The organism is Streptomyces sp. NPDC004658, from assembly GCF_040609555.1.
Lineage (GTDB): Bacteria > Actinomycetota > Actinomycetes > Streptomycetales > Streptomycetaceae > Streptomyces.
This window is the reverse complement of record NZ_JBEXKG010000032.1, coordinates 1-56,217: the sequence shown is the minus strand read 5'-3', so window position 1 is coordinate 56,217 and position 56,217 is coordinate 1. Positions and strand designations below refer to the sequence as shown.

At 71.7% G+C, this 56,217-nt stretch carries 49 protein-coding genes and 5 pseudogenes (1 of these 54 only partly in view); 28 read left to right on the top strand and 26 right to left on the bottom strand.

From position 1 onward, the window contains the following. Positions 1–368 carry the 3' portion of a dihydrofolate reductase family protein gene (locus ABZV94_RS14465; RefSeq protein ID WP_356340586.1) on the top strand. The gene continues 217 nt to the left of window position 1, outside the view, so 368 of the gene's 585 nt are visible here — the last part of the coding sequence; the start codon falls outside the window, past its left edge; its stop codon occupies positions 366–368. A gap of 103 nt (positions 369–471) precedes the next feature. Further along, positions 472–730: pseudogene (locus ABZV94_RS14460) on the top strand (hypothetical protein); the annotation flags it as partial. A gap of 47 nt (positions 731–777) precedes the next feature. Here ABZV94_RS14460 and ABZV94_RS14455 read toward each other — a convergent pair. Continuing rightward, the gene (locus ABZV94_RS14455) at positions 778–1,503 is read right to left on the bottom strand and encodes an alpha/beta fold hydrolase (RefSeq protein ID WP_356340585.1); all 726 of its coding nucleotides are present in this window, start codon (positions 1,501–1,503) and stop codon (positions 778–780) included. A 175-nt stretch (positions 1,504–1,678) separates the two neighbouring features. Here ABZV94_RS14455 and ABZV94_RS14450 point away from each other — a divergent pair, with 175 nt between their 5' ends. From ABZV94_RS14450 to ABZV94_RS14430, 5 genes are all read left to right on the top strand, one after another. Continuing rightward, positions 1,679–2,077 (top strand): helix-turn-helix domain-containing protein, encoded by a 399-nt coding sequence (locus tag ABZV94_RS14450; protein ID WP_356340584.1) that lies wholly within the window; start codon positions 1,679–1,681, stop codon positions 2,075–2,077. Positions 2,078–2,197: 120 nt separating this feature from the next. Next, positions 2,198–3,139, top strand: coding sequence for a DMT family transporter (locus ABZV94_RS14445; protein WP_356340583.1), 942 nt, complete (start codon positions 2,198–2,200; stop codon positions 3,137–3,139). 42 nt (positions 3,140–3,181) lie between these two features. Continuing rightward, positions 3,182–3,775, top strand: coding sequence for a DinB family protein (locus tag ABZV94_RS14440; protein WP_356340582.1), 594 nt, complete (start codon positions 3,182–3,184; stop codon positions 3,773–3,775). Between the two features lie 769 nt (positions 3,776–4,544). Beyond that, positions 4,545–4,940, top strand: a complete 396-nt coding sequence (locus tag ABZV94_RS14435; protein ID WP_356340581.1) for a DUF3566 domain-containing protein — start codon at positions 4,545–4,547, stop codon at positions 4,938–4,940. 553 nt (positions 4,941–5,493) lie between these two features. Then, positions 5,494–6,927: a hypothetical protein gene (locus tag ABZV94_RS14430; protein WP_356340580.1), complete on the top strand. Its 1,434-nt coding sequence runs from the start codon at positions 5,494–5,496 to the stop codon at positions 6,925–6,927. Between the two features lie 13 nt (positions 6,928–6,940). Here the strand turns inward: ABZV94_RS14430 and ABZV94_RS14425 are convergent, their stop codons facing one another. From ABZV94_RS14425 to ABZV94_RS14410, 4 genes are all read right to left on the bottom strand, one after another. After that, positions 6,941–7,714 carry an HAD family hydrolase gene (locus tag ABZV94_RS14425; protein WP_356340579.1) on the bottom strand — a complete coding sequence of 258 codons (774 nt, stop codon included), beginning with the start codon at positions 7,712–7,714 and terminating at the stop codon, positions 6,941–6,943. A 201-nt stretch (positions 7,715–7,915) separates the two neighbouring features. After that, the gene (locus ABZV94_RS14420) at positions 7,916–8,128 is read right to left on the bottom strand and encodes a helix-turn-helix transcriptional regulator (protein ID WP_356340595.1); all 213 of its coding nucleotides are present in this window, start codon (positions 8,126–8,128) and stop codon (positions 7,916–7,918) included. Positions 8,129–8,387: 259 nt separating this feature from the next. Beyond that, complete coding sequence (locus tag ABZV94_RS14415; RefSeq protein WP_356340578.1) at positions 8,388–8,678, bottom strand: hypothetical protein; 291 nt, start codon at positions 8,676–8,678, stop codon at positions 8,388–8,390. Positions 8,679–8,816: 138 nt separating this feature from the next. Beyond that, complete coding sequence (locus ABZV94_RS14410; RefSeq protein ID WP_356340577.1) at positions 8,817–9,434, bottom strand: flavin reductase family protein; 618 nt, start codon at positions 9,432–9,434, stop codon at positions 8,817–8,819. Positions 9,435–9,889: 455 nt separating this feature from the next. On the opposite strand from ABZV94_RS14410, the gene ABZV94_RS14405 reads away from it, so the two are divergent. The 6 genes from ABZV94_RS14405 to fmdA all read left to right on the top strand — a co-directional run bounded on the left by ABZV94_RS14405 (position 9,890) and on the right by fmdA (position 17,632). Next, positions 9,890–11,005 carry an ABC transporter permease gene (locus ABZV94_RS14405; protein WP_356340576.1) on the top strand — a complete coding sequence of 372 codons (1,116 nt, stop codon included), beginning with the start codon at positions 9,890–9,892 and terminating at the stop codon, positions 11,003–11,005. Between the two features lie 125 nt (positions 11,006–11,130). Continuing rightward, complete coding sequence (locus ABZV94_RS14400; RefSeq protein ID WP_356340575.1) at positions 11,131–13,938, top strand: AAA family ATPase; 2,808 nt, start codon at positions 11,131–11,133, stop codon at positions 13,936–13,938. 426 nt (positions 13,939–14,364) lie between these two features. Next, entirely contained in the window at positions 14,365–14,793 is a 429-nt protein-coding gene (locus ABZV94_RS14395) for a hypothetical protein (RefSeq protein ID WP_356340574.1), read from the top strand. A gap of 411 nt (positions 14,794–15,204) precedes the next feature. Next, entirely contained in the window at positions 15,205–15,480 is a 276-nt protein-coding gene (locus tag ABZV94_RS14390; protein WP_356340573.1) for an FmdB family zinc ribbon protein, read from the top strand. A 135-nt stretch (positions 15,481–15,615) separates the two neighbouring features. Beyond that, positions 15,616–16,269, top strand: coding sequence for an AmiS/UreI family transporter (locus ABZV94_RS14385; RefSeq protein WP_356340572.1), 654 nt, complete (start codon positions 15,616–15,618; stop codon positions 16,267–16,269). 115 nt (positions 16,270–16,384) lie between these two features. Beyond that, positions 16,385–17,632, top strand: a complete 1,248-nt coding sequence (fmdA, locus tag ABZV94_RS14380; RefSeq protein WP_356340571.1) for a formamidase — start codon at positions 16,385–16,387, stop codon at positions 17,630–17,632. Between the two features lie 170 nt (positions 17,633–17,802). On the opposite strand, the gene ABZV94_RS14375 is transcribed toward fmdA, so the two are convergent. After that, a complete protein-coding gene (locus tag ABZV94_RS14375; RefSeq protein WP_356340570.1) occupies positions 17,803–18,561 on the bottom strand; it encodes an endonuclease/exonuclease/phosphatase family protein in 759 nt (252 codons plus the stop codon). After that, entirely contained in the window at positions 18,549–19,355 is an 807-nt protein-coding gene (locus ABZV94_RS14370) for a hypothetical protein (RefSeq protein ID WP_356340569.1), read from the bottom strand. The genes ABZV94_RS14375 and ABZV94_RS14370 overlap by 13 nt, the downstream gene beginning before the upstream one ends. Positions 19,356–19,649: 294 nt before the next feature. On the opposite strand from ABZV94_RS14370, the gene ABZV94_RS14365 reads away from it, so the two are divergent. Continuing rightward, positions 19,650–20,051 carry a hypothetical protein gene (locus tag ABZV94_RS14365; RefSeq protein ID WP_356340568.1) on the top strand — a complete coding sequence of 134 codons (402 nt, stop codon included), beginning with the start codon at positions 19,650–19,652 and terminating at the stop codon, positions 20,049–20,051. A 121-nt stretch (positions 20,052–20,172) separates the two neighbouring features. On the opposite strand, the pseudogene ABZV94_RS14360 reads toward ABZV94_RS14365, so the two are convergent. The 4 genes and pseudogenes from ABZV94_RS14360 to ABZV94_RS14345 all read right to left on the bottom strand — a co-directional run. After that, positions 20,173–20,337: pseudogene (locus ABZV94_RS14360) on the bottom strand (STAS domain-containing protein); the annotation flags it as partial. A gap of 11 nt (positions 20,338–20,348) precedes the next feature. Next, positions 20,349–20,750 (bottom strand): annotated as a pseudogene (locus ABZV94_RS14355) (alpha/beta fold hydrolase); the annotation flags it as partial. A 135-nt stretch (positions 20,751–20,885) separates the two neighbouring features. Further along, positions 20,886–21,467: a GNAT family N-acetyltransferase gene (locus ABZV94_RS14350; RefSeq protein ID WP_356340567.1), complete on the bottom strand. Its 582-nt coding sequence runs from the start codon at positions 21,465–21,467 to the stop codon at positions 20,886–20,888. Positions 21,468–21,816: 349 nt separating this feature from the next. Next, on the bottom strand, positions 21,817–22,656 hold the full coding sequence (locus tag ABZV94_RS14345) for an alpha/beta hydrolase (protein ID WP_356340566.1): 840 nt from the start codon (positions 22,654–22,656) through the stop codon (positions 21,817–21,819). A 149-nt stretch (positions 22,657–22,805) separates the two neighbouring features. On the opposite strand from ABZV94_RS14345, the gene ABZV94_RS14340 reads away from it, so the two are divergent. From ABZV94_RS14340 to ABZV94_RS14325, 4 genes are all read left to right on the top strand, one after another. Continuing rightward, positions 22,806–23,513, top strand: a complete 708-nt coding sequence (locus ABZV94_RS14340; RefSeq protein WP_356340565.1) for a carbon-nitrogen hydrolase family protein — start codon at positions 22,806–22,808, stop codon at positions 23,511–23,513. A 500-nt stretch (positions 23,514–24,013) separates the two neighbouring features. Beyond that, on the top strand, positions 24,014–24,397 hold the full coding sequence (locus ABZV94_RS14335; RefSeq protein WP_356340564.1) for a hypothetical protein: 384 nt from the start codon (positions 24,014–24,016) through the stop codon (positions 24,395–24,397). A 255-nt stretch (positions 24,398–24,652) separates the two neighbouring features. Further along, the gene (locus ABZV94_RS14330) at positions 24,653–25,651 is read left to right on the top strand and encodes an ATP-binding cassette domain-containing protein (RefSeq protein ID WP_356340563.1); all 999 of its coding nucleotides are present in this window, start codon (positions 24,653–24,655) and stop codon (positions 25,649–25,651) included. Beyond that, the gene (locus ABZV94_RS14325; RefSeq protein WP_356340562.1) at positions 25,648–26,433 is read left to right on the top strand and encodes an ABC transporter permease; all 786 of its coding nucleotides are present in this window, start codon (positions 25,648–25,650) and stop codon (positions 26,431–26,433) included. Before ABZV94_RS14330 ends, ABZV94_RS14325 begins: the two co-directional genes overlap by 4 nt. Positions 26,434–26,446: 13 nt before the next feature. On the opposite strand, the gene ABZV94_RS14320 is transcribed toward ABZV94_RS14325, so the two are convergent. Continuing rightward, positions 26,447–27,190, bottom strand: coding sequence for a TetR/AcrR family transcriptional regulator (locus ABZV94_RS14320; RefSeq protein ID WP_356340561.1), 744 nt, complete (start codon positions 27,188–27,190; stop codon positions 26,447–26,449). 122 nt (positions 27,191–27,312) lie between these two features. Next, complete coding sequence (locus ABZV94_RS14315) at positions 27,313–28,632, bottom strand: phosphatase PAP2 family protein (RefSeq protein WP_356340594.1); 1,320 nt, start codon at positions 28,630–28,632, stop codon at positions 27,313–27,315. 1,034 nt (positions 28,633–29,666) lie between these two features. On the opposite strand from ABZV94_RS14315, the gene ABZV94_RS14310 reads away from it, so the two are divergent. The 3 genes from ABZV94_RS14310 to ABZV94_RS14300 all read left to right on the top strand — a co-directional run bounded on the left by ABZV94_RS14310 (position 29,667) and on the right by ABZV94_RS14300 (position 32,153). Further along, on the top strand, positions 29,667–30,335 hold the full coding sequence (locus ABZV94_RS14310; protein ID WP_356340560.1) for a DedA family protein: 669 nt from the start codon (positions 29,667–29,669) through the stop codon (positions 30,333–30,335). Further along, positions 30,332–30,940 carry a phosphatase PAP2 family protein gene (locus tag ABZV94_RS14305; RefSeq protein WP_356340559.1) on the top strand — a complete coding sequence of 203 codons (609 nt, stop codon included), beginning with the start codon at positions 30,332–30,334 and terminating at the stop codon, positions 30,938–30,940. The genes ABZV94_RS14310 and ABZV94_RS14305 overlap by 4 nt, the downstream gene beginning before the upstream one ends. A gap of 130 nt (positions 30,941–31,070) precedes the next feature. Next, positions 31,071–32,153, top strand: coding sequence for a sodium-dependent transporter (locus ABZV94_RS14300; RefSeq protein WP_356340558.1), 1,083 nt, complete (start codon positions 31,071–31,073; stop codon positions 32,151–32,153). 199 nt (positions 32,154–32,352) lie between these two features. Here ABZV94_RS14300 and ABZV94_RS14295 read toward each other — a convergent pair whose 3' ends face one another. Further along, positions 32,353–32,658: a hypothetical protein gene (locus ABZV94_RS14295; protein WP_356340557.1), complete on the bottom strand. Its 306-nt coding sequence runs from the start codon at positions 32,656–32,658 to the stop codon at positions 32,353–32,355. After that, a complete protein-coding gene (locus ABZV94_RS14290) occupies positions 32,655–33,674 on the bottom strand; it encodes a hypothetical protein (protein ID WP_356340593.1) in 1,020 nt (339 codons plus the stop codon). The genes ABZV94_RS14295 and ABZV94_RS14290 overlap by 4 nt, the downstream gene beginning before the upstream one ends. Positions 33,675–34,304: 630 nt before the next feature. Between ABZV94_RS14290 and ABZV94_RS14285 the strand changes: the two genes are divergently transcribed. Then, positions 34,305–35,000, top strand: coding sequence for a glycerophosphodiester phosphodiesterase family protein (locus ABZV94_RS14285; RefSeq protein WP_356340556.1), 696 nt, complete (start codon positions 34,305–34,307; stop codon positions 34,998–35,000). A 365-nt stretch (positions 35,001–35,365) separates the two neighbouring features. On the opposite strand, the gene ABZV94_RS14280 is transcribed toward ABZV94_RS14285, so the two are convergent. Together ABZV94_RS14280 and ABZV94_RS14275 are read right to left on the bottom strand one after the other, a co-directional pair. Next, a complete protein-coding gene (locus tag ABZV94_RS14280) occupies positions 35,366–36,286 on the bottom strand; it encodes a Ku protein (RefSeq protein ID WP_356340555.1) in 921 nt (306 codons plus the stop codon). Between the two features lie 713 nt (positions 36,287–36,999). After that, positions 37,000–37,851 (bottom strand): EamA family transporter, encoded by an 852-nt coding sequence (locus ABZV94_RS14275; protein ID WP_356340554.1) that lies wholly within the window; start codon positions 37,849–37,851, stop codon positions 37,000–37,002. A 134-nt stretch (positions 37,852–37,985) separates the two neighbouring features. On the opposite strand from ABZV94_RS14275, the gene ABZV94_RS14270 reads away from it, so the two are divergent. From ABZV94_RS14270 to ABZV94_RS14260, 3 genes and pseudogenes are all read left to right on the top strand, one after another. Beyond that, on the top strand, positions 37,986–38,942 hold the full coding sequence (locus ABZV94_RS14270) for a helix-turn-helix domain-containing protein (protein ID WP_356340553.1): 957 nt from the start codon (positions 37,986–37,988) through the stop codon (positions 38,940–38,942). A gap of 109 nt (positions 38,943–39,051) precedes the next feature. Beyond that, a pseudogene (gene gap / locus ABZV94_RS14265) lies at positions 39,052–40,049 on the top strand (type I glyceraldehyde-3-phosphate dehydrogenase). Between the two features lie 296 nt (positions 40,050–40,345). Further along, positions 40,346–41,215, top strand: coding sequence for a helix-turn-helix domain-containing protein (locus ABZV94_RS14260; RefSeq protein WP_356340552.1), 870 nt, complete (start codon positions 40,346–40,348; stop codon positions 41,213–41,215). 18 nt (positions 41,216–41,233) lie between these two features. Here ABZV94_RS14260 and ABZV94_RS14255 read toward each other — a convergent pair whose 3' ends face one another. From ABZV94_RS14255 to ABZV94_RS14230, 6 genes are all read right to left on the bottom strand, one after another. Continuing rightward, on the bottom strand, positions 41,234–42,424 hold the full coding sequence (locus ABZV94_RS14255) for an acetyl-CoA C-acyltransferase (protein WP_356340551.1): 1,191 nt from the start codon (positions 42,422–42,424) through the stop codon (positions 41,234–41,236). 47 nt (positions 42,425–42,471) lie between these two features. Further along, a complete protein-coding gene (locus ABZV94_RS14250; protein WP_356340549.1) occupies positions 42,472–43,113 on the bottom strand; it encodes a CoA transferase subunit B in 642 nt (213 codons plus the stop codon). Further along, positions 43,110–43,868: a CoA transferase subunit A gene (locus ABZV94_RS14245; protein WP_356340548.1), complete on the bottom strand. Its 759-nt coding sequence runs from the start codon at positions 43,866–43,868 to the stop codon at positions 43,110–43,112. Before ABZV94_RS14245 ends, ABZV94_RS14250 begins: the two co-directional genes overlap by 4 nt. Positions 43,869–43,880: 12 nt before the next feature. Beyond that, positions 43,881–45,653: an FAD-dependent monooxygenase gene (locus tag ABZV94_RS14240; protein ID WP_356340546.1), complete on the bottom strand. Its 1,773-nt coding sequence runs from the start codon at positions 45,651–45,653 to the stop codon at positions 43,881–43,883. Between the two features lie 17 nt (positions 45,654–45,670). Beyond that, the gene (locus ABZV94_RS14235; protein WP_356340545.1) at positions 45,671–47,599 is read right to left on the bottom strand and encodes a maleylacetate reductase and hydroxyquinol 1,2-dioxygenase domain-containing protein; all 1,929 of its coding nucleotides are present in this window, start codon (positions 47,597–47,599) and stop codon (positions 45,671–45,673) included. Positions 47,600–48,483: 884 nt separating this feature from the next. Then, positions 48,484–49,125 (bottom strand): carbonic anhydrase, encoded by a 642-nt coding sequence (locus ABZV94_RS14230; protein ID WP_356340543.1) that lies wholly within the window; start codon positions 49,123–49,125, stop codon positions 48,484–48,486. 277 nt (positions 49,126–49,402) lie between these two features. Here ABZV94_RS14230 and ABZV94_RS14225 point away from each other — a divergent pair, with 277 nt between their 5' ends. Continuing rightward, positions 49,403–50,656, top strand: a complete 1,254-nt coding sequence (locus tag ABZV94_RS14225) for a SpoIIE family protein phosphatase (protein WP_356340542.1) — start codon at positions 49,403–49,405, stop codon at positions 50,654–50,656. Between the two features lie 104 nt (positions 50,657–50,760). On the opposite strand, the gene ABZV94_RS14220 is transcribed toward ABZV94_RS14225, so the two are convergent. Continuing rightward, on the bottom strand, positions 50,761–51,609 hold the full coding sequence (locus ABZV94_RS14220; protein ID WP_356340541.1) for a helix-turn-helix transcriptional regulator: 849 nt from the start codon (positions 51,607–51,609) through the stop codon (positions 50,761–50,763). A gap of 86 nt (positions 51,610–51,695) precedes the next feature. Between ABZV94_RS14220 and ABZV94_RS14215 the strand changes: the two genes are divergently transcribed. After that, positions 51,696–52,658 carry an NAD(P)H-binding protein gene (locus ABZV94_RS14215; protein ID WP_356340540.1) on the top strand — a complete coding sequence of 321 codons (963 nt, stop codon included), beginning with the start codon at positions 51,696–51,698 and terminating at the stop codon, positions 52,656–52,658. A 98-nt stretch (positions 52,659–52,756) separates the two neighbouring features. Then, positions 52,757–53,713 carry an MBL fold metallo-hydrolase gene (locus ABZV94_RS14210; RefSeq protein ID WP_356340538.1) on the top strand — a complete coding sequence of 319 codons (957 nt, stop codon included), beginning with the start codon at positions 52,757–52,759 and terminating at the stop codon, positions 53,711–53,713. Here the strand turns inward: ABZV94_RS14210 and secD are convergent. Together secD and ABZV94_RS14200 are read right to left on the bottom strand one after the other, a co-directional pair. After that, positions 53,634–55,898, bottom strand: coding sequence for a protein translocase subunit SecD (gene secD / locus ABZV94_RS14205; RefSeq protein ID WP_356340537.1), 2,265 nt, complete (start codon positions 55,896–55,898; stop codon positions 53,634–53,636). The two genes, ABZV94_RS14210 and secD, sit on opposite strands and share 80 nt — an antisense overlap. 93 nt (positions 55,899–55,991) lie before the next feature. After that, positions 55,992–56,217, bottom strand: a pseudogene (locus tag ABZV94_RS14200) (hypothetical protein); the annotation flags it as partial.

Here is a 56,217-nt window from a genome sequence, read left to right as displayed (position 1 = left end):
CCTACGGCCCGGGGCTGGCCGCGGGTCTCACCAGCCCGTACGCCCATCTGCGACAGATCGTCTTCTCCCGCTCCCTGGGCGTCAGCCCCGATCCGTCCGTCGAGGTCACCACCGAGGACCCGATCGCGCTGGTCCGCCGGCTCAAGCAGGAGCAGGGCCTGGGCATCTGGCTGTGCGGCGGTGCCGACCTGGCCGGGCAACTCCTCCCCGAGATCGACGAGTTGATCGTCAAGCAGTACCCGGTCGTGGCCGGATCCGGGATTCCCCTGTTCCGCGCCGAGTTCTCGCCGCACGCCTTCGACCTCACCGGCAGTCGCGTGTTCGACAACGGCAGTCTCGTCCTCACCTACACGAAGGCGTCCGCCTAGGTCGTGTCTTCAATCGATCTTGAGCGGTGGATCGTGGTCGGGTGATACGTCACCATGAACCGTCCGATGCGGAGCGGGAGTTACTCCGTCCGTTGCTGCCCGTGACGGCACCTTCCAGCGGATGCTCCAGGCCGCCCAGGCCCGGGCGGACGCGGCGGGGGAGATCGACTGGCTGGTGTCGGTCGACTCCGCCGTCGTACGTGCCCACCAGCATGCCGCCGGAGCCCGGAATCCCCGATCGGGCCGACCAGATCCGCAACCGGCTCCGGCGCGGCAGCCGGGGCGGACGCCCGCCGGCCTTCAACAAGCAGCTCTACAGGCAGCGCACCGTGGTCGAACGCTGCGTCAACCGCCTCGAGCAGTGACGCGGCATCGCAACCCGCTACGACAAGACCGCCGAGTCCTACCGCTAGGAGAGTTTCAGAAGCAGTTCGCTGAGTTCGCTCGGCATGGTGATCATGCTGTCGTGGCCGGTCGGCAGCTCCCAGACCTGCGCGGCGGTGCCGTTGGGCTGGATCGAGGGGACGGGACGACGGGTGACGCCCGCGGGCATGGCGCCGACATTGTGAATGTGCGTGCGCGGGATCGCGTCAGCGGCCGGGTTGTCCAGTCGCACCGGCTGCTGCAGACAGCGCACCGGCTGGTCCGAGAGCATCCCGCGCAGCCAGGCGACGTCGGCCGGGTCGGTGACGCCGAACAGGCCGAAGGGCGCGGGCTGCTCGGGCATCGGCGGGACGCGCCAGCCGCTCTCGGACTTCTCAGCGAGTTCGATCAGTTGCCGTGTCATGGGGTGGACGTCGACTGCGGACTCGCCGTCCTCCGGGACCATCGCGTCGAGGTAGACCAGGTGCGCGATACGTTCGGGAATCCGGTTCGCCGCGGCGGAGATCACCAGCCCTGCGTAGCTGTGGCCGACGAGTACGACGTCCCTGAGGTCCTCCTCGGTGATCAGTCCGACCACGTCGTCGACGTGCGTATCGAGACCCACCTGCGGACCGAGCAGGTGTGCCTTGTCGCCAAAGCCGGTCAGGGACGGCGCGAACACCCGGTGCCCGGCGGCCTCCAACAGCGGTACCACCCGCTCCCAGCACCGTCCGCTGTGCCAAGCACCGTGTACCAGTAGAAATGTGGACATCGAATCTTCCTTCGCAGGAGCAGAAGAGCGCGGTCACGCGCATGCCGCTGGTTCGCGGCTCTGGCAGTTACCTTTCGTGCCTCGGTACTGTTTGAGTACCAAGGGCATGCTGGTGCACACGACGCGCCGCAGGCAATAAGGCACTTTTCGGTGACCCGGTTCTCTGGAGGTAACCATGGACGCGGCACAGGGCGATCCGCAGTCGGCGGCGCGGCCCAGCGATGCATGCCGGACCCGGGTGGTGCTCGACATCGTCGGAGACAAGTGGTCGCTGCTGGTGGTGCGCAATCTCAAGGACGGACCGCGCCGTTTCACCGAGCTCAAAAGGGCCATCGACGGGATCAGCCAGCGCATGCTCACCGTGACGCTGCGCAGCCTGGAGCGCGACGGAATCCTGACCCGCACCGTCCACGACGTGATGCCGCCACATGTCAGCTATGAACTCACCGAGATGGGCATCACCCTGCGCGAGGCCACCGCGCCCCTGCTCCAATGGAGCGTCGCGCACCTCGCCCGGATCGACGATGCCCGCGCCGCCTACGATGCCCGCACGGATCCGCCGATGACCCCATAGCGGGACGGCAAGCCGAGTGTCACGCGACAATCCCACCTTGTGGACACGGCCTGGAGGGGTGTTCGGTGTGGCCGGGAAAATCCGTGTGACGCGTCGCGCCCGGCCGTCAATAATCCCCGGGTGGCCACCAGGAACGTCGACACGGCTGAACCCGGCCCGTCCGCCCGGTTCTCCCTGACCGCGCCGGCCGGACGTGGCTTCGGCGCGGTCCCGCCGACGGCGCTCGTCCTGCTCGGCATCGTCAGCGTGCAGGTGGGCTCGGCGCTGGCCAAGCACCTGTTCGGCGCGGTGGGCAGCTTCGGGACCGTCGCGCTGCGACTGTTCTTCGCGGCGGCGGTGCTGGGAGTGGTGTGGCGGCCGTCGCTGCGTATGCCTCGCCGCGCCTGGTCGGTCGTGGTCGGCTACGGCGTGGTCCTCGGCCTGATGAACCTGTGTTTCTACCTCTCCCTGGCCCGGATCCCGCTGGGGATCGCGGTGACCACCGAGTTCCTCGGACCACTGGTGGTGGCCCTGGCCGGGTCGCGGCGGTGGCTGGACGCGTTCTGGGCCCTGCTGGCGGCAGGCGGTGTGGTCCTGCTGATGGAGGGGCGCGGCGACCTCGACCTCGTCGGCTTTCTGTTCGCCCTCGCCGCGGGAACGTGCTGGGGGCTGTACATCCTGGCCGGCGCGGCACTGGGCCGCCACACCACGGAGGGCAGCGGTCTGGCTCTGGGCATGGCCGTCGCGGCACTGGTGGCCGTGCCGTTCGGTGTGGCCGACAGCGGTACGGCGCTGATGCGGCCGTGGGTCCTGGTCGCGGGGCTCGGCGTGGCACTGTTGTCATCCGTGGTCCCGTACTCGCTGGACCTGGAAGCACTGCGCAGGATCCCCGCGCGTGTGTTCGGCATCCTGATGAGCCTCGAACCGGCGATGGCGGCCGTCATCGGCCTCGTCGTACTGCACGAGTCGCTGCACTGGTCGCAGTGGGTCGCGGTGCTGTGCGTGGTGGCCGCGTCGGCGGGCGCCACCCGCGGCACCCGCCCGGACGCCCAGCCGTCGGAGACCGGCAGCGGGGAGCGGTGAAAACGCGGTGTGCGAAGATCACGCGAGCGGCAGACTGGCCGCATGACCTCACCTGATCCCAAGGCCGACCTCCACGTCTCTCTCCAGTCCGCCCGCGATGTCCTGCTGTGGAAACTCGAAGGGCTCTCGGAGTACGACATCCGCCGCCCGCTGACGCCGACCGGCACCAACCTCCTCGGCCTCGTGAAGCACGCGGCCGGCGTGGAGTTGGGCTACCTCGGCGACACCTTCGGGCGGCCGTCCGGCGAGCGGCTGCCCTGGCTCGACGAAGGGGCCGAGGCCAACGCGGACATGTGGGCCACCGCCGACGAGTCACGGGAGTTCGTCGTGGAGTTGTACCGCCGGGCGTGGCGGCACGCCGACGCGACGGTGGACGCGCTGGCGCTGGACACGGTCGGCAGGGTGCCGTGGTGGCCCGACGGCAAGGACGAACTGACGTTGCTCCACGCGGTGGTGCGGGTGATCGCCGACACGCACCGGCACGCCGGGCACGCGGACATCGTCCGCGAACTCCTGGACGGTGCGGTGGGGTTGAACCAGGGCAAGGAGAGCATGGCGTCCGGTGACTCGGCGTGGTGGGAGTCCTATCGGAGCCGGCTGGAAAGCGCGGCCCGGGAAGCCGACCGAGGCGCCTGACCGGCGGGCCCGCGCCGCCGTATCGGTGGGGGCGGACTCGGCACCGGCCACCGGCTTCACCGCGCCGGACCGGACGGCATCTCGCCGCGATGGCTGCCGGGCGCTCATCGGCCGGGGCCTCCGGCCGGCGGGCCGAACGGGGGGCGACTGGCGGCTGCGCGCGTCGGTACCTGCCCGGCCGGCCGGGGCGGGTCCGGACGACGGCCGGGACAGCGAGGCACCGACCGTCACCGCGCCGTCAAGATTCAGTCCTTCGGGGCATGCCGCCCGTCGGTCGGCCGACACACGCGTACACCCATTCGGCGGAGTCACCCGGATGCGGTCCGGTGTGGCTCGGCCGCTGCGGTCCGGCCCGCCGTGGGGCGGCTCCCGTGCCGTCGCGGCCCGTTCTCGGCTCCTTTCTCGGGGACCTGGTCTGGGTGCGGGGGCGCCCCGTCGCCCATACGGTCGGATGCACGGACCAGCAGGCCCCAGAGGCCGCCGGGCGGTCGACGGAGGCCCGTTCGATGCGGGAGGGCGCTGCGAGGCTGCCGGGCCAGTCAGGGAGACAGGCATGAGTCGAGCCAGGCGAAGTTCCCCCGAAAACGGGTCCCCCGCACCTCCCCACCCCGCGGATCGGTCGGTTCCGACGGAGGGCTCCGGCGTTGCCGACCGGGTCGCGCCCACATCGACGTCACCCGCTCCGGCCGGACGGGGCACGGGAGGCCGTACCGAGAGCCGTCCGGCGGTGTCCGGCAAGGCCGGCGCCCCGGGGCCACGGACGATCCGGATGCGCATATCCGAGGGAGACCCCTGGTCGGTGATGGTGACGAGCTTCGCGCTCCTCGCGGGGGTCGGCATCCTCGCGCTCGCCACCACGGTCGTCCTCTGGATCATGATGGAGGCCATGGCACCGGACGTCCTGCCGACGTTCGGCACCGTCCTGGCCATCGCGATCGGCGTCGTCACCGTGGAAGTCGTCCTGGGGACGGGCCTGGCGACGCTGGCCACCTTCCTCTACAACCTTTCATCGCTGTACAGCGGGGGCGTGGAAGTGTCCCTGACGGACGACGTGGAGCCCACCCCGGCGGCCTCCGAGGCCCTGATGTCCCTGGCCAGGGCCCGGGCCCGCATGCGCCGCCGACTGCGCGGGCGCACCCTGCGTCCGCGATCGTGGTCGCGGTGACGAAAGCCGGGCTGGTCCTGCCCGGCCTGCCCCACCTGGCCGACCTGCGCGCACACCGGCGGATGCCGAGGCGTGCCAGGGCACTTCTGGGGTGCTGTTGACCTGGATCGCCGAGGTAGCTGACGAACCGCTGAAGGCATCGGGCTCCGCGTCCGCGAGCTTCCTGAGCGACCCCGGATCCGCGCCGCACCCCCCGGCTGCACCTGCCCCTCCCCCACCGGTTCGGTGATCGGCGTCGGCCGGGCGTACCCGCTGCTGCCGTGGAGTGGGTCAGAGCGCTCGATCGACCGGTGGCCGTGCGCGGTTCGCGCTCGCATCGTCACCCGTCCGGCCGTCACGTCATTCGCCCGGTCCTGCGGCCGTGCGCACCGGCCGTGGGCCGTGCGCGACCGCCTTTTCGGCCGTCACGGTCCCCCGATCGGAGGAGGTTTACCCGCCCTGTTCGAATTGACGCCGGGCTGGCGCGGGCTCGTACTGAACACGACGGGCTCTTGGCACAAGTTTCCCCGTCAACTTCCATCATCTGCAACCTCCCCCCGCTCAGGGAGCCACCATGACGGTGCAGCAACAGCCAGCGACGATCCCGACAGTTCTGGTGTACGAGGACGACCCGGGCTTTCCTCCCCGGGTCAACATGCCCGTACCGCATCCCGTTCCCCAACTCGACACGCAGCCGTTCCCAACGGCCATCGCGGACCCCGCGCCACAGCCGGACGGAGCCGGACCGGGCACCGAGGCGTTCCGCTACTGGGTGGCGGCCGACGCCCTCAGCAGGGCCGGCCAGACCTGGGGCCCCCTGGTTCCCACCGGAACCCAGTGGCACCCGACGGTCGGCCGCGCCCTCACCGCGCACCTCAACGCGGGAGTCGACCTCAACGCCTACTACGACCGCAAGGGCCTGTGGTTCTTCCGCAGCACGGTGGCAGGCGTCACCGTCGCCGCCTGCGAGAGTCCCGAGATCGTCGCGCACGAGACGGGGCACGCGGTCCTCGACGCCCTGCGCCCCCAGCTGTTCAACGCCGCGAGCGCGGAGACGGCCGCCCTGCACGAAGCCTTCGGGGACATCAGCGCACTGCTGACCTCCCTCCGGCTGGAGCCGCTGCGGATCGCGGTACTGGCCGAGACGCAGAGCGACCTGGAACTGTCCTCGCGGGTGTCGCGGATGGCCGAGCAACTGGGCGCCGCGATCCGGCAGGGCCACCCGAACGCGGTCGACCCGGACTGCCTGCGCAACATGTCGAACAGCTTCTTCTACCGCGACCCGGTCCACCTGCCGCCCAGCGGGCCCGCGAACACGCTGTCCAGCGAGCCGCACTCGTTCTCCCGGGTGTTCAGCGGCGCGTTCCTGAAGGCCGTCGCCGGCATCTTCCGCCAGCAGGACGTGCAGGACCAGGCCGGCCTGGCGGCAGCGGCCGAGATCGCGGGACAGCTGCTGGTGGACGCCGTCGTGGCCGCGCCCGTGGTGTCCGCGTACTACGCGCAGGTCGCCGGTCACATGATCGCCGCGGACCAGCGCCGCTACGGCGGCCGATACGGCTCGTGCCTGCGCTCGGCGTTCATCCGTCACGGCATCCTCTCCCTGGAGGCCGCCACGACCATCACCGAGCCGGAGGTGGCCCGCCGGGGCGCCGGTATGGCGGAGGCGACGCCGGGCGGCAGCGAGGAGGAGGGCCTGACCGCCGTCACGGTCCACGGGGCGATGTACGGCATCACCCAGCCCCTCACCCTGGCCGCCCCCGCGCAGGAACGACGCTTCGGCATCGCGAGCTCCGACCCCGCAGGCGGCTCGGTGCGTCCCGCCGATCCCGAGCAGGTCGCCACGTCGTACCTGGAGGACCTGCTGCGGCGGGGCCGCGTCCACGTGCCCGAGGAGCACCGGACCGCCGCGGCGTTCGTCGACGACAGCCCCTCGCGGCTGAAGACCCATGAGATCACCCGGAGCTCGACCGGTGAGGGGCTCGCCCTGACCCGGCGGTGCTTCGACTGAGTGACCGCCCGGGTCAACGGAAGCGGAGACGGCGGACGGTGAGCCGTCCGTCGTCCTCGCGTCTGACGATGTGCGTGGTACGCGGCGTCGGCTGCTCGCCCTCGTACACCGCCTCGCCCCGCGCGAGCAGATCACTGATGAACTTGTCGGACGCCCGGCGTTCGGCGTCGTCCACCGGCTCGCCGTCCACCTGTTCTTGCAGCTCCACCGGGAAGCCCGCGCGTTCGAGCGCTTCGGCGCCGCGCGTGGTCGCCATCGCGAGCACGCGCCGTCCGGGGACGCCGCGCACGACAACGGCTTCCGTGTCGTTCACGGCGGTGGTCAGCTCGGACAGGTCCCGGTCCTCCGGAAGTTCGACCCACGCCCGGTGCACGGGACGGTTCTCCGTCGCGGCGCGCGCGAACACCGGGTCGGCCGCCGTGCGCATCCCCGCCTCGCGGGCGAACGCGCGCTCCCGGGCGTCCTCGCCCACGAAGACGCAGTCGCCGGCCGTGGCCTGCCCCGCGCCGGCGACCGCCCGGTCGAAGATGTCCCGGCCGTCCTTCGTCCCCCAGTGCACCAGCGTCTCGTCCGTGAACCGGCCCGGGAACGCCGCATGCAGCGCGGTCGCGGCACGAGAGGCGGCGCCGGCGCCCGGTCCGGGGTCGGAGATGATGCCGGTGGGCACGTCGCGGAGGGCGTCGAGCACGGCCATGACGCGCGGTCGGGGGCGCAGCATCAGGGAGCCGTCGGGTTCCACACGGGCGTCCGCCAGAGTCGCCCCGACGTCGAAGAAGATCACAGGCATGTGGAGTGCCTGCCCACGCCGGATGCCTCCGAGGCGGGCCCACCCGGGTGAGACGGCCCGGCGGCGTCGCGGCGGTCACGTGTCCGGCCGGATCAGTGCGCGGCATCGCGACCCGCTGCGAGAAGCAGCTCGGCCGCCACCTCGCGCCGCCACCACCCTGGCCGGCGTGTCACGGAGACCAGGGCTCCGGCTCCTCGGCCGTCACGAGCCCGGTGTCGACCAGGTGTCGCCGCCGGACTTCCGTGTGGAGGCGAGGCGGGTCAGTTCGACACGTGTGCTCACACCCGGCTTGGCGAAGACGTGCCGCACGTGCGAGTTGACGGTGTGCGGGGAGAGGAACAGCTGGTCCGCCACGGCGCGGTTGGAGAGGCCCTCGGTCACCAACTGGACGACGCGCAGCTCGGACCTGGTCAGGCTCTGCCAGCCCTGCTCGGCCTCCGGGTCGGTTCGCGTCCGGGGTCGCGCCGCGGGCCCGGCTGGGCCGGCTTGCGCCGCAGCCGTTCCGCGTCGCCCAGCGCACCCGCGCAGAGCGCGGGCTGGAGGGTCGTGTGAAACCGCGCCTCCGCCTCATGGGGTCGGCCGTCCGACGCGGCCGGCTCCGGGCGTTGTGCGGGCCCCCGACGCTGCGGGAGATCGCCGCGGAGCTGTACGTGTCGCGCACCACGGTGAAGACTCAGGTCAGCGCTGCCTTCCGCAGTGGTACGTCGCTGATCCGGTCGACCACCAGGACGACGGGCCTCGCCTCGTGGGGCGAGCGCGCCACCGCGCGCTCGATCCAGCCGGCCGTCTCCTCGGTCACCTCACCGGGGAAGACCAGCACGGCGTCCGCCTCCTCGCAGCGGTGCGCGGGCAGGACGTCCACCTCCGGGCTGCCGGCGAGCCGTGCGACGGCGCCCTCCAGGGTCACCGGGTCGTCGGCCCGGACGACGAGGCGCAGGGCGCGTTCGGCCTTCTCCCGATTCATCAACGCCGCTCCTCCAGGGGCGGGGCGGAGTACGTCGCCCCCACGGCCCAGCCTGGACGGGCGACGGTTCCTTCGACATCGCCCATTCATGCGATACCGGCGCCCCGGCATCGTGGGGTAGGGCGGCACAGCGGCGTTTCAGGGCGAGGGCTCCGGTCGGGGCTCCTCATAGGGAATGCGGTTCAGGTGGATGATGCGGCCGAGCGTGCCCCACTCGTCGCCGCCGAGTTTGGTGAGGGGACGGAGCCGCTCGGAGTTGGGCCGGTCGTCGACGACGTACTCCGGGTTCACCGCCGCCTGCAGCACCCGCCCGAAGATCAGGGTGGAGTTGCCCATGCGCAGGGTGGTGTGGGAGCGGCACTCCAGGATGACGGGGGACGCGGCCACCCTGGCCGGGCGGACCCGGCGGCTGGGCTCGCGCGGGATCCCCGCGACGTCGAATTCGCTCACGGTGCGGGGGAAGTCGGTGGCCGTCGCGTTGATCGCGTCCAGCAGGGACTCCGAGGAGAAATTGACGACGAACTCCCCCGTTTGCTCCACGTTGCGCAGCGAATCCTTGCGTCCGATGGAGGTGAACTGGACGATCGGCGGGTCGGTGCTGGCGATGCTGAAGAAGGAGTGCGGGGCCAGGTTCTCGGTGGCTCCGTCGGGTGTGACGGTGGATACCCAGGCGATGGGGCGGGGAACGACGACCGACGTCAGAAACCTGTAGAAGGCCGCACTGCCCATGGCCTCCGGATCCAGTTCGACACGCATTTGCCCAGTGTCCATCGCCGCCCTGAGCCGGCCCCGCCGAAACCCCGCGGCGCCTGAGCGGCTCATCCGTACGGCGCGGTCCCGCGCGAGCGCTGGGTACGCGGGCCCCGCTCCGCCCCCACGGGCCGAGCAGAACGAGGCCCCGTCGCGCCCCGGGCCGGCTAGCGCTGGGCCGCCTCCGCGCGCTTCATGGTGAGGGTGCGGATGGCCAGCGGCGGGGTGCCGTTGAAGTTCTCGAAACGCCGCTCGCCCCACCCAGACGCGGCGGCCGTCGTCGAGCGATGGCGTCTGGCGAATCACCCCGGGTGAAAGAGCCGCCGCTCCCGAAGAACCGCCACTCCCCCGGATCGCACAGATCAGCGATGTCGGCGACGGCCGGCCGAACGATGCTGGGACGAGCTGTCCTGGCCGTGCTGTGCGCTGCCGGACCGTGGAACACTCTGCGAAGGAATTCCGTGCACCCGCCACTTTCCACCCCTCACCTCGACCCTCACGCCGGCGCCCCCGCCGAGCAGACCGGTGGGCACCACCGGATCCGGGAGGCCCCGAAGACCGACGCGGCGCCCAGCAGACCCGGCCTGACCGGAACGGCGGCGGTGCTCAGACCGGTGATCACGGTGCTGACGGTGGGTCTGGTGTTCGTCAGCGTCTTCCTCGCGGCCTTCCACACGGCCGAGGCCCACCGGCTCCCGATCGCCGTGGTGGCGAGCGACCGCGACGCGGCGCTCTTCGACGTGACGCTGCAGCGCACGTCGCCGGACGCCTTCCAGGTCGAGCGGTACCGGGACGAGGCGTCCGCGCGCTCGGCGATCGAACACCGCGAGGTCTACGCCGCCTACCTGGGCATCGACAGACAGCCCCGCCTGCTGTACGCCGGTGCCAACGGGCTGGCGGTCCAGGCGCTCGTCGCACCGCTGGGACACACCGTGCAGACCGAGGGGCAGCGGGTGGAGGTCCAGGACATCCTGCCGCTGTCCAAGGGGGACATCCGCGGCCTGTCGATCTTCTACGCCTCGTTCGGTCTCGTCCTCGCGGGCTTTCTGTTCGGCCAGATGACGTACCAGATCGCGCCCCGTCTCTCCTTCGGCCAGCGCATGGGCAGCCTGGCGCTGTTCGCCGTGCTCGGCGGCATCGCGACCGCCGTCATCGCGGGCGCCGTGTTCGACGCCATCCCCGGTCCCCTGCTGGGAGTGGCCGCGGTCGTCACCCTGATGTCCGGGGCCGTGGCGGCCGGTACGGTGCTGCTCATCCGGATCTTCGGAGCGCTCGGCGTACCGCTGGGGTCGATCTTCATGCTGGTCATGGGCAACGCCACCAGCGGGGGTGTGCTGCCGCCGTCGTTCCTGCCGCACTGGCTCCAGCCACTGGCGTCGGTGATGCCCGCGGGGGTCGGAGTGCGGGCCCTCAACGGCCTGGCGTACTTCCACAACGACGGACTCGAAAGCGGACTGGTCATCCTCGGCGCCTGGGTCCTGTTCTGCGTCGTGGCCGTCTACGGGCTCGACCGGATTGCCGCGTCCACGGCGATCGTCCACGTCGCCCACCGCGGCAGCCCCGCCGGGGGCCGCTGACCGGTCCTGCTCCAGGGTCCACTGCGCGTCCCCGGCCCGCGTGCGCGGCTCGGCGGCACGGGGTGGATCCTGGAGGCGTGCGCGGTGACCACCGCGGGGCACCGCGCGGGCGGGACGGACGGGTCATGACCACACCACTACGCGGACGCGAGCGAGAGAGGGCCGTCCTGCTCGGTGCCCTGGCGGCGCTCAAAGCCGGGAAGGGCGGGTGCGCGCTGATCGAGGGGCCACCCGGGAGCGGCAAGACACGGCTGCTGGAGGAGGTCGCGGCCGTCGCCGGCGGTTCCGGCGTCACCGTGCTCCGGGTGCGCGCCGACGAACTCGATCAGTACGCGCCGCTGGCCGCCCTGTCGGCCGCCGTCGCCGCACCGGAGGACGACCGCGGCCCGCGCCGTCCGGCTCCACCCGGCGGCGCGGCGGAGGACCAGCGCCTCTGGCTGCTGGACCACATCGCCGACGTGCTGGAGCGACGGTCGCAGCGGGCGCCCCTGGCAGTGCTGGTGGACGACGCCCAGTGGGCGGACCCGGCCACCCTCTTCGCACTGGGCACGCTGCCCGGGCGACTGGCGGCCTCCCCCGTCCTGTGGGTCGTGACGCTGCGCCCCGGTGACGACCGCGCACCGGTGGGGCGGATGCAGGCGCACCTGCTCGCACAGCCGGGGACGCACCGGCTGGTGCTGTCGGCTCTGCCGAGCGAGGAGGTGGACCGGATCGCCGTCGATGTCCTGGGAGCGCCTCCCCCTCCGTGGCTGGCACGGCTGCTGCGCGAGGCGGGCGGCAACGCCTTCCTGACCCTCGAACTGTTGCGTGCCCGCCGGGACGGCGGCATGGACACGGTCATGGATACGGTGCGGGGTCCCGCTTCCGGCGGTGACGTACCGGCCGCCCTGCGGCGGACGCTCCGGACCCGGATGAGCCGACTGCCCGAGGAGACCGTCCGCCTGCTCCAGATCGGCTCCGTACTCGGACGCCGCTTCGACCTGACCGTCGCGGCCCGCATGCTCGGCCGGCCGGTCGGCGCGCTGCTGGGGCCGGTCGACGCGGCCCTGCACGCGGATGTCCTCGGGCCCGACGGGGACCGATTCGCCTTCCGGCACGACCTGGTCCGCCAGGCCCTGTACGACGACCTGCCGTCACCGGTGCGGCACGCCCTGCACGGACAGGCGGCCGAGGTCCTGCTCGCGGCGGGCCGTAGATCCGCGGAGACGGCCTGGCATCTCGTCCTGGCCGGCGCGCCGCTGGACGAAGAGGCGCTCGGCGTGCTGCGCGGAGCGGTGCGGGACCTCGCCTCGACGGCACCGGAGGCGGCGGCGGACCTGCTCCTCGAGGCCGCCCGGCTGCTGCGGGGGGACGCCGCCGACAGGATCGGGCTGCTCACGGAGGCGGCGCACCTGCTCGGCTGGACCCGGAGGCTGCGCGAGGCTCTCGACCTGATCGACGCGACCCTCTTCCGGCGCCCCCCGCCCGGCGAGGAGGCGGGTCTGCGCCTGGTGGCAGCGGAGATCCACCTGTCGGTGGGTGAGAACGCCGAGGCCGAGGAGCACCTGCGGCGAGCGCTGGAGCTGCCGGACCTGCCCGGGGAGCTGCGCGTCCTGCTGCTCAAGACCCGGGGGCACGGCCGGCTCCAGGACGGGGAGGTCGAGGACGCCGAGCGGGCGGGACGGGAGCTGATCGCGGCGGCCCGCCGCAGCACCGATCCCGCCGTCCTGGTCAGCGCGGACCTCTTCGAGTCGCAGGTGGCGCACTACCGGGGGCGGTCGGCCGAGGCGGTACGGCTGGCCGAGGCGGCCGTGCACCGTGCGGCGGCCGTACCCGACGGTCTGCGCCTGCGTCCCCCACGGGTTCCCGCGCTGTGGCTGGCCACGGTGCTGGCCGGCACCGACCGTCTGCCGGAGGCCGAGCGACTGCTGCGCCGCGGTCAGCGGCAGGCCGAGACCTCGGCGGCGGGGTGGACGCTGCCGTACTGGCACGCCACCCGCGCCTGTGTCCTGCTGGAGCGCGGCCGGCCGAGCGAGGCCGGGACCGAGGCCGAGGCCTGTCTGAGCGTCGCCGAGGAACTGGACGTGGCAGGGGCCGTACCGGTCGCCCGGGCCGTGCTCGCGCTCACGGCACTCGCCTCCGGCGACCTCGCCCAGGCGTCCCGCCATGTCGCCGCGGCCGAGGACGAGGGGCGACGGCACACCGCGGCCGACGCCGCCTGGGTGGCTTTCGCGCGGGCCTGCCTCATGGCGGCCGCGGAAGACCCCGCCACCGCCGTGGAGGCACTGGAGGGTGTGTACGGGCGCGGTGACCCGGCCCCTCTGCGCTTTCTGACTCCCGGGCACTGGCCGCGGATCGTGCGCCTCGCGTTGCGGGCCGGCGATCGCCCTCTGGCCGAGGCGGTCGGCAAGGCGGTGACCGGTATGGGGCAGACGGACAGCGGCGAGTCGGTCCTGCACGCCGTGCAGGCCCACGTCACCGGGCTCCTCACGGACGATCGCGAGGCACTGGCCACCGCGGTCGGCTTCTACCGCCGGGCGGGCAGACCACTCGCCCTGGCGGGGGCGTGCCAGGACCTGGCGGATGCCCTGGCGGCGCGGGGTGGCGGCGCGGCGGCCGTGGCGTACCTGGAGGAGGCCAGGCGGCTGGCGACGGCTTCCGGCGCGACCGGCGAGCGCGACCGGATCGAGGACCGGCTGGGGGCGCTGCGGGGCCGGGTGGACGGCGGCAGCCGGGTACCGCCCACCCACGGCTGGGAGAGCCTGACGGAAGCCGAACTCCGGGTGGTCGACCTGGTGGCCGAGGGCCTGACCAACCGTGCGATCGCCGAGCGGCTGTACCTCTCGGTGCACACGGTGAACACCCATGTACGGCACGTCTTCACCAAGCTCGGCATCAATACCCGTGTGGAGCTGACGCGTCTGGCGGTCGAACGGGAGGGACGGAGAGGCTGACACCGGCGTGTCCCGGGGCACAGGTCCACCTCGTCCTCGTGGCCGCCCGAGCAGCGCTCGAACTGCGCGACGGCTGACCTGATCAATGCCGGCAAGGAGACCGTGACCGCGCTGGCCACAGGCACCGAACTGTCGCCGCCTTCCCACAGGTAGTACGGATCATCAGGGAAAACGGATCACCGCTTGTGATTCAGTTCACCAGAATTTAACTGGATTATTGCGTATAGCACACTTTAGCCTCTTTAGACAGTATGCAAGCCTCATAGGTGATCTCCTCACGCAGCAGCCGCGCAGGCGACGGGACAGCCCGGCCGGAGTTCGGTCAATGGCCGCCTGTTTCCGAAGACTTCAGAGCGTGTGAGGAAGATTCGGCGCATTCGTCGCCGGCACCGTCAGAGGGCAATCCGAGCTCGGAAGGCGGAAGAAGTGAGCGAAGACGCCGTGTGGGTCCGAGGCGTGACCGGCATCCAACTGCACCACGTCACCAATATCCAGGATGCTCGGCGGTTTCTGGGCAACGCCGTCATGGCACTGAACGCCGCCCATGTGAGGACCGGCGACGCCAGGTTCTCCGGTCTCGCCGACCAGCTCAAGAGCATGGTGGCCGCAGCACGTGACCTGGAGGGCGAGGCGCAGGAGAGGATGCACGAGCTGCACACCGCGGACCCCGAGCGGTTCGTGCGCTGCCGGGAGGGCGAGGAGCCCTGGCCGGACGAGCTCCAGGCGGGCTTCGTCCCGCGTCACACATGCCGCGACGAATGCCTCTACCACGATCGTGGGGTGCTGGACGGCATCCTGCAGTGCACCTGTGGCCGGCCGCCGTGCCGCGCGTGCGCGATCGTCGGCGCGCCCTGACGCGTCGCCCCGAGGGCCGGACTCGCACGGGACGACTGCGTGCGGCCGTGCTCGTGGAAGGGGCGGATGCGCCGCCACTCGGACGTCGCTCCCGTCCGGTGCCGACTTTCCCTTCCGTTCTCGGGGAATTCCGGAGACGCGTTAGTTAAAAGTGGAACTGAATACGTTTCCAAGGGACCGGGCCCGGCCGTGCACGCGCGGCCGGGCCCGCCCCTTTTCGGGGTGGGCGGCACCCGCCCCTCGGCCTGGTCCCAGGGCTCTGCTGCACGCAGGAAATGACAGCCCCCGACTCGCCTTGACACGCCGCCATACCAGGGGTTGCCTTGAATAAGGACGCTACTTCTGCGGCGTCCCATGGGCTCGGGCGCGGTGCTCGTCCTGAGGCCGGAGGCGCGGCGGGGCGGAGACTTTATGGCGACGTATGAATATTCGTGCAGCCGCTGCGGATCGTTCGATGTGAAGCTGCCGATCGGCACCGCGCCGACGCAGTGGAACTGCCCGCGGTGCGAGGACGCCGCGCGGCGTGTGTACTCCTCCCCGGCGCTCGCCTCGACGCCGCCCGCGGTGGCGGCTCTGCGCGAGCGTTCGGAGAAATCACGGGAGAATCCCGAGGTGGTCACGCGAGTCGCCAGGAACGCCACGCCGAGTCCGGCTCACCCGGCGCTCGCCCGGCTTCCCCGGCCCTGACGGCCGAATCCGGGCCGGCGCCGACGCGTGCGCCTTCCCGGGAACCATGGCACGGAACGGCGCACCGGCTTGTGGCCGCATGACCGTTCGGGGCGTGTCACCGACGGGAGCGGAACCATCGGGAGGTGTGTCCTCTTGGCCAACGTCGGACTTCTCTTCGTGGGCGCTGTGCTGTTCATGAACGGGCTGATGCTGCTGGGAAAGGTGGACAGCCGGGCAGCAGCCATATTCAACCTCTTCGTGGGCGGGCTTCAGGTCCTCACACCCACCTATCTCATCATCGCCGCAAACGATGATCCCAAGCGCATCATGCTGGCGTCGGGCATTTTCCTCTTCGGATTCACGTACCTCTACGTAGGAATCGGACTGCTCATGGGTCTGGACACGACCGGCGTGGGTTATTACTCGCTGTTCGTGGCCATCGTGGCCGTTGGCTTTTCCTTCGTCAGTTTCCGGCTCGTGAACGATCAGCCATTCGGCGTGATATGGCTCTATTGGGCTTTCCTCTGGTTCCTCTTCTTCCTGCTGCTGGGGCTGAAGATGGAGGCACTGACGACCTATGTGGGCTGGGTGACCGCGATCGAGGGCTGGGTGACCGGTGTCATCCCGGCATACCTGCTGTTGACCGGTTACTGGGTCTCGGCGAACTTCTACGAAACGGCGATCGCGTTGGGTGCCTTCGGTGTCCTGACCTTCGGCGCGCTGTGGTTCGTACTCCGCCGCCGGGTTCCTCGGAAGCCAGTGCGGGATTACGGCACCTCGGGATATCCCGCCGGAAGTCACGGCTGACCCTCCTGGGAAACGGCGGGAGGTGGTTACTGAGACGCGAGCAGCAGGGTGACGGGCACTCGGGCAGCGGGCGCCTTGCCACTCGGGATCATCGGGAGCAATACGAGGAGTTGACATGCCTGAAGTGATCTTCAGCGTCGATCAGTCCCAGTCGATGCGTGATCAGGAGACGCCCGGACACAACAGGTGGCACCCGGACATACCGGCTGTTGCCATGGTTCGCCCGGGGGACGAGTTCCGCGTCGAGTGCCGTGAGTGGACCGACGCGCAGATCGGCAACAACGACTCCGCCAACGATGTGCGCGACGTCGACCTCAAGCGGGCTCACATGCTCAGCGGGCCGATCGGTGTCGAAGGCGCGGAGCCGGGTGACCTGCTGATCGTCGACATCCTTGACCTCGGTCCGGTGCCGCAGCAGGTCGGTGACGCCCCCGGTCAGGGCTGGGGGTATACGGGCGTGTTCGCCAAGGCCAACGGTGGTGGGTTCCTGACCGACTACTTCCCGGACGCCTACAAGGCGATATGGGATTTCCACGGCCAGGTGGCGACGTCCAGGCACCTTCCCGGCGTCCGCTTCACCGGTATCACCCACCCCGGCCTCTTCGGCACGGCGCCGTCCGCTGAGCTGCTGGAACGGTGGAACAGGCGAGAACAGGCCCTGGTCGACACCGACCCGGACCGCATCCCGCCTCTGGGGCTCACGCCCGACCCGGATCAGGCACTGTGCGGTCAGGCGAACGGATCGGACGCCGAACGCATAGCCCAGGAAGGGGCGCGCACCGTTCCCGCACGGGAGAACGGAGGCAACCACGACATCAAGAACTTCACCCGTGGATCGCGCGTCTTCTACCCCGTCCACGTCAAGGACGCCAAGCTCTCGGGTGGAGACCTGCACTTCAGCCAGGGAGACGGTGAGATCACCTTCTGCGGCGCCATCGAGATGGGCGGTTACATCGACTTCCACGTCGATCTCATCAAGGGCGGCATGGAGAAGTACGGCATCAGCACCAACCCCGTCTTCATGCCGGGCAACGTCGAGCCGCGGTACACGGAGTTCATGTCCTTCATCGGGATCTCCGTGGACCACGACACCGACACCAACTACTACCTGGACGCGACGGTCGCCTACCGCCGTGCCTGTCTCAACGCCGTCGAGTACCTGAAGAGGTTCGGCTACACCGGGGAGCAGGCCTACCTGCTGCTCGGCGCGGCCCCCATCGAGGGACGCATCAGCGGCATCGTCGACATCCCGAACGCCTGCTGCTCGCTCTACCTGCCGACCGGCATCTTCGACTTCGACGTCCGCCCCACCGCGGAGGGACCGAAGGCCGCGGACCGCGGGCAGTGCGCGGTGGCCAGCTGAGGGAGGAAAGAGAGGCCGACACACTCCGGACCCCGCGCGGCGGCTTGCCGTGCGGGGTCCGGGTGCTGGTGTGCACAGCGGACTCGCCGCGTATCCGCGTCGGCGTCCACTCCTGAGGTGTCCCCTCCCGAGGGCGAAGATCCGCGACCAGCGGATCCGCGTCCGTCAGATCATCCGGCCGGCAGATGCACGCTGCCGTACAGGGTCCAGTGGTCGGAGTTCCCCGTGGTGGCGGAGACCGTGCAGTCGGAGATGGGCGCGTTCTTGGGCGAGAAGATGTAGTCCAGCTTCCTGGTCGGGTGCCCGTCGACCCCGTTGGCCGTCGGCTTGCCGGTGCGCAACGCGCCCGGGTCGCCCATCTGCCCGCACTCCTGGTACCTGTCGTAGACCACGTTCAGTGCCGTGCTCGGGCCCCCGTGCTCCACATCGGCGACGGGGTACGGCGGAACGAGGTTGAAGTCACCCCCGAAGACGACCCGGTACCCCCGGTCCTCGTACGTCTTGGCGATCTCGACGATCTTCTGCGCCTGCTGGACGCGGTACGTCCCCTGGGGATCGTCCTCGTCGTAGCCCGAGCTGAGGTGCGCGGAACAGGCGGCGAGGGCCTGGGCCGGCATGACGGCGCAGACCGCCGTGCGCTTCTCGAACGACGGGGACGGCAGGTCGTGCCGCTTGTACCAGGTGTTGGTGTCCGGGACGGCGATGGCCACGCCGTAGGCACCGCGGTCGGCGACGGTCTCGTCGTTCTTGTCGGTGATGGCACACTGCTTCTGGACCAGCGGCCCGCTGTCGCCCTGCTGGTGGATGGGGGCGAACCGGACATCCCAGCCGCGTCCGGTCCCGCCCTCGAGGACGGGCTTCTCCAGCATCCACTCGACGCGCTTGGCGTGCTTCTCGCAGAACTCCTGGAAGAAGATCACGTCCGGCATCTCGTTGTTACCCGATTGCGCAGCCGTGCCTGGATCCCGTCGGTCAGCTCCTGGTAGCCGGCGAGCCCCCCGCTCCAGGTGCACTGCTTGGCGTTCGCGCACACGTTCCAGGTCATCACGTTGACCTTGCCGGCGGGTGCCGCGGCGACGGCCGGCGGCACCTCCCACTCGTCGGCCGCTCCTTCTTCGTTCGCGATGGGCTCCAGGACGAACTTCTCCCAGGAGCCGATCTTCGACGCACGGGAGCGCAGCAGTCCGTCGCCCGACGCGCTCAGGTCGGCGGACACGTAGGTCATCGCCGCGTCCGTGTCGGCCTTCTTCGCCCCGAGGGCCAGCACGACCGAGCCCCGCGGGGACCCGGCCGGCGGAGCGTCGCTCAGGTACTCCGGGTAGAACTGCTGCCACTGCCCCAGCCGCACACCGCGCGCGCGGAGCATCCCCGTCCGCGGGTCGGCGTCCAAGAACTCCGACGACGCGAAGAAGCCCGTGGCGATGAACCGCATGCCGATCGTCTTGGCGGCGTGATTCGTGTGAAGGGTGAAGAGCTCCCACTTCTTCGGAGCGTCGCCCTGCGCCCGCAGACTCCACTCGTACTTGTCGTCGGTCTCGTTCATGTCGACGGACACGTACTTGCCGGTCACCACGGACTTGAGCGCCCACTTCTGACCGGCCGACTTGCTGACGGCGTCGGCGTCCTCGGAGATCTCCGAGGCGCTGGCCCGCGTGACGGTCAGCGCGTTGACGCCTGCCAGCAGTGCGCACAGCGCTGCCAGCAGTCCGATGAAACGACGCATGCATCCCCCTCCTTCATAGACCACGTGCCAGACCACGTGCGGCCGAGAAGAGAGCGTCGTACCGGACAGGTCAGCCAGCCCCCCGGCATCGTTCACGGGGTCCCACCCCCACGTCGCCTCCACGGCCGTGAAACGCCGATCATAGCGGAGTCGATCTTGCCGACGCCCGGACTCCCGGGCCGCCTCAGCGCTGTGACCAGGGCGAACAGTGGGCAGGAAGTGACTCAAGTGGCGTAAGTGGCGAGCCGACGCCAGCCTGGGAGGGTCCATCGAGCGACTGGACGGGAGACACACATGACCTCCGTACTGCGTCAGCACGGCCTTCGTACGCTCGGCGCCGGTGCCCTCTCCGTGGCGTTGCTCTCCGGCGGGACGGCCGGAGCGGTGGCCGTCGGCCCGACGCCCGGCTCCATGGCGTCGATCACCGTGAAGGCCGACAAGACCGAGGTGAAGGCCGGGGACAAAGTGACGTTCACCGGCCGTACCAAGGGCCTGAAGATCGGCTCCCCGCTCGTGCTCCAGCACGAGAAGTCCGGCAAGTGGACCTCGCTCCGGGCGACGGCCAAGGTCAAGAAGGGCAGTTCCTACGCCCTGATCGCCAAGCTCAACACCAAGGGCGCCGAGCACCTGCGGATCGCCGGCACGAGCGAATCCGGGAAGGTCTACTCGCCCACCGCCACGGTCAAGGTGAAGTAGCCCCGCGCTCCGGCAGTCCGCGAACGCCCCGAGCGGTCGTGGAAGCGGCCCGTGCCCAGGAAGACGGCACGGGCCGCGGTGGCGGCGGGGCGCCCTTGCCCGCGTGAGCGCGTCGTGGGCCTCAGGAGCGGATGGCGCTGTCGCTGTCCGGGTGGAGAGGGAAGATCTGGTCCAGGCCGGCGATCCGCAGGATCCGCAGGGTGTTGGCGGGTACGGCCGCCAGCGCGATGTCCGCCCCGGCGGCGTCGGCGTGGCCGCGTGCGGCGATCAGGGCGGTGATGCCGCTTCCTGCGCGCCGAACCCGCCCCGGTAACCGTCGTCGTCCATGTACCGCGGGGACGGAGCCACCATCACCAGCGCCCCGATGCGCTCCGGGGCCGCGTCCGCGGCCAGCACGCCGATCATCGCGCTGACCGAATGCCCCACGAACACCGCGTCGCGCAGGTCCAGCGCCTCGCACACCTCCACGACGTCCCGTGCGTACCCGTCCAGCGAGCCGTAACGGTCCTCGGAGAACGCGGACAGGTCCGAGCGGCCCGAACCGACGTAGTCGAAGACCACCACCCGGTAGTCCTCGACCAGTGCAGGCAGCGTCAGTCGCCACATGTTCTGGTCACAGCCGAACCCGTGGGCCAGCACCACGGCCGGCCCCCGCGGGTCGCCCGTGACGGCGACGTTGTTCCTGCGAGCGATGTCCATGCCCGCAAGTCCCCCAGTTCCGGGCCACCGCTCTCGCACGTCTCCCAGCGCCCCGCCCCCGCACGGCCGTGCCGGAACGGACTCGCGGGCCGTGGTCCGGAGCGGCTCGGTCGCCTCGGTTCCGCCGGCTCCTCGTCACCCCTCGCGGACACGGGCGTGCAGGTGCATGTCGTGCCAGCCGTCAGCGTGGAGCAGGGCCCGCCGCCGTACTCCTTCGAGGCTGTATCCGGTCTTCTCGGCGATGCGGCAGGACGCGGGGTTCGCCGTGGAGTGGCCGAGCTCCAGTCGGTGGAAGCCTGCGTGTTCCAGTGCCCAGTTCGTCACTCGGGCCACTGCCCGGGAGCAGACGCCCTTGCCGCGGGCCCGCGGGGCGGTCCAGTAGGCGATCTCGGCTTGGCCGCCGGCCATGATGACGGAGTGGAGGGCGACCCGTCCGAGGAGCGTGTCGCCGCCACGATCGACCACGGCCCAGTGGCAGGCGGTCTCGTTCTCCCAGCCGCGGCGCCACTGTTCGATCCACTCCCGGGCCTCGTCTTCGGAGTCCGCCCGGCGCAGGTGCCAGTGCTGGATCGCCGGGTCCTGGAACACCCGCACGACGGCCGCTGCGTCGGAGGGCGACCAGGGGCGCAGCAGCAGGTCGCCGTCGACCGGCAGTGTCGGCTGGACAGAGGCGTTCAGGGTGCCGGGAGGTATGACGGCGGTGGTCAGAGAAGGCATGATCGACATCATGGCAGGGCGCCGGCCGATGGTGGGCTGGTGGCCTGCGGAGCGCTTCCTGCCGGGGGCACGCTGATCGTGGCGGAGCCGGGGCAGGCGGCCTCGACCGCCGCCGCGAGGCCACGCGCGGCCTGGCAGGCGGCGCCCCGTCGCTGACGAAGCGTCACCCCCTCGTAGAGCCGCCGCATTTCGACCGGCCGCTATCCTCACATGCGTGAGCCCCCTGGCCGGATACAGGAGGCGCACACCTCCCGCCGCGAGGTGGGGCCACGCTCGGGCACACCTGAGCGCGTATGAACACCTGATAGCTGGTCGCGGTCCGTGGCCCTCGCTCCCGGCCGTCGAGGCGTCAGGCGTGCTCGTCGAGGAAGTCCAAGAGCAGGCCGCACAGCGTTTCCGGCTGCTCCAGGTGCAGGTCGTGACCGGTCTTGGGAATGCTGACGGCCACGGTGGCGGGCCCTCGACGGAGCATGCCGTCGACTTCCTGCGGCGAGACGAAGCCGGACTGGGCCAGAACCAGCAAGGTCGGGCACGTGACCTGGTCCCACTCGGCCCAGAAGGGGCGTTGGGCGTTTTCCGCCAGCGAGCGGACCATCACGTCCCGATCGAAACGCGGCCACCAGCCTCCGTCGCGCTCTTCCAGACCGGCCGCCCAACCGTCACCGGCCGGTCCGCCACCGAGGAACTGGGCGGCGGCCTCCCGGGAGGCGAACGGGACCGGCCACGAGTCGAGCCACTCGCCGATCGCGACGGGAACGTTCGGGTCCCCGGAACCCGGGCCGGCCTCGACGAGCACCAGCGCGCGGACCCGGTCCGGATGGGCGGCGGCCGTCAGCAGAGCCGTGTGTCCGCCCAGAGACTGACCTACCATCACCGGCCGGCGCAGCTCCAGCTGATCGATGACGGTGACGGCGTCGGCGACGTACGCGGCGCGGGAGACGTCCCGCGGATGGCGTTCGCTGGCGCCGTGTCCGCGTTGGTCGACCGCGACGACGCGATACCGGGGGCTCAGGCCCCGGGCCACCGCCTCCCACTCCCCGGAGTGGCCCGCCAGACCATGCAGCAGCACGAGGGGCGTGCCGGGCCCACCCCAGTCGCGGCAGACCAGCCGCACTCCGTCGCGTGTCACTGTGCGCTCAGACCAAACCACTGCGGGTCCCCCACCGGATCGACTGCTGATCTTGCCCATTGTGCAAGACCTCGGGTGTCGGATCCTCCGAGTACGACGATGTTCCGCATACGGCTGGTACGCACCGGCGCCGGTGACTCCTCGGCCATGGACCATGGCACGACACCCCCTGTGACCTGGAGGAACGGGGAGTGGCAGGATGGAACCCCATGAAGATCGCAGCAGGTCAGTTCACCTGCGTTCCGGCTGATGTGGCCGCCAACGTCCGGCAGATGACCGTCCTCGCGGGCCAGGCCCGGGCTCAGGGCGCAGAGCTCGTGGTGTTTCCCGAGCTGGCCTTGACCGGGTACGAGCTCGAGGCCGTACTCGCTGATCCCGGCCTCTGGGCGACGGCGGAGGATCCGCGCCTGGACATGATCCGGGAGAGCGGCGTCGCCACCGTCGTCAATTGCGTGGCGGCCACCGACGGGCCACGGCCCGCGATCGAGACGCTGGTCTTCGGGGCCGACGGCGAGCTGCTCACCACCTACCGGAAACAGCACCTGTTCGAGCATGAGCAGGCGGCGTTCACAGCCGGGCGGCACGATGGGCGATTCGAGTGCGCAGGCGTGCGCTTCGCGCTCGCCACGTGCTACGACAACCACTTTCCCGACCTGACCGCGCGTGGCTCTGCTGACGGGTGCCAAGTGCACCTGGCCAGCTCGCTGTACGGCACCGGCGGCGGAGCCGAAGAGCTCGCGGCGGTCTATCCGGGCATCGCCAAGGACTCGAACATGCACGTCGTCCTGGCCAACCATGTGGGACCGGCAGGGCCGTGGACCGGCTGCGGCCGTTCCTCCGTGTGGGCCCCGGGCGGCGACCTCCTGGCAGAGGCCGACACGCGGACAGGCATGCTCGTCATGGCCGACGTCGGGTAACTCCGAGCCGCCGGTGATCCCGCCACCGGCCACATCGGTCAGCGCTCTTGGGGTATGCGGCTGCGGTCGTCTTCGCAGGGAGCCGGCTGTGGGCGCTGTGCCGGCAGCCGCATCCGAGCACACCAGCTCGATGTACGCGACTGGCACCCGGCGGTGGTTGGCCGGCGTCCGCCACTTCCGGCGAGCCACCTGCACCGCGTCGACCGCGTCGATGATCACGCTCTGGTCCAGCGCCAGCACGCCGTCGGCAAGCGCCTCGGCAACGAGGCTGGCCGCCAGCCCGGTTGGCTGACCTCGGTCCACGCTGTCGCGCCACATCGCCGCCCCGACGGGTCGACCGGCACGACCACGGCAGGCAGGGCCGAACAGGTGCGGGGTGCGAGAGATCGATGATGACGAAGGGTGACGCCTGCGACGAGTCATAGGCCGACCGAGCATCGACAGGACTCCTCTCACCTCACTGCTACTCTTTGCGGGTTCAAGTGGCGCAGGGGGAAGTCGTGTTCACGTCGGTCACCACGGATTGGCCGTGGCTGTTGGCTGTCGCCGCCCTTGTGATCCACTGCTCCGCCATGGCGAAGTGGGTACCGATCCAGAGGTTCTGGGCGGTGTATCCCTTCATCTGGGTGGTGTGCGGTACTGGCGCGGTGGCGCTCGGATCCTGGCGCCGCTTCGCTCTCGGCGACATGCTCGTGCTGTGCTCGTTCGCGCTCATCGGGCTGACGATCGGCCTGTACCCGACGCGCAAGCTGTTCACGGTATGGGCGCAGGAGATCAACAACGGAGTGACGCGCGAGCGCTACGACTATCCGCGCTCACACCTCGCGTTCTGTGCGGCCTCGGTGCTCGTCATGCTGGCCGCCGCGGTCTTGTTGGCCCACTGATACGCCGTCAGCCGGGACCGAATGTCGTCCGCATGCTGCGGCAACAGCATCATCGCCCCGATCCCCTGCCGATTCCCCCGCCCGTCCGCCGGTGGCCGGGATTCCGACGCTGACGAAGACGGGCCTGGCCGCAGCCACCGAACGGCGAGAGCGCGGGACAGCCGAACCCACCCCCGAACCAGTTGCGTACGGCGTACTCACTTACGTACAGTCATACCGCGTACGGCGTACTCGCTTTCGTGAAGTGGAGGAGACGTGGACTCACCCACCGTGTCGGCCCAGGGACTTCGAAAACGGTTCGGTGACTTCGAAGCACTGGCCGGCCTCGATCTGGCCGTGCCGCCCGCTACCGTCTACGGGCTGCTCGGGCCGAACGGCGCGGGCAAGAGCACCACCGTCCGGATTCTCAGCACGCTGACCCGCCCCACGGCAGGACGGGCCACCATCGCCGGCTTCGACGTGGCAGAACACCCGGGCAAGGTCCGCGAAGTCATCGGACTGGCCGGGCAGCACGCGGCCATGGACGCCAAGCTGACGGGCCGCGAGAACCTGCGGGTCTTCGGCAGACTGGCCCGGCTGGGCCGGCGCGGCGCCCGGCGGCGTGCCGACGAGCTGCTGGAGCGGTTCGAGCTCACCGAGGCCGCGGACCGGCAGGTCAGCACCTACTCCGGCGGCATGCGACGGCGCATCGATCTGATCGCCAGCCTGCTGCGTGCGCCGTCCGTCCTCTTCCTGGACGAGCCCACCACCGGACTCGACCCGCGCAGCCGCCTGGAGATCTGGGCCGTCGTGCGGGAGCTGGTCGCGGGCGGCACGACCGTGCTGCTCACCACCCAGTACCTGGAGGAGGCCGACCAACTCGCCTCGGCCGTGGCCGTGATCGACCGCGGTCGCGTGATCGCCGAAGGCACCCCGGCACAGCTCAAGACCGGGATCGGCAGTCACATCGATGTGGAGGTGGGCGGCGAGGACGACCTCCCGGAGGCCATGGCGATCCTCGAGCGGATGACCGGCGGACAGCCGCGGGCCGAGGACCTGCGCATCGTCACGGGTGTGCACGGCACGGCACCCTCGGTACCGCGGATCGTACGTGAACTCGACGCGGCCGGGGTGGCCATCCAGGACGTAGGAGTCCGCAGGCCCAGCCTCGACGACGTCTTCCTCACCCTCACCGGCCGCCCCGCGGAGGAGCCCGCGGGGAAGCGGAACGACGGACAGCCCGAGCAGCGCGAGAAGCAGGAGGCGGCAGCGTGATCGTCCTGGCGGACAGCCTCACCCTGATCGAGCGCAAGCTCCTCCAGCTGCGGCATCAGCCCGGCACCCTCGTCGCGATGCTGGTGATGCCGGCCGTCATGGTCGTCCTCTTCGGCTATGTCTTCGGCAGCGCCATCCAGGTACCGGGCGGTGGCAACTACCGCGAGTACCTCATGCCCGGCCTGTTCGTGATGACCGGCATGTTCGCGCTGTCCTCGGCGATGGTGGACGCCGCCGGCGACCAGAGCCGCGGGGTGACCGACCGGCTGCGCTCGATGCCCACCTCCCGCATGGCGGTGCCTGTCGGCCAGACGGGTGCGGACGCCGTCACGGGACTGTTCGGACTGGTCATCCTGCTGTCCTGCGGGCTGGCCATCGGCTGGCGCGCGCACCACGGACTCGGTCGCGCCATGGCCGCGGTCGGTGTCCTGCTCCTCTTCCGCTACACCATGTCCTGGGTCGGTACGTACCTGGGGCTGGTACTGCCGTCGGAGCAGACGGCCGACTCGCTGTCACCCCTCACCCTGCCGCTCAGCATGCTGTCCAACGCGTTCGTGCCCACCGACGGGATGCCGGCCTGGCTGCGGGCGGTCTGCGAGTGGAACCCGATCAGCGCCGCGGTCGCCGCGTGCCGGCAGCTGTTCGGCAACCCCGGGATGGCCGCCACGGACGGCTCCTGGCCGCTCACCCACCCGCTGGCCGCGACCCTGCTGTGGGCCGCGGTGCTCCTGGTGGTCTTCGTCCCGCTCTCGGTACGGCGCTACGCCCGCGCCGGACGGTGAGCCCCGTCCGTTGTCAGGAGCTCTCCGGCGGCTCGTTCCCCGTTGAGCCGGACAGGGCCGGGAAACGGGCCTCGACGCCGTCCAGCAGGATGGCGAGGCCCACCTCGAACTGCTCGTCGTGGCCGGCGTGCCGCGCCTCGTGGACCAACCGCTCCAGGTACGGGAAGCGGCCGGTGGCCAGCAGTTCGGTCATGTACGGCCCCATCCGCTTCTGCCAGGCCTTGCGGTCCTCCCCGGAGCGCAAGGCCGCTTCCCGCTCCGCCGTCTCGGCCTGGGTGGCACCCGTGACCCAGTGCCGGATCAGGTTCACGACGTGGACCATGTCGTCGATGCTCAGTCCGCGGCCGTCGACGAGGGCGAGGTCGCGCTCGTTGGCCCGGAGCATGTTGGGGCCCATGATCGGCCGGCCGGCCATGGCGTGCGCGAGCCAGGGGTGCCGGCGCAACGTCTCCCGGTACCGGCGTGCGAACGTGGCCAGATCCGCACGGGCGTCCCCGGTCGGCTCCTGCGGTTCGAAGCCGAGGGCCTGGTCGATCACCACGGCGTACAGGTCCTCCTTGTTCGGCAGGTACCTGTAGAGCGTCATGGCGCCGGTGCCGAGTTCCTTGGCGATGCGCCGCATCGTCACCGCCTCGATGCCCTCGCTGTCGGCCAGCGCGATCGCCACCTCGGCGATGCGCTCTCGGCTGTACGTCGGAGCCGGTCCGCGCGCCCCTCTTTCCCGCCGCAACCAGATGATCGGATTCGGATCGCTCATGCGCCGATGGTAACCGCGTACAACGTCCTCGATTACCTCCCGGCTGCCTGCCGTCGGACGGGACCAGCGACGGGCGCTCCGGCTGCCGCATGCTCAAGGAGTCTCAATGCGAGGCGACCCGCTCAGGCGGGTTCGGGTTCGGGTTCCGCTTCGGTTTCGGGTTTCGGCTCTGGTTGACGTTTCGGCGCGGCCGTCGGTTCCCACAGTTGGGTGGTCCGTATGTAGCCGTAGACCACCGAGGCGGTCACGAGAAGGAGGAGCGGCCCGAAAACCGCTGGGTGTCTGGCCAGTTCCATCGGCAGATAACGGTACGACAGCAGGAGCGCGGCGAATACCGTGGCGCCGTATATGAGGAACTGGATTCCCGGCCGGTCCCAGCCACGGTCGAGGGAGCGCAGCGCTGCCTCGATGGTGAGCGCGAACACCACGCCGGCCAGGAGATCCGCGCCGTAGTGGTAGCCGAATCCCAGCGTGGCGCCGAGCGTGGCAATCAGCCAGAACGTCCCTGCCCAGCGCAGAAATCGCGGGCCTTTTCGGGAATGAATGAAAATCGCGGTGGCCCACGCCGTGTGCAGGCTGGGCATGCAGTTGCGCGGGGTTATCCCGTCGTACGACATCGGGTGCGGGGTGGTGATCGCCGACGGCGTGTCCGGCCACAGGTTGGCCACCGCCCAGTGCACGCCGCCGGTACCGGAGGCACCCGGACCGTAGGCGAAGACCGGTCCGACCACCGGGAAGATCATGTATATGCCCGGTCCGAGCAGCCCGATCACCAGGAAGGTGCGCACCAGGTGGTGGCTCGGGAAGCGGCGCTCGACCGCAACGTTGCGCAGCTGGTACAGCGCGACGACGACCGCGGCCACCGCCAGCTGCCCGTAGACGAGGTGGAGAAGGTGGCCGCTGATCGGATCGGTGGCCCTGACGATCCGGCCCGCAAGCCACGACGGGTTGCCCAGCGCATGATCGGCAGTGGCCACGTACTGGTCGAGCACCATCGGGCGGGACTTGGAGGTGATGAACAGCCAGGTATCGCCCGTTTTGCGGCCGGCCACCAGCAGCAGGCCCATTCCGACGCCCTTCAGCAGCAGGACGCGTTCGGGGCCGGTGCGGCGCGTGACAGCGATCACCGCATATCCCAACATCACCCACAATGCGCCGTTTCCGAACCAACGGCCGTCGCTCATGTCGGCGTCGACCGCCCACCGCACCAACAGGAAACCGACGTCGATCCCGATCGCGATACCGGCCGCGATGAACCGTTGCCGCCAGGTGAGCACGACCATCATGAGCGCCAAGCCGCCGTACAGGGGCCCGGGTTTGGGGGCGAATATCAGCTCGCTCACCTGGTTGGTGACCGGCCCCGGTTCACCGTAACGGCGCGCGGCGATCTCCAGCTCGACGAGGAGCGCAAGAGCCGCCACGCCGGCTGCGACCCATACCATCGCCCGCCGTTGACGCCATGCGGCCGACGCGGCTCTGCCGTTTTCTTGCGAGAACACCCGTGACGCTCTGGATTTCAATCGTTTGGCCGCTTTGCTCGGAGGAGTTCGGTGGATGAAAAGCAAGGTGAGTAACCGTCGAAAGTTCGAACATCCTATCGGAGCGGTGCGGGTGGCGTAGGTGGGATCCGGACGTTGCGGGGCAGGGCACCTGCTGGGGCACTGCGGCGCCGACCCGGAGACGGTCTCCTGCCCGCGCTGCGGCGGGGAAGCGGCACCTGGCTGGTGGGCGGAGGCCGTCACCGAGCGCTACGACGAGGGCTTCTCGACGCTCATCGCCCGCCCTCCTGTCTGCCACGGCCGACTTCTCGGTCGACAGCCTGAGCATCACCTCTGTCCGACCCTGCGCCGTGTCGCCCTCGGGGCCGGGCCGCCCCGACGAGGATGCCCCGCCGGCTTCGTGCGCAGGGTATTCCTCGTGAGCGGCGCGACGGTGTTCCCCGCCATGGGGGGGCGGCGCGCCGGCATTCGCTGACGACGACTACGCCTCCACGGCCTCGCCCGGTACGTGTACGGCAAGACCCGCGCCGACGGGCCGAGTCAGAAGCACGTCCACTCCGTCGTCCGCACGCCGAACGGCAACGACTACGGCCGCGAACTGCTGCGCCAGCACTGTCCGTGCGCACACCAGCATGTTGCGCCGCTCGCGTGCGGCGCCGGGCGCCATGTTCGCCCAGCGCCCAGCCGGCCGTCCTCGATGGCCATGCCTCCTGCGTCCCTGGCCGAGGCAGCCGGTCGCCGGAGGTGTGCCGACCATTTGGGTGACCTCGATGCCAGGGCTACTAGCTGCGAAGCCGGATGCGGCACCGGCGACGAGCGTATGCGTGAACCACGGGCGACTGTGACCGGTGCGCACGTCCCCCGCTCGGGAACGCGCCCGGGCCGCCGTTCGTCTACAGTTCGGTAGACCGTCTACTTCTCTGTAGTCACTCGTTCGGCAGGCGCTCGCTTTCACCCGATCCGCAAGGAAGGCACCGATGACAGGTCCGCCCTATCCGGCCACGCAGCTGGCCGTCAATGTGCTCGACGCCCATTCACTCCTGGCCGCCTTCGGGGTGCTGGGGGTCGGCGTGGTGATGTTCGCCGAGACGGGACTGCTGATCGGTTTCTTCCTCCCGGGTGACTCCCTGCTGTTCACGGCGGGTCTGCTGTGCACCGGTACGGCGGACCAGGGGGTGAAACTCTCCCTGGGGCCGCTGCTGGTCGCGGCGGCCGTCGGCGCCCTGGCCGGGGCGCAGTGCGGATATCTGATCGGCCGCAAGGCGGGCGGCGCGGTGATCGCCCGCAGCCACTCCCGGCGTCTGCGCGAGGGCGTGCAGCGCGCCGAGGAACTGCTGAAGCGGTACGGGCATGCCAGGGCAGTGGTCCTCGCCCGGTTCGTCCCGGTGGTGCGGACGGTGCTGAACCCGTTGGCGGGTGCGCTGGAGGTTCCGGTGCGGACCTTCACGCTGTGGCAGGTGATCGGCGGCCTGGTCTGGAGCGTCGGTCTCACCCTCGCGGGGTACGCGCTGGGGTCTTCGATACCGAACGTCGACCATTACCTGCTGCCGTTGGTCGCTTTGATCGTCGCCGTCTCCCTGATTCCCCTTCTCGCCGAGGTGCTGCGCACCCGCAGGGGTGCCGACGCCAAGGAAGGAAACAGGTGATCCTGGCTTTCGACGGGTCCTCGATCGACGGCTCCGCCTACGAAGACGTGATACGCCTCGCGCACCACTCACCGGGCTGGCTCGACGACACGGTCTCGGCCTGGTCGACCTACGGGTCCGGGGTGTTCGCCGCCTTGGCCGCCGTCGGCTGGTGGCGCGCTCGGCGCTCGGGGGCTGTCGCCGCCGCGGTGACGGCGCTGGCCGTACCGCTCGTGGTGGTCGTGGCTTACGGCGTCGACGCCACCCTGAAACTGGCGGTGCGGGAGGACCGGCCGTGTCACAGCCTGCACGTGAGCACGCTGGAGGCGTGCCCGGAGCCGGGTGACTGGTCGTTCCCCAGCAACCACGCGGCCATAGCCGCCGCCGCTGCCCTGGCGCTGGTGTTCGTCTCCCGCCGTCTCGGCACGGTCGCGGTCGTGGCGGCGCTGGCGATGGCGGCGTCCCGGGTCTGGGTCGGCGCGCACTATCCGCACGACGTGCTGGCCGGCCTCGCCGTCGGCGCGGTGGTGGCACTGGTCGCGATGCCCGGGGCGAGGCGGCAGTCCGAAACGCTGGCACGGTGGCTCGCCGCCAAGCGCCTGGGCGCCCTGCTGCTGACCTCCTGACCCCTCGACAGGTGACAGGAGCGGCAGGCCGGTCGGCCCCGGGGACCGCGGGTGCCTCGACGTTTCACGCGCCATGGGCAGTGACCGTGCCACCGGCCGCCTGAAGGACGACGTGAGGGGAGAAGGCGCCTTGAACACCCTTACCGCCGCCCCAGGACTGGCCGAGCGGGCCACGAGCTGGCTGCGACGCCGGCTGGGCCGCGCGGTCGTCCTGGCCTACGCCGCGGCACTGCTCCTGCCGGGGCTCGGACTGTGGCTGCGCGGTGCTCACGCGCTGCCGCTCGGCTGGGGGCGCACCCTGCCCTTGCCCACCGCACAGCTCCTGCTCTCCTTGGTGCTCTTCTCGGCCGGGCTCCAGGTTCCCTTGAGCGCGCTGGGCACCCTGCTGCGGCGCCCGGTCGCCCTGCTGGCCGGGCTGCTCCTGCACTTGTCGATCCCCCTGCTGGCCATTCCCGCCGTGGCGTTCCTGCTGCGGCAGACTCCCGACACCGACGGAGGCAGCGGTCTGGTCACCGCGATGATCCTGATCGTGACGATGCCCGTCGCGGCGGGGGCCACCGTGTGGACCGGCAAGGGCGACGGCGACCAGCCGACGATGGTGGGACTCGTCCTCGCCTCCACACTCCTCAGCCCGCTCACCACGCCCTTGGTCATCAGTACCCTGCTGCCGCTGCTCAGCGGCGGGTACGGGTCCAGACTCGCCAGGATCGAGGACGCCCACGGGGGATTCGCCCTGCTGGGTGTCGTCCTGCCCTGTGCGGCCGGCATCCTGTGCCGCCTGGTACTGCCCGCGCCGCTGCTCCGCCGGGTACTCTGCGTCGTCGTGCCGACCGCCCTGGCCGGCTCCCTCCTTCTGACCTACGTCAATGCCAGCGGCGCCCTCGGCTCCTTCCTCGCGCGCCCGCGACCGCTGCTGCTCGCCGCCGCGTTGACCGTGGCGACGCTGGTCTGCGTGCTGTCCTTCGCCCTGGGCCACGGCGCCGCGCGCCTTCTGCGGTTGGACGCCCCGGCGGCGTCGTCCCTCACGCTCGCCTGCGGCATGAACAACAGCAGCGCGAGCGCCGTCCTGATCACCACCACGCTGCCCGACAAGCCACACCTGCTCCTGCCGGTCCTCGCCTACGGGCTGCTGCAGAAGACGGCGGCGAACCGCGTCGTACGCCGCACCCCCGGGCGTTCAGCCGATCCGCTGCCGCCACCCTGCGCGTCCTGAGGACGCCGCGGTCGGGCAGTGCGAGACGGAGAGGCAGCCATCGTCGAGTGACACCGAGTCGTGGTCACTGGGCATGGCCGACGCGAGGGGGCCGCGGCGCGCGGCGGTCGATGGCCGCACCGCCTCCGGCTGAGGTGGTCCCCCGGCAGGTGGCGGGGCTGCCGAGCGGCGGGTGGTCGCTTTCCAGGAGAGCACGCCATCAGGGCCGCCGGATAGCCGTGTCGATAGCTACGCCCGGGGCGGGCCAGGTAGCCAGCGGCTCGGCGGTCTCCTCGTCCGTCAGGGTGAGGCGGGCGCCGGGCATGTTCCCGTATGCGCCGACCCAGCGCCGGAACTTGTCCCGGGCCACCTCCTCGCGGTCCCACCAGCCGTGCTGCACCGGTCGGCCGCCGGATTCGAGCAGCAGGTGGTAGCGGCTGCCGGAGTCGCTGCTGTGTGGCTGGTCCGGCTCGCGGGCGGCCGGGGACGCGCTCGGGGCCCCTCGCCTCACCGGGAGAGTGGTCATGAGGCCCGGCGCAGGGGCAGGACGGCGGCCGGCCCGACGGAGCCGGGTCCGAACTTGTCGCGGATGCGGTCCATGGCCTGCTCGGCGACCAGGCGGGACTCCCGGGCGCCGTCCAGGCTGATCTGCTCGGCGACCTGGCCGGCGTCGATGAGGTCCTCGCCTTTCAGCACGATCCCGGTCAGGCGGGCGCGTTGCAGGCCGGCGGCGTCCATCAGCCGGTAGGCGACGGTGCGTACGTCGTCCTCGTGGGCGGAGGGTTCGGGCAGACGGCGCGTCTTCTCCCAACGGCTGCCGTCCGCGAAGCGCAGGGTCAGCGTGATCGCGCGTGCGGCCTGGCCTCGACGGCGCAGCTGCAGGCCGAGCCGGACGACGAGGTCGAGCAGAGCGGTCCGGACGACGGCGCCGTCCAGGGTGTGGCTCGCGAAGCGGTGGCGCACGGCGGCGGAGGCCGGCAGCGCCCGGGGGACGACGGGGCGCGGGTCGATGCCGCGGGCACGGGCGACGGCGAGCCGGCCGGCTGTCTTGCCCAGCAGACGCTGCACGGTCGCCGGGGAGACGGCGGCGAGCAGGCCGACCGAGTGGATGCCGTAGTCACGGAGCACGGCCGCATGGCGGGGGCTGATCCCGTGCAGGGCCTCCACCGGAAGCGGCGCGAGCCAGTCGGTGACCTGCTCGGGGGCGATGGCGAGGACGCCACCGGGATGAGTGATCTGGGCGGAGGCGGTGGCCGCGACGGTGATCGTGGGCCCGATGCCGACCCGGACGTCGACCCCGAGGTGCGAAATGGTCCGCACGCGCAGGACCTCGCCCAGATGAGCCGCGTCGGTGCCGTGATAGCGCAGGGCGCCTTTCAGCTCGACCAGGGCAGCGGACGGCGGCAGCGCCTGCACGACCGGCGACAGGCCGGCCAGCAGCTCCAGTACCCGCCGGTAGGTCTCTTCCGGCAACCGGTCCGGACAGCGCACATGCATCACCGTCGCCGGCGCGGTCCCGGTCTGCTTCCCGAAGTCGTTCACGGTGCTCACCTCCCACCCCTCACACTATCGAACAGAAAATCGAACACACGAGTACGGCGAGCACGGCTGTGCGCGTGGCGTCGGCCGTCAGGTGTGCTGGCCACAGGCGAGCTCGCCTGCACACGGGGCCCGATCAGGCGCTGACCGTAACCGGCTAGACCGCCTGACGCCGGCCGGCTGCTCTTCCTCAGGCGACGCGGGCGAGCCGGAAGTCACCGCCACCGTGACGGCTACGAAGACGCCGGAGCTGTCCGCCGTAGAGCAACGCTCCTTGGAGCCGGGCCGCAGCCGTGGAGGGCCCCGCACTCGGCGTCCGGGGTGGATGCCGGTGAGCCCGGCTGGAATCCAGCGGCTCTGAGCGCCCCCGCTGGATGAGGCCCCGGCCCCGCCGTCACGCGGCCGAGGCGACCAAGCGACGGAGCGTCGAGGGCTGTTCACGGCTATTTGCGATCGAGACCCCACGCACCCGTCGCCCCCCCCTTTGACACGCTCCGGCGCTGTCCGGGTGGGCCGAGCGCGCGGTCGGACGGCCCATTAGGCTGGGGCGCGCCGACGGGCGGTCGCCCGCCGCCCGGCGGGTGCGGTGCTCGTACGGCTGACCGGACCACCACACCAAAGGACGGCAACCGAGTGTCTTTCTTCACCATCGGCCACCGCGGTGTCATGGCCGCCGAGCCGGAGAACACCTTGCGCTCTTTCCTGCGGGCCGAACGCGAGGGGCTGGACGGCATCGAGCTGGACTTGCACCTGAGCAAGGACGGCGAGCTGGTCGTCATGCACGACGAGACGCTGGACCGTACGACGGACGGCTCGGGTCCGATCGCCGACCTGGAGTTGCGGAAGCTCAAGGAGCTCGACGCCGGCCTCGGTGAGCGCATCCCCACGTTCGGGGAGGTGCTGGACGCCGTCGGACCGACCCTGCCGATCCAGGCGGAGATCAAGAACGTGGCCGCTGCCCGGTCGCTGGCCAAGGTGCTCGCCGACCGCGACCTGCTGGACCGGGTCTCGGTGCTGTCGTTCCACGACGAGGCGCTGTCCGAGATCCACGACCTGCTGCCGCAGGCCCGCACCGTGCTGGTGGCAGGGGCCAGCGCGCACCGCGACACCTTCGTCGGCCGCGCTCAGAAGGTCGGGGCCACCCTGGTCAGCGTGGAGTTGCGGCAGCTGAACCAAGCCATCGTGGAGAAGTGCGGCGCCGCCGGCATCGATGTGATGGCCTGGACCGTCAACGACGAACGTGACCTGGCGCTGGCCCGGGCGCTCGGCCTGGTGGGCTGCGTGACGGATCAGCCCGGCATGAAGCGGCTGGTCGAGGCCACCGCCTGACTTCGGGGCCGGAACCGAGCAGCGCGCCGGGCCCGGATCACACCTGTGTCGGGACTCGGCCGGGAACCTGGAGAAAGTGGGGAAAGTGAGGAAAGCGGAGAAAGCACCGGCCGGCGTGGCCACCGGCCGGGGCTGACCCCATGGAACGTGTGGTGGTGAAGGGCGGTCGCCTACGCGGCGAAAGGCTCTGCGGGGCTTCAGCCGAACGATCGTCCCCGCAGGCAATAGGTGAGGCCCGGGGACACAGTCCCCTTCACCACCACGTCCCTCTCAACCACATTGAGCCGGTGCGCATTCCCCGGTGGCTCCGAGCCCTGGAACCCAGGCAGTCCGAGTTCGTCACCGGTGCGCGCGGCGGTTCGGGCTCAGGCGCTGCGGGGCCGGCGGCCTGCTGTCCTCTTCGTGGCCGACTTCTTCGTCGCGGCCTTCTTGGCCTGCGGCTTCTTCGCGGCGGCCTTCTTCGGCTGCGGCAGCTCGTGCACCTCGGCCGGGCCGGCGGGCTCTCCCCGGGAGGCCTTCGCCTTCGACACCGATTCCTGCAACGCGGCCATCAGATCCAGCACCGCGGCCGGCTCCTCCGGCTCCGGTGCCTGCGGCAGCGGCCTGTCCCCCCGCTTCGCCTCGATGATCTGCGCGATGGCCTCGGTGTAGCGGTCCTGGAACTCGGGGCCTTCCAGCTCCTCCACGGTCATGGTGTCCATGAGGGCGAGCGCGCCCTCGATCTCCGCCTCCGACACCTCGGCCGGCGGCGGGAGCAGTTCGGCGGGGTCGCGGATCTCGTCGGGCCACCGCATGGCGTGCAGGACCAGCACGTCGTCGCGGACGCGCAGCAGTCCGAGCCTCTCGCGGCCGGACCAGGCGTACTTGGCGACGGCCACCTTCGACGACCGTGACAGGGCCTGCACGAGCAGCTTGTAGGGCTTGGCCGCGACCTGGCCGGCGGGCTGGAGGTAGTAGCCCTCGGCGATCCGGATCGGGTCGACCGACCCCAGCGGGACGAACGCGTCGATCTCGATCGCCTTGGCCGTCGGCAGGGGCAGGTTGCTGAGATCCTCGTCGGTGATCGGGATGACCTGCGTCTTGGTCAGCTCGTAGCCCTTGCCGATCTCCTCTTGCGACACCTCGCGGTCCTCCAGCTCGCACACCTTGCGGTAGCGGACCCGCCCCTGGTCGGTCAGGTGGTACTGGTGGAACCGGATGGAGTGGTCCTCGGTGGCGCTGACGACCTGGATCGGTACCGTGACCAGGCCGAACGAGATCGCGCCGGACCAGATCGCTCGGGGCATGGCACACCTTCCACTCGCCCCGAGCACCTCCAGCCTAGGGACGTCACCCGCAACCCGCACATGTCCGCACCACCCCTCCCGGCTGGCGCGGAGTACGCATCGGGATCTGGCCTGGGCACACGGTCGGCCGGCCGCGCCCCGGTGCCGGACGGTCGGACAACCCGTTCGGCTCCGTGTGCGTGCGCCGGTGAGGGGCACCCGCCGTGTGCGTGGGTCACTCCCTCCGGGGTGAGTGTGCCGCGGCCGGTCCCCGAGTCCGGTCGCGGCACCCGCGTAGACCACGGTCAGGATGATCCCGAGCGCGGTGAGGTAGATGCCGGTGCCGTGTGCGGCCGGCAGTACCGGCTTGCCGGAGATGACGGTGGCGAGGAGGAACAGCACGGGCAGAAAGGCGTTGCCACCGAAGATGTCGCTGATGGCCGGCTGGTAGTCGCCGAGCTCCGATCACCCAGAGGACGGCGATCGCCACCGAGGCAGGGGCCAGGCGCACGGCGTGGAGGTTCGGGGAGAGCTGGGTGCCCATGACGACCACGGCCAGGACGACCACCACCATGGCCCCTCCAGCACCAGCTGCGGACTGGCCGCGAGGCGGGTCAGCGGGGCGCGCGGGCGGACCCCCGCGGCGTCCAGGACGGCCAGGACGATGGTCTGGATGGCGATGCCGCCCAGGATGTTGCCGACCGCTACGTCGAGCTTGCGGCCGCACCCCCTGTTCAGCGCAGGGCGATGAGCGCGATGGCGGCGGCCGCGCAGACCAGTCCGGCGGTCTGGCGGCGGGTGATCCGCTCGTGCAGGAAGGCCAGTGCCAGCAGCACGGGGATGGCCGGGTAGAGCGCGGACAGCACGGTGGCCACGGCCATCAACTGGTGCCGGGTCGCGGCGAGGTACAGCAGGATGGCGACCGTCCCGACCGCACCGGCCGCGGCGGCCACCGCCGTCAGCCGGCCGGACATCCTGACCGGCGCCCCGTACAGGACCAGCACCGCGGCGATCACCGCCACGGAGGCGATCCGGCTGACGACCACGGGCCACAGGCCGCCGTCCGCGCCCACCTGCGCCATCGCCAGGAACTGCACCCCGAAGCCGGCGCTCGCGACCAGCGCCGCGGGTACGCCGACGGTCACCGGCGGGCTGATCTCCCGGGGCCGGGCCGGTCCGGACGCCTGTGCGACGAGCCACAGCGCGGGGACGGCGGCCACGATGCCGACCCAGGCGACAGCGGCCGGGCGTTCACCCAAGAAGGCCACTCCCACCAGGACGGGGACAGCGACGGCCCCCACGTCGCTCACCGGTACGACGACGCTCATCTGTCCCTGTGACATGGCCCGGTACAGAAAGGCGACCCCCACGCCCGTGCCGACGCCCGAGAGCGCACCGAACCAGTAATCGCCGGCCGTACCGACGCCCCCGGAGGACGACAGCGCCGGCAGCACCACGACGGCGGTCCCGGCGAGCTGTGCGTACAGGGCTACGGTGATGCCGTCGGCTCTGCGGGAGACGAGCCCGTTCGCGAAGTGGGTCACGCCGAAGCAGAGCGCGGAGGCCAGCGCCAGGGTCTCACCCACGGGACCTCCCCGGGGGCCACGGTCCTTTCCTGGACGACGACGCATCGGAACGCAGAGGCATGGGGACGGCTGTACCCGGGATCCCGGTGATGATGGCACCCCCGAGGGCGTCGCGCCCCGCGTAACCTCTTCCTGTGCCGGACTCCCGCCTTCGTCGCGTCGCCGTCCTCGTGCTGGAGGGTGCGAAGCCGCTCGATGTCGGAATTCCCGCGCAGGTGTTCACGACCCGCGCGAGCATGCCGTACGAGGTGCGGGTGTGCGGGGCGACACCCGGTCTCGTGACCGGTGGCGATGGCCTCGCGTACTCCGTCGCCCATGGCCTGGAGGCGCTCGCGTGGGCCGACATCGTCTTCATCCCCGGCTACCGGTTCCCGGACCGCGACGACCCTCCGCGGGCCGTCATCGACGCGCTGGTCGCCGCCCACGACCGGGGCGCGCGGCTCGCCGCCATCTCGACGGGCGCCTTCGCGCTCGCCGCCACGGGCCTGCTCGACGGCAGACGCGCCACGACGCACTGGCACTACACGCGGGCGCTGGTGGCCAGGCATCCGCTCGTCCGGGTCGACGAGAACGTGCTCTTCGTCGACGAGGGCAGCGTGCTCACCTCGGCCGGCGCCGCCTCCGGCATCGACCTGTGCCTGCACATCCTGCGCGGCGACCTCGGAGTGGCCGCGTCCAACCACGCGGCCCGGCGTCTGGTCGCGGCCCCCTACCGCAGCGGCGGCCAGGCCCAGTACGTGCCGCGCAGCGTCCCGGAGCCGCTCGGCGAGCGGTTCGCCGCGACCCGCGAGTGGGCGCTGCACCGGCTCGGTGAGCCCCTCACCCTGGACATCCTGGCGCGGCAGGCGGGGGTCTCGCCCCGCACGTTCTCCCGGCGCTTCGTCGAGGAGACCGGCTACACGCCGATGCAGTGGGTGATGAGGGCCCGCATCGACCTGGCCCGTGAACTGCTGGAGCGCTCGCAGCGCAGCGTGGAACAGATCGCCGCCGACGTCGGGCTCGGCACCGGCGCGAACCTGCGTCTGCACTTCCAGCGCATCCTCGGCACCACTCCGAGCGAGTACCGGAGCACCTTCACCCGGGGCGAGTAGCCCGTCCGGCACCAGCGGCTGGCGGGATCCTTGCGGACCATGGCGATCCCGCCACTGTCGACGGCGCCGGCCGTGGGCGAGCCTGGTCGCGAAGGAAGGGACATCATTCATGACTCGCATCGCCATCAACGGATTCGGCCGTATCGGACGCAATGTGCTGCGCGCACTGCTGGAGCGCGACAGTGCTCTGGAGATCGTCGCCGTCAACGATCTGACCGAGCCCGCCGCTCTCGCCCGGCTGCTCGCCTTCGACAGCACGGCCGGCCGGCTCGGGCGCCCGGTGACCGTCGACGGGAACACCCTCGTCGTCGACGGCCGCCGGATCGCGGTGCTGGCCGAACGGGAACCGGCGCGGCTGCCCTGGGCCGAACTCGGTGTCGACATCGTCCTGGAGGCCACCGGCCGCTTCACCGCGGCGAAGGCCGCCCGCGCGCACCTCGACGCCGGCGCGAAGAAGGTGCTCGTCAGCGCGCCGTCGGACGGTGCCGACGTCACGCTCGCGTACGGGGTCAACACGGACGCCTACGACCCGGCCGTGCACACGATCGTCTCGAACGCCTCCTGCACGACCAACGCGCTCGCGCCGCTGGCCGCGGTCCTCGACGAACTCGCGGCATCGAGCACGGGTTCATGACGACGGTGCACGCCTACACGCAGGAGCAGAACCTCCAGGACGGCCCGCACCGCGACGCCCGCCGCGCCCGGGCCGCCGGGATCAACATCGTGCCGACCACGACCGGCGCCGCCAAGGCGATCGGCCTGGTGCTGCCGAACCTCGACGGCAAACTGTCGGGCGACTCGATCCGCGTACCGGTACCGGTGGGCTCGATCGTCGAACTCAACACGACCGTCGCCCGCGACGTGACGCGCGACGAGGTGCTGGCGGCGTACCGCGCCGCGGCGGAGGGCCCGCTGGCAGGCATCCTCGAGTACTCGGACGACCCGCTCGTGTCGTCCGACATCACGGGCAACCCCGCCTCGTCGATCTTCGACTCGGCCCTCACCCGGGTCGACGGCCGCCACATCAAGGTGGTCGCGTGGTACGACAACGAGTGGGGCTTCTCCCACCGCGTGATCGACACGCTGGAGCTCCTCGCCACCCGCTGACCGCGCCGGCCGGCGCCCCTCTTCCAGCTGTGCCGGGTGCTCTCGTGGGCCGATCGGGCCGACCAGAGCACCCGGTGCGCGCTCCAGCGTCACGCGGCCGTGGAGGAGGAGAGCACTCCGGCGGAGTCCGCCCAGTGAAGATCACCGCCCCCCGTGCCGACCGCTGCCGAGGGTGGCCGCCGGCTCACGCCGCCCCCGTGTCGGCGGACAGCCGGAAAATCAGCGCGCTCCGCCTTCCGTTCCCAGCGCCACGGTTTACCATTCAACTACATCCGGTGCCACGAGGAGGTCGCACCATGGCGGAGCTGGGTCTGGCCGACACGGTCGGCATCCTGCGGCAACCCGGCGTACGGACGCGGCACAGCAGCGCCGGACTCGGGTGGGAGCGGCTGTACCTCTCCACCCAGGTGGAGCAGCCCTATCGCGCCTCCTTCGATCCGGCGCCCACGCATCTGGTGATCCTGCACCTGAACGGCCCGGTCACCGTGCGGCGGGGACGGGGGGCGGGCACCCGGTCGCGGACGATCCCGGCCGGTGGGCTCTTCCTCCAGCCGGCCGGCCGTACCCTCGCCGTCGAACTCGGCGGCATGCTGGACACGGTCCACGCCTACCTCACCGACGACGCGCTGTGCGAGGCGAACGACGGACGGCCCGTGGAACTGTCCGAGGAACTCGGCGCGAATGATCCCCTGGCCGAGCAGCTGCTGCTCGCGCTGGCCGGGGCGGTGCGCTCCTGGGAGCCGTCGGCCCGCACCTACACCGACCACCTGACGGGGATGCTCGCCGCACAGCTCGCCCGCCGGCACGGCGCCCGCGACACGGCACCGGCGGACGGCCGGTCCGGACTGTCCGCACGCCGGCTCGCCGCCGTCCGCGAGCTGATGGAGGAGCGGCTGGCCGAACCGCTGCCGATCGCGGACCTCGCCGACGCGGCCTCACTGAGCCCCAGCCAGTTCACCCGGCAGTTCCGGGTGAGCACCGGACAGTCGCCGCACCAGTTCCTGCTCGCGCTGCGTCTGGAGCGGGCGTGCCGGCTGCTGCGCACCGGTACCGACCCGATCGCCGAGGTGGCCGTCGCCTGCGGGTTCTCCCACCAGGAGCACCTCACCCGGGTGATGCGGGCCCGGCTCGGCACCACCCCCGCCGCGCTGCGCCGCTCGGGCTGACCGGGGGGGCCGCGGCCCTCAGCGTTCCAGCACCAGCGCCAGTGCCTGGCCCACCCCGATGCACAGCGCCGCCAGCCCCGTGCCCGTGCCCGCCGCGGCCAGCTGGTGCGCCACCGCTCCCGTGATGCGCGCTCCCGACGCGCCCAGCGGATGACCGATGGCGATGGCGCCGCCGCGCGGGTTGACGACGGCCGGGTCCAGCTCGGGCAGGGCGGCGAGGCAGGCCAGCGCCTGGGCCGCGTACGCCTCGTTGAGCTCCACGGTGTGCAGATCGGCGGGCGCGAGAGCCGCCTTGGCGAGCACCTTGCGGATCGCGTCGACCGGCCCGAGCCCGAAGTACTGCGGCTCGATGCCCGTGACCGCCGCCGCCCGCACCCGCGCCAGCGGCTCGCGTCCGATCGCCGCGAGGCCCGCCTCGTCGGCGAGCAGCAGTGCGGAGGCCCCGTCGTTGAGCGGCGAGGCGTTGCCGGCGGTGATGGTGCCGTCCGTACGGAACGCCGGTTTCAGCCTGGCGAGGGCGTCCAGGGAGGTGTCGTCGCGGATGTTCTCGTCGCGCGGCAGGCTGACCTTCTCGACCGGGACGACCTCCCCGTCGTAGCGGCCCTCGCGCCAGGCGCGCGCGGCGTTGCGGTGGCTGGCGAGCGCGAACGCGTCCTGCGCCTCGCGGGTGACGGCGTACTTGGCGCCGACCAGCTCGGCGCTCTCGCCCAGCGGGATGGTCCACTCCCGCGGCATCCGCGGGTTGACCATCCGCCAGCCGAGCGTCGTCGAGTACAGCTGCTGGTCCTTCGCGGGGAAGGCCCGGTCCGGCTTGGGCAGCACCCAGGGTGCGCGGCTCATGGACTCGACGCCGCCCGCGATCACGACGGAGGCGTCGCCGAGTGCGACGGCGCGGGCCGCCTGGATGACGGCTTCCATGCCGGATCCGCACAGCCGGTTGACGGTGGCGCCGGGCACGCTGACGGGGAGGCCGGCGAGCAGCACGGCCATGCGGGCGACGTCGCGGTTCTCCTCCCCCGCGCCGTTGGCGTTGCCGAGCAGCACGTCGTCGACGCGCGCCGGGTCGAGGGCGGGGCTGCGGTCGAGGAGGGCGCGCAGCACACCGGCGGCCAGGTCGTCGGGGCGTACGCCCGACAGCGCACCGCCGTAGCGTCCGAAGGGGGTCCGGACGGCGTCGACGACGTACACGTCACGCGGTCGCTCGATCATGGAGGGCTCCTGGGTGGGGGCGGATGTCGTGGGGGCGGTCGGGCGTGTCAGGGCGCCTCGGGCGGGGCCGGGGTCAGGGGTGTCAGGGCGGCGACCTCGTCGGCCGTCACGCCCGGTGCGGTTTCCACGAGGACCAGTCCGTGCGGGGTGACGTCGAGCACGCACAGGTTCGTGATGATCCGGTCCACACAGCCGCGGCCCGTGAGCGGCAGGGTGCACTCCTCGACGATCTTGGAGGCGCCGTCCTTCGCTGTGTGCTCCATCAGTACGACGATCCGGCGGACCCCGTGGACGAGGTCCATCGCACCGCCCATCCCCTTGATCATCTTTCCCGGCACCGCCCAGTTGGCGAGGTCGCCGCGGACGGAGACCTGGAGGGCGCCGAGGACGGCGGTGTCGATGTGGCCGCCGCGGATCATGCCGAAGGAGAGCGAGGAGTCGAAGAACGACGCACCCGGGAGCACGGTGACGGTCTCCTTGCCCGCGTTGATGAGATCGGCGTCGACCTCGTCGGGCGAGGGATAGGGGCCGACGCCGAGCAGGCCGTTCTCCGAGTGCAGGACGACGTCGACGTCCGGAGGCAGGAAGTCGGCGACGCGGGTGGGCAGTCCGATGCCGAGGTTGACGTAGTCGCCGTCCCGCAGTTCGCGGGCGGCGCGGGCCGCCATCTCGTCCCTGGTCCAGCTCATCGTTCCCGCACCGTTCTCTTCTCGATTCCCTTGTCGGCCGCCTGACGCGGCGTCAGTGCCACGACGCGCTGCACGAAGACCCCCGGCAGGTGCACCTCGTCGGGGTCGAGCCGCCCCGGCTCGACCAGTTCCTCCACCTCGGCCACCGTGATGCGGCCGGCCATCGCCGCCAGCGGGTTGAAGTTGCGTGCCGCGCGGTGGAACACGAGGTTGCCGTGCCGGTCCCCGCGGGCGGCCCGGACCAGCGCGTAGTCGGTGGTGATGGCGTGCTCCAGGACGTGGTCGACGCCGTCGAAGGCGCGCACCTCCTTGGGCGGCGAGGCCACGGCGACCGTGCCGTCCGGGGCGTACCGCCAGGGCAGCCCGCCCTCCGCCACCTGTGTGCCGACGCCGGCCGTCGTGTAGAAGGCGGGGATTCCGCTGCCGCCCGCCCGCAGCCGCTCGGCGAGGGTGCCCTGCGGGGTGAGTTCGACCTCCAGTTCCCCGGCGAGGTACTGACGGGCGAACTCCTTGTTGTCACCGATGTACGAACCCGTGACCCGGCCGATGCGGCCCGCCGCCAGCAGGACGCCGAGGCCCCGCCCGTCGACCCCGCAGTTGTTCGACACGACCGCGAGGCCGGTCGCCCCGGTCGCGTACAGGGCGTCGATGAGGACCTCCGGGACACCGCTCAGTCCGAAGCCTCCGACGGCGAACGACTGTCCGTCCGTCACGTCCGCCAGGGCCTCACCGGCCGTGGCCACCACCTTGTCCATCGCGTCCTCCCCCTAACGCGCCAGGACGTGCCGGAGCGCGCCGAGGAGTTCCTCCCGCGCCGCCTCACCGGTGCCGGCGGCGGTGGCCCGGCGCCAGGCGACGTGGCCGTCCGGGCGCACCAGCAGCACGCCGTCCTCGGCGATCTCGCTGACGCGGCTCCATTCGCCGTAGGCGTCACGGCAGTCGTCGTCACCGACGCGTACCACGCGCAGCGGTACTCCGAGGGTGTCGCCGCAGGCGCGCGCGGCGGTCTCCCAGACACCGCCGGACAGGCCGGTCAGCACGGTGAAGACACCGTGGCCGACGACGTCCAGCGTGGAGACGCGCTCGCCCTGTGCGTCGACCAGCCAGGCGTGCGGCAGCTTGGCTCCCGGACGGGTCGTCGGCTGGTGCACCAACTCGCGGTCGGACGCCCACACTTCGGCCGGGCCGTCGTCGGGGAGCACCGCGGTGGAGACGTACCGCTGGTTCATCTCGACGCCGTGCGCGTTGAACTCGTAGTTCTTCAGCTGGATCGCCTCTTCGAGCCGCCGCCTCTTCTTGGCGCCCTCGGGTGTCCGCGCCCGTATCGCCGTGATCCCCTCGGCGATGGCCTGCGCGTCGCTGCCGCCGCCGACGCCCAGCACGTCGAAGATCGGCCCGAACTGGTCGCGGCTGAGGTTGGCGCGTTCGACGATCTGGCGCCCCACGGGGGCGCGTTCGGCCGTGTAGCTGTCGAGCAGCGCGGGCCCCGCCTCGCCGCGGACGACCATCGCGAGCTTCCAGGCGAGGTTGTACGCGTCCTGGACGGAGGTGTTGGAGCCGAGCCCGTTGGACGGCGGATGGCGGTGGACGGCGTCTCCGGCGCAGAAGACCCTGCCGGACGAATACGCCTCGGCGTAGGCGTGGTTGACGGTCCACAGCGAGGTCGACGTGATCTCCACCGGCAGGTCGGGGTCGCCGACGAGGTCGCGCACGATCGTGCGCGCGGCTTCCTCGTCGACCCGTGGCGGGGGCTGCTCTATGTCGTAGCCCCACACCAGCAGCCACTCGTTCCACGGGCGGACCATGCGGACCAGGCCCATGCCGATGCCGCCGGTGTCCGCGCCGGGTTGCAGCACCCAGTACAGGACGCTCGGGCGGTGGGCGCAGTACCGGCTGAGGTCGGCCTTGAAGACGATGTTCATGCTGCCGGCCTTGGCCATGCGGCCGGCGAAGGGAAGGCCGAGCTGCTCGGCGACCGCGCTGCGCCCTCCGTCGGCGCCGATCAGGTAGCGGGCCCGCACGGTGAACTCGTCACCCCGGACCCGGTCGCGCAGCAGGACGGTCACCCCGTCCTCGTCCTGGTCGAAGCCGACGAACTCGGTGTCGAAGCGGACCTTGGCGCCGCGGGCCGCCGCGTTGTCGACCAGGATCGGCTCCAGGTAGGTCTGCGGCAGGTCGATCATCTGGCAGGGGCTCGCGGCGGAGTACTCGGTGGCCGTCGCCGGGCCGGTGCCCCAGCTGCGGATGCGGCCGATCTCGTCCCCCGTGAGCGCGGTGCACAGCACGGTGTCCCCCATGAGGTGGGAGGGGCTGCCGAGGGCCAGCGCCTCCGACTCGACGCCGAGGTCGCGCAGGACCTCCATGGTGCGCTGGTTGGTGATGTGGGCCCGCGGCGTGTTGGCGAGCCACCCGTACTTCGTCACGAGCAGGGTGCGGATGCCGTAGGTGGCCAGCAGCAGGGCGGCCGAGCCGCCTGCGGGGCCGCTGCCGACGACGAGGACGTCGGTGTCGTACGCGTCGAGCGGGTCGGTGGTCGTCATGGGTGGGAGCTCCTCGGTCATCCGGCCAGCGGGGCGAGTCGGAAGGTGTAGTCGAGCCGGCACCACTCGCCGTCGACCGGGCGGCCGTCGGGGGTGGGACCGGATCGCGGTGCGAAGTCGACGACGAGTTCGTCCTTGACGCCGAAGACGGTGTCGCCGTCCAGGTACGCTCCGCCGGCCACGAACAGCTGCGTGACGAGCCGGCGGTGGCCGGGCGCGTCGAACATGAAGTGGAGGTGGGGTGCGCGGTAGGGGTGGCGTCCGACCGCGTCGAGCATCTGGCCGACCGGCCCGTCGGCCGGAATCGGGTAGTGCGCGGGCAGGATGGACCAGAACGTGACCCGCCCCCGGGTGTCGCTGCGCAGGCGGGCCCGCAGCACCGGTCCCTCCAGGTCGGGGAGCTGGACGTCGTAGAAGCCGTCCTCGTTGGACTGCCACACGTCCACCACCGCGTCCTTGACCGGCTCGCCGTCGGTGTCCGTGACCCGTACGTCCACCCACAGCGGAGTGCCGTGCAGGCCGCCGGAGATGTCGCTGCCGAGCGGGGTCTCGGGCGGGCCCTCCACGTAGAAGGGGCCGAGCACCGCGGACGGAGTGGTGTCGGGCGTGCGGGAGTTGGTGAGCAGGTCCACGGCGCTGGAGACGCCGAGCGTGTCGGACAGCAGCACGAACTCCTGGCGGGTGGGGCCGCAGATCTGTCCGGTACGGGTGAGGAAGTCGATGGCGTACTGCCACTCGGCGTCGGTGACGTCGTTGTCCGCGACGAAGGTGTGCAGGTGCCTGACCAGGTCGGTCATCAGCGTACGGACCCGGGGGTCGGGGGTCCGCGCGAAGCTGGCCACCACCTCCTCGGTGAGCCGGGCCAGTTTGGCCTGCGTCGAGGGCGGCCCCTGGGGGCGGCGCCCGTGCCAGGCGCCGGCCAGCAGTTCGCCGATGCCCTCGCCGGTCAGCTCGCGCGGGTTGGGGTACGGCGTCGAGACGGCCAGTTCGGCCGCGCCTGCGAGGTCGGACTCCGCCATGCCGAGATCGCGCAGCGAGGTGGGGCCGCCCAGGGAGGCGATCAGGTCGTACACGCCGCTCGGGGCGTCGGGCACGCCCAGGGCGTCGGCGATGCGGCGCATGACCTCGGGGACGGCGGGTGCGTTGTAGGCCATGGCGTGCGGCAGCACGACGGTGTGGGTCTCGGCGTGCGGCAGGCCGAAGCTGCCGCCGAGGGTGTGGCACAGCTTGTGATGCAGGCCCATGCCGACCGTGGCGAGGCAGGTCCCGGCGAGCCAGGCGGCGTGCAGCAGGCCGGCCCGGGCCTCCGGGTCGGCCGGGTCGGCGGCCAGCCGGGGCAGTGCCCGGGCGATGCCCGAGATCGCGTCGAGGGCGTGCCGGTCCGTCACCGGGTTGGCGTCGGCCGAGTAGAGGGCCTCGACGGCGTGCGCGAGGGCGTTGACGCCGCTGGTCACCGTCATGGGCAGGGGCAGCGTGCGGGTGAAGTCGACGTCGTAGACGACCGTCTCGGGCAGGATCGCCGGGGACGACCGGGTGACCTTGCGCCCGTCCCGGGTCTCGCCGAGCACCGGGGTCACCTCGGAACCGGCGTAGGTGGTCGGCAGGATCACCTGCGGGAGGTCCGTACGCAGGGCGAGCGCCTTGGACAGGCCGGTCGTGGAGCCGCCGCCGACGGCCACGATCACGTCGGCCGAGACCCGCGTGAGCACGTCGAGCGCCTGCTCGGTCACCTCGACCGGGGTGTGCATGGCGGCACCGTCGAACTCCGCCACGACGAGGCCGGCGAGGGCCTCGCGGACCCGCGTGGCGGTCCGGGCCAGGTGCTGGCCGGACAGCAGCAGGACACGGGAGCCGCCGAGCCGCTCGACCTCCTCACGGAGCCGGCCGACCGTGCCGGGTCCGAAGACGACCCGTGAGGGACGGGATGTGTAGACGAACGTCCGCATTGACTTCTGCCTCCGCCTGTCATCCGGTGGGCGCCGATCGGTTGGACACCATGTGTGCCGATCGGTTGGACACCGAGTGTGCGGAGGAGGGCGGTGCGTCGTCCTGCACGATGCGCGCGCCGCGCTGCACGAAACGCGCGTGTGTTCCGTAGTCGGCGTCGCATCGCGCACACGGGGACGGCGCCCGTGCGTTGTCCGGCGCCAGGAGCGCCGGTCGTCCCGTCCGGTGCCCGCGCCCGCCGGGCTCCGGCATCACACCGCCCGACCGCGGGGGGCCGGGTGCGGGACGCGTACGGCGGTCGCGGACGGTGGCGTCCAGGTCAGCCAGAGCCAGCGCATGCGAGGCGCGGAGGCCGCTGACCGCTGGGCAGGGTGCGGGCGGCCTCGGCCAACGGTGCGCACAGCTGGTGCAGCCCGGCGAACGCCGCGGCGCGCACGGTGCGGCACCCCGGTGCCCGGCTCGCCAGGTACTCCGACAACGCGGTCCTGCCGATCCCGGCCTCGCCGCGCAGGACGAGCAGTCGACTGTGCCCTTCCCGGACGCTCGTCACCGGCTGATCGAGTGATACGCGCTCGCTGCGGCGGCCCCGCGGACCGGCCACGTGATCACTCCTCCGCCTTGCCACCGCCGCCGGACGGCACCGCCGGTCCAACGAGCGGGCCGCCCCACGAACGGCTCTCGCCGGCTCCGCGGGGCAGTCTCCGGGTCCGGGTCCGGGTCCGGCAAGGCTGGATCGAGTACTCGGGATCCCTCGCAGCCGGCCGCCCCGGGCACCGGGGCGGCTCCCACCAGCGGCCCGACCACGGCTGGGCGCGCGATCGGCTCCGGCCGCGGCGAGGGCGGTCAGGCCGCGGCCGGGGCGGGCGGGACACGGGCGATGCAGTCAGGACGCGGCGGGGACCGCCACGTCGAGGCCGCGCGAGGCGACGAGCTGCGCACTGCCGTCGGCCAGGCGGTAGCACAGGCCCACCACGGCGACCTCGCCGGCGGCGACCTTCTCGGCGAGCACCCGGGAGCGGTCAAGCAGCAGGTCGACGGTGTGCCTTATGTGCTCGGCGAGGATCTCGCCCGGCTCGACCCGTCCGGCGGCCCGCGCCGCCAGCACGCTCGGGGTCACCCGTTCGACGACGTCCCGGACGTACCCGGCCGGTGTCATGCCGTCCTCCAGGGCGGCGCAGGCCGCGCCGACGGCACCGCACGAGTCGTGACCGAGCACCACGACCAACGGGCAGCCCAGCACGTCCACGCCGTACTCGATGCTGCCCAGCACTTCCGCACCCACCACGTGGCCGGCGGTGCGCACGACGAACAGGTCCCCCAGGCCGCGGTCGAAGATGATCTCGGCGGCCAGCCGGGAGTCGGAGCACCCGAACAGCACGGCGAAGGGCTGCTGGGACGGGGCGATCTCGGCGCGGCGGGTGGCGTCCTGGTTCGGGTGTTCCGGTGTCCCTGCGACGAAGCGCTGGTTACCGTTCAGCAGCAGCTCGAAGGCCTCGCGGGGCGTCGGGGTCTTGATCTCGGTCATGACCGCAGCTTAGAACCCGGCACCGGACGGCGCACCGCCTGGTCCCCCGGTCATCGGCGGGTCGGCCGACGCCGGTGGCTCGGGACCGTGCCCGGGTGCCCGGCCGGGGTGCTCCCGGTCCGGAGCCCGAGGTGGGGGCGGTGGCGGGAGTGGCCGGGCCTCGGCCCTCCTCCGCCGAGCCGCCGGCGCTGCCCGGCCGCGCAGATGGCGGGCGCGGACGGGGGGCGAGCCGTAAGTTGAGGGTGAGGGCTGTTGGGGGCGGAAGGGGGTGCCACCGATGGCATCGCGGGTTGACCACGCGGCGCTGTTCGCCGCCACACCGAGCCCGTACCTGGTACTCGGCCCGGACCTGATCATCGTCGATGTGAACCAGGCCTATCTGGCGGCCACCGAACGCACCCGTAAGGACCTGCTCGGTCGGCACATCTTCAGCGCGTTCCCCGACAACCCCGCCGATCCGCACGCCGACGGGGTCCGCAACGTCGACGCCTCCCTGCACCGGGTCCTGGCCACCAGGCGGCCCGACACGATGGGCCTGCAGAGGTACGACATCCCCCTCGTGGACCGGCCGGGCGTCTTCGAGGAGCGGTGGTGGTCCCCGGTGAACACCCCCGTCCTGGGTCGGGACGGGCAGGTGGCCTACATCATCCACCGGGTCGAGGACGTCACCGCCTTCGTCAAGGCCCACAAGGCCACGCAGCCCGTCGGCGTCCGGGTGGGCCAGTCCCTGGAGGAGACCCAGGCGCTGGAGGCCGAACTGTACGCGCGGGCGCGGGAGCTGCAGCGGCTGAACGAGGAGCTGCGCCAGGCCCACACGCGCGAACGCGAGGTCGCCCTGACCCTCCAGGAAGCCATGCTCCACGCGCCCGACCTGGCCCAGCACCCGCACGACGTGACGGTGCGCTACCTGCCCGCGACGGGCTCGCTCAACGTGTGCGGCGACTGGTACGACGTCGTCGACATCGCAGCCGACCGGCTCGCGCTCGCTGTCGGCGATGTCATCGGCCACGGCCTCCAGGCCGCCGCCGTCATGGGCATGCTCCGCAGTGCCCTGTCCGCGGCCACCCGCGCCCTGGAACGCCCCGCCCAGGCACTGGAAGTCCTCGGCCTGTACGCCCGGTCCATCGAGGACGCTCTGGGCACCACCGCCGTCCAGGTGCTCACCGACACCCGCAGCCGTCTGATCACCTACAGCAACGCCGGCCACCCGCCGCCGGTGCTCCTCCATCCCGACGGCACCAACGAACTGCTCGACCAGGCCACCGACCCGCCGCTCGGCGCCCGCCCCCAGCACGTCCCCCGCCCGCAGGCCAGCCTGTCCTACAAGCCCGGCGACACCCTCGTGCTGTACACCGACGGGCTGATCGAGCGCCGCGACGAGGACATCGACGCCGGCCTGGGGCGCCTGACCGACGTCCTCGGCGAGTGCGGTCGCCTCGGCACCGAGCAACTCGCCGACACGGTCCTGGCACGCCTCGGCGTCGCGAGTGGCGGCCGGGACGACATCGCGCTGATCGTCGCCCGGCTCTGACCGGCGAGCCGTGCGGGCGAGTGCCCCACGGTCGCCGGGGCGTGGCCGGGCACCGGCCGGCCTCGTCCTCCCCCGGGCTCCTCCTCACGGGCGCCGTGACGACGTCAGCTCAGGGTGGCCAGCAGGCGCAACCGCTCCGCGGACGGGGTGCCCTCCGGTGCGCCGCTGAAGATGATGCGCACCCCGGGATCATCGGTCAGCCGGACCACTTCCTCGTCGAGCGTCATGCTGCCGACCTGCGGGTGGCGGTACTCGCGCCGCGAGGGCAGGCAGTCGCTGACCGGGTGCTCGGACCAGATCCGCACGAAGTCCGGGCTGTGAACGCTCAACTCGCCGATCAGCGCGTGCAGTCGCTGATCGTCCGGGTGATGGGCCGCGGCGTGACGCAGGTAGGCGGTGAGGTCTTTGGCCTGCGCTTCCCAGTCCGGGAAGAGATCGCGGGCCGATGGGTCGAGGAAGGTGATCCGGGCGATGTTCGGGCGGGGCGCACCGGAGGCGGCGTCCTGGGGTGCGGGCAGGTTCCACAGGGCGTACCCGAGCCGGTTGCCACCCAGGAGGTCGGCGCGCCGGCCCACGATGATCGCCGCCTGGCTGCCCGCGGCCTCGACGAGGGCCTGGACCGCGGGGCGCACCCGTTCCGGCTCGCCCAGCCGGCTGCCGGCCCTGCCGGGCCGGGCCAGCCTGACGAGGTAGGCGCGCTCGTCGGGGGTCAGTCGGAGGACGTCGGCCAGGGAGTCCAGGACCGAGTCGGAGACCTGATGGCTCTCGCCCCGCTCCAGGCGGGTGTAGTAGGTCACGCTGATGCCCGCGAGATGGGCCAGTTCCTCGCGCCGCAGGCCGGGCACGCGGCGCTGTCCGCAGGACGGCACACCCGTCTCCTCGGGGGTGAGCGCCGCCCGCCGGCTGCGCAGGAACGCCCCGAGTTCCATGGACGACGACCAGGTGCTGCTCATGCGTCGAGTGTCGCAAACAAGCCCAGCGCCGTGCCTGTCCATGGCATGGTCTGGTTGGCCGCCCGGCCCTGTCGGACGGTGGGGTCATGAACGACACACCTTCCTCCACGAGCACCGCCGCGAGCGCCTCCGCACCGCACCCGAGGGCCGAAGAGGGTCTGACCGTCGTCACGGCTGCCACCAGCGACACGGGCTCCGCCGTCGTCCGGGCCCTGCTGGACAGCGGGTCGGCGGTCGTGGCCGTGGGCCGCGATCCCGAACGGCTCCGGCCCTACGCCGAGCGCGGCGCCCGGACCCACGTCAGCCCCCTCGACGACGCGGACCGGCTGTCCGCGGCCCTGCGCGGCGCCACTGGCGCGTTCGTCATGCTGGCACCGGGCATCCTCCCGACCAGTACGGACTTCCAGGCCTATCAGCGGGCTCTGATCGCGGCGCAGGCGCAGGCCGTGCAGGAGGCCTACCGGCACGGCTCCCTTCGTCGTGTGGTGACGTTGAGCGGCTGGGCCGCGAACCACCCGGATGCGCGCGGGCCGGTCTGGGGGCTGAGGCGGCTGGAGGAGGCGATCGACGCCACCGGGGTGCCGGCGGTCCATCTGCGGGCGGGTTCGTTCATGGAGAACCTGCGGGCCGACATCAGCGCCATCCGGGCCACCGGTACCACGGGCGGTCTCGTTCCTCCGGACCTCCCCCTCCCGATGATCACCACCGCGGACGTCGGGCGGGTCGCCGCGGAGTTCCTGCGGGGTGAGCGCGCCTTCGTCCCCGGCCCGGTCGAGGTGGCCGGCCCCGCCGACCGGACCCTGGCCGAGGCCACCCGTCTGATCGGGGCCGCCGTGGGAGCCGACGGCGCCCGGTACGTTCCCCGCTCCCCCGGCGCCGTGCGCGCCGCGTTGATCGAGGCGGGCTTCAGCACGCACATGGCCGAAGGCGTCGTCGACATGACGCTCGATGTGGCGGAGGGACGCATCCGGCTGCTGGGTACGGGCCGCACGATCACCACTGCCACCACTCTCGAACAGTTCCTCGCCACCGCCACCGCCACCGCCTGACCGCCCGCCCCGCACACACACGGGACAGCTCGACGACTCGGAGGCGGCTGGCCCGTCCCTCACCGACCGACACACTCACACCTGGAGAAAGCACACCCATGTCCAGCACGTCGCCACGCCAGGCACCCGGCTTCCAGAGGTTCCACCTCGGCAGCCTCCTGGTCACAGCGCTGTACGACGGATACGTCCCCATCCTCGCCGAGGACCTGCGCTCAGAGCCGCAGGACGAGATACGCCGACGCCTGGCCGAGGCGTACCTGCCGGAGGAGGGCGACCTCCATACGGCCGTCATCGGGTTCCTCGTCGAGTACGAGGGCGGGCGGGTCCTCGTCGACGCCGGCAGCGGCGGCACGCTCGGCCCCTCGACCGGACACCTGCTGGACGGACTGTCCGCCGCCGGAGTGGCGGCCGATGACATCGAGCACGTGCTCCTCACCCATCTCCATCCCGACCACTGCGGCGGTCTCGTCACCGACGACGGCGAACCCGCCTTCCCGCACGCCACGGTTCACGTCGCCCGCGCCGAGGTCGACTACTGGCTCGACGAGAAGCTCGCACGGGCCGAGGGCGTGCAGAGGACGATCCACGAGTCGGCGATGGCCGCCCTCGCTCCCTACCGCGGGGCCGGCCGGCTCGACGCGTTCGACGAACTCCACGCGCTGCCGGGCGTGCGCTCCCTCGATCAGCACGGGCACACCGCAGGACACAGCGGCTATCTGTTCGGCGAGGACGACCAGCCCGTGCTCTTCTGGGGTGACACCGTCCACAGCCACACCGTCCAGCTGCCGTGTCCTCACGTGTCGATCGCCATCGACAGTGACGCGTCCGCTGCTGTCGAGGCGCGCGTCGGGGTACTGGACCGGGTGGCCGCCCACGGATGGTGGGTCGGGGCGGCCCATCTGCCCTTCCCCGGGCTCGGCCACCTCCGCCGCGCCGGCGACGGCTACGACTGGGTGCCGATTCACTTCAAGCCGCTCATCGCTCCCACCGGCGACGGGGTGGCCGGGCCTGGTCGACGCGCCGGTGGAGTTCCACGGCCACTGGGGCGGCGGTGAAGACGGAGGAGTACGTGCCGACCGCGAGGCCGATGAGCAGGGCCAGGGCGAAGTCGGTGAGCGAGGACCCGCCGAGCACGGCGAGCGCGGTGAGGATGAAGGCGGCGCCCATGCCGGTGTTCACGGTGCGGGGCAGGGTCTGCAGGATCGCCTGGTTCGCGATGCCGGGCAGCGGTGCTCCGGTGGCTTTGCGGGCCAGTTCCCTGACGCGGTCGAACAGGACCACGGAGTCGTTCACCGAGTAGCCGATGACGGTGAGCAGGGCCGCCAGGAACACTCCGTCGACAGGCTTGCCGAGCCAGGCGAAGACGCCGACGAGTACGACCACGTCGTGGGCGAGGGCCGTGACCGCGGCGGTGCCGAACAGCAGGCGGAAGCGCGCCGCCAGGTAGACGAGCTGCGCGCCGAGGGCCACGGCGAGCGCGATCAGGGCGCCGCGGCGCAGCTCCTGTCCGAGGCTGGGGCCGATCAGTTCGTCACGGACCTTGTCGGCCCCGCCGGCGAGGTCGCGTACGGTGCCGGTGACCGCGGTCTCCTCGGCGTTGGTCAGCTGCCCGGTGCGCACGGTCAGGCCGCTGTCGCCGGACGACTGCACGACGGCCCGGGGGAATCCGGCCTCCGCGAGCGCGGTGCGGGCCCGGTCGGCGTCGACGGGGGCGCCGGTGGCGTACTCGATGAGGCGGCCACCGGTGAACTCCACACCGAGGTCGAGACCCCGCACCGCGATGCCGGACGCGGCCAGCACGAGCACGGCGGCGGACGCGGCCAGCCAGCGGCGCGGGTGGCGCATGAGGTGGGGGTCGCGCCGGGCGAGCCGGTCGCGGACGGCGCCCGTGGTCGCGATGCCGGTGAGGCGGGGTCGGCGGCGCAGGGCGGGGCGGCCGGCGGCGTACTCGGCGAGCACCCGGGTGATCACCAGGGCGCTGAACAGGGAGGCGAGCACGCCGATGCCGAGGGTGACGCCGAAGCCGCGCACGGGACCGGACGCGAGGAAGAACAGCAGAGCGGCGGCGATCAGCGTGGTGATGTTGGAGTCGGCGATCGCGCTCAGGGCGTTGCGGAACCCGGCCGCCAGCGCCGAGCGGGCACTGGGGCGGCGGCGGGCGGCGTACTCCTCGCGGGCCCGTTCGAAGACCAGCACGTTGGCGTCCACGGCCATGCCGATCGCCAGGACGAACCCGGCCAGGCCCGGCAGGGTCAGGGTGGCGCCGAGCACGGCCAGGGCGGCGTAGGAGACCAGGCCGTAGCAGACCAGGGCGACGGCGGCCAGGACCCCCATCAGCCGGTAGACGGCGATGATGAAGAGCGAGGTCAGCACCGTGCCGATGGCCGCCGCCCAGGCGCTGGCCGTGATGGCCTGCGCGCCCAGGGTCGGGCCTACGGTGCGCTGTTCGACGGTCTCGACCGGCACGGGCAGGGCCCCGCCGTTGATGAGCAGGGAGAGCTCGCGGGCCTCCTCGGCGCCGAAGGAGCCCGTGATCTGCGTGGCGCCGTCGCGGATGCCGGTCCGGCACGCGACGGACCGGTCGACCTGCGGTGAGGAGATGACCTTGCCGTCGAGGACGATGGCGACCCGCCGCGCGGGGTCGCCCGGCGGGCGGCAGGCGGCCTCGCCGGTGAGCCGGGCCCAGCCGTCGCGGCCGGCGCCCTCGAAGCCGACGGTGACGTGCCATCCGGCGCCGCCCTGCTGGTCGAAGCGGGCGGCGGCTTCCTTGACGTGCGCGCCGGTCAGGGCCGCGGCCCCGAGGTGCAGCGGCGTGCCGGACTCATCGGGCAGGACGCGTTCCCGGGGCCGTTTCGGCAGGGGCCGGGAGCCGTCGTCCGCGCTGTCAGCGGTGCCGAGCACCGGGTGGAAGGTGAGCTGCGCGGTCCGGCCCAGGACGTCGGCGGCCTTCTTCGGGTCCTGGACGCCGGGCAGTTCGACGAGGATCCGGTCGTCGCCGGAGCGGACGAGGGTGGGTTCGGCGACGCCGAGCGCGTCGATGCGGCCACGCAGCACCTCCAGCGTGCGGTCGGTGGCCGCGCGGTCGGCGTCGGTGGTGGCGGTGGACCGGGTCTGAAGGACGATCTGGGTGCCGCCGCGCAGGTCGAGTCCGAGGCGGACCGGCACGGTGACGGCGATGTACAGGGATACGGCGATCACGGCGAGGGCGAGCAGCGCTCTCACCCGCAGGGAACGGGTCAAGGGGGGCCTCCGGCAGGCACACCACGGCCGCGGCGGCGGCCCGAGAGGGGCGCGGCCGGGGCGAGGTGGGCGGTGAGCGTAAAGGGGGTGGTGTCAGGCGCCGGAGGCCTCGGGCGGTGCCCGTCCGCGGTCACGGGGTGCGTGAGGGTCCGAGGAGGGGATGTGCCCGGTCGGCTCCGCGAGCCGTGCCGGGTGGGGCGGGGTGACGGTCGTGCCCTGGGGGCAGCCCGCGAGGTGGCAGCGCGGAGCGGGATGCTCGCGGTGCGGCTCCTGGCGCGGTGCCGCCCGGACGGCGCAGACGGGGTCGCACCCCTCGTCG

What these genes read in the sequence shown, in the direction of transcription:
- ABZV94_RS14320 (WP_356340561.1), bottom strand. Translation starts at nt 27,190, where the DNA reads ATGAGCGATCCGAATCCGATCATCTGGTTGCGGCGGGAAAGAGGGGCG.
- ABZV94_RS14400 (WP_356340575.1), top strand. Translation starts at nt 11,131, where the DNA reads ATGACCACACCACTACGCGGACGCGAGCGAGAGAGGGCCGTCCTGCTC.
- ABZV94_RS14390 (WP_356340573.1), top strand. Translation starts at nt 15,205, where the DNA reads ATGGCGACGTATGAATATTCGTGCAGCCGCTGCGGATCGTTCGATGTG.
- ABZV94_RS14210 (WP_356340538.1), top strand. Translation starts at nt 52,757, where the DNA reads ATGTCCAGCACGTCGCCACGCCAGGCACCCGGCTTCCAGAGGTTCCAC.
- ABZV94_RS14455 (WP_356340585.1), bottom strand. Translation starts at nt 1,503, where the DNA reads ATGTCCACATTTCTACTGGTACACGGTGCTTGGCACAGCGGACGGTGC.
- ABZV94_RS14215 (WP_356340540.1), top strand. Translation starts at nt 51,696, where the DNA reads ATGAACGACACACCTTCCTCCACGAGCACCGCCGCGAGCGCCTCCGCA.
- ABZV94_RS14450 (WP_356340584.1), top strand. Translation starts at nt 1,679, where the DNA reads ATGGACGCGGCACAGGGCGATCCGCAGTCGGCGGCGCGGCCCAGCGAT.
- ABZV94_RS14240 (WP_356340546.1), bottom strand. Translation starts at nt 45,653, where the DNA reads ATGACGACCACCGACCCGCTCGACGCGTACGACACCGACGTCCTCGTC.
- ABZV94_RS14220 (WP_356340541.1), bottom strand. Translation starts at nt 51,609, where the DNA reads ATGAGCAGCACCTGGTCGTCGTCCATGGAACTCGGGGCGTTCCTGCGC.
- ABZV94_RS14280 (WP_356340555.1), bottom strand. Translation starts at nt 36,286, where the DNA reads ATGCCCCGAGCGATCTGGTCCGGCGCGATCTCGTTCGGCCTGGTCACG.
- ABZV94_RS14260 (WP_356340552.1), top strand. Translation starts at nt 40,346, where the DNA reads ATGGCGGAGCTGGGTCTGGCCGACACGGTCGGCATCCTGCGGCAACCC.
- ABZV94_RS14440 (WP_356340582.1), top strand. Translation starts at nt 3,182, where the DNA reads ATGACCTCACCTGATCCCAAGGCCGACCTCCACGTCTCTCTCCAGTCC.
- ABZV94_RS14295 (WP_356340557.1), bottom strand. Translation starts at nt 32,658, where the DNA reads ATGACCACTCTCCCGGTGAGGCGAGGGGCCCCGAGCGCGTCCCCGGCC.
- ABZV94_RS14245 (WP_356340548.1), bottom strand. Translation starts at nt 43,868, where the DNA reads ATGGACAAGGTGGTGGCCACGGCCGGTGAGGCCCTGGCGGACGTGACG.
- ABZV94_RS14340 (WP_356340565.1), top strand. Translation starts at nt 22,806, where the DNA reads ATGAAGATCGCAGCAGGTCAGTTCACCTGCGTTCCGGCTGATGTGGCC.
- ABZV94_RS14345 (WP_356340566.1), bottom strand. Translation starts at nt 22,656, where the DNA reads ATGGGCAAGATCAGCAGTCGATCCGGTGGGGGACCCGCAGTGGTTTGG.
- ABZV94_RS14365 (WP_356340568.1), top strand. Translation starts at nt 19,650, where the DNA reads ATGACCTCCGTACTGCGTCAGCACGGCCTTCGTACGCTCGGCGCCGGT.
- ABZV94_RS14375 (WP_356340570.1), bottom strand. Translation starts at nt 18,561, where the DNA reads ATGCCGGACGTGATCTTCTTCCAGGAGTTCTGCGAGAAGCACGCCAAG.
- ABZV94_RS14315 (WP_356340594.1), bottom strand. Translation starts at nt 28,632, where the DNA reads ATGGTATGGGTCGCAGCCGGCGTGGCGGCTCTTGCGCTCCTCGTCGAG.
- ABZV94_RS14255 (WP_356340551.1), bottom strand. Translation starts at nt 42,424, where the DNA reads ATGATCGAGCGACCGCGTGACGTGTACGTCGTCGACGCCGTCCGGACC.
- ABZV94_RS14430 (WP_356340580.1), top strand. Translation starts at nt 5,494, where the DNA reads ATGACGGTGCAGCAACAGCCAGCGACGATCCCGACAGTTCTGGTGTAC.
- ABZV94_RS14225 (WP_356340542.1), top strand. Translation starts at nt 49,403, where the DNA reads ATGGCATCGCGGGTTGACCACGCGGCGCTGTTCGCCGCCACACCGAGC.
- ABZV94_RS14435 (WP_356340581.1), top strand. Translation starts at nt 4,545, where the DNA reads ATGCGCATATCCGAGGGAGACCCCTGGTCGGTGATGGTGACGAGCTTC.
- ABZV94_RS14310 (WP_356340560.1), top strand. Translation starts at nt 29,667, where the DNA reads ATGACAGGTCCGCCCTATCCGGCCACGCAGCTGGCCGTCAATGTGCTC.
- ABZV94_RS14250 (WP_356340549.1), bottom strand. Translation starts at nt 43,113, where the DNA reads ATGAGCTGGACCAGGGACGAGATGGCGGCCCGCGCCGCCCGCGAACTG.
- ABZV94_RS14425 (WP_356340579.1), bottom strand. Translation starts at nt 7,714, where the DNA reads ATGCCTGTGATCTTCTTCGACGTCGGGGCGACTCTGGCGGACGCCCGT.
- ABZV94_RS14230 (WP_356340543.1), bottom strand. Translation starts at nt 49,125, where the DNA reads ATGACCGAGATCAAGACCCCGACGCCCCGCGAGGCCTTCGAGCTGCTG.
- ABZV94_RS14410 (WP_356340577.1), bottom strand. Translation starts at nt 9,434, where the DNA reads ATGCGTGTCGAACTGGATCCGGAGGCCATGGGCAGTGCGGCCTTCTAC.
- fmdA (WP_356340571.1), top strand. Translation starts at nt 16,385, where the DNA reads ATGCCTGAAGTGATCTTCAGCGTCGATCAGTCCCAGTCGATGCGTGAT.
- ABZV94_RS14415 (WP_356340578.1), bottom strand. Translation starts at nt 8,678, where the DNA reads ATGAATCGGGAGAAGGCCGAACGCGCCCTGCGCCTCGTCGTCCGGGCC.
- ABZV94_RS14350 (WP_356340567.1), bottom strand. Translation starts at nt 21,467, where the DNA reads ATGCCTTCTCTGACCACCGCCGTCATACCTCCCGGCACCCTGAACGCC.
- ABZV94_RS14370 (WP_356340569.1), bottom strand. Translation starts at nt 19,355, where the DNA reads ATGCGTCGTTTCATCGGACTGCTGGCAGCGCTGTGCGCACTGCTGGCA.
- ABZV94_RS14235 (WP_356340545.1), bottom strand. Translation starts at nt 47,599, where the DNA reads ATGCGGACGTTCGTCTACACATCCCGTCCCTCACGGGTCGTCTTCGGA.